Annotated in this window: 33 protein-coding genes; 14 read left to right on the forward strand and 19 right to left on the reverse strand. The window is 36.9% G+C overall.

Annotated features, from left to right (window positions below):
• The first annotated feature begins 64 nt into the window (after positions 1–64).
• From NK356_RS18435 to NK356_RS18455, 5 genes are all read left to right on the forward strand, one after another.
• Positions 65–1033, forward strand: a complete 969-nt coding sequence (locus tag NK356_RS18435) for a cell division protein FtsQ/DivIB (RefSeq protein ID WP_253317684.1) — start codon at positions 65–67, stop codon at positions 1031–1033.
• A 78-nt stretch (positions 1034–1111) separates the two neighbouring features.
• Complete coding sequence (gene ftsA / locus NK356_RS18440; protein ID WP_034693905.1) at positions 1112–2497, forward strand: cell division protein FtsA; 1386 nt, start codon at positions 1112–1114, stop codon at positions 2495–2497.
• 122 nt (positions 2498–2619) lie between these two features.
• Complete coding sequence (ftsZ, locus tag NK356_RS18445; protein WP_253317685.1) at positions 2620–4533, forward strand: cell division protein FtsZ; 1914 nt, start codon at positions 2620–2622, stop codon at positions 4531–4533.
• A 164-nt stretch (positions 4534–4697) separates the two neighbouring features.
• On the forward strand, positions 4698–5144 hold the full coding sequence (locus NK356_RS18450) for a GatB/YqeY domain-containing protein (protein ID WP_253317686.1): 447 nt from the start codon (positions 4698–4700) through the stop codon (positions 5142–5144).
• A 452-nt stretch (positions 5145–5596) separates the two neighbouring features.
• Positions 5597–6007: a BrxA/BrxB family bacilliredoxin gene (locus tag NK356_RS18455; protein WP_034693910.1), complete on the forward strand. Its 411-nt coding sequence runs from the start codon at positions 5597–5599 to the stop codon at positions 6005–6007.
• Between the two features lie 86 nt (positions 6008–6093).
• Here NK356_RS18455 and NK356_RS18460 read toward each other — a convergent pair whose 3' ends face one another.
• Positions 6094–7128: a hypothetical protein gene (locus NK356_RS18460; RefSeq protein WP_034693912.1), complete on the reverse strand. Its 1035-nt coding sequence runs from the start codon at positions 7126–7128 to the stop codon at positions 6094–6096.
• A gap of 412 nt (positions 7129–7540) precedes the next feature.
• Here NK356_RS18460 and NK356_RS18465 point away from each other — a divergent pair, with 412 nt between their 5' ends.
• Entirely contained in the window at positions 7541–9055 is a 1515-nt protein-coding gene (locus NK356_RS18465; RefSeq protein WP_034694213.1) for a GH3 auxin-responsive promoter family protein, read from the forward strand.
• A 242-nt stretch (positions 9056–9297) separates the two neighbouring features.
• Here the strand turns inward: NK356_RS18465 and NK356_RS18470 are convergent, their stop codons facing one another.
• From NK356_RS18470 to NK356_RS18515, 10 genes are all read right to left on the reverse strand, one after another.
• Entirely contained in the window at positions 9298–9708 is a 411-nt protein-coding gene (locus NK356_RS18470; protein WP_034693915.1) for a hypothetical protein, read from the reverse strand.
• Positions 9709–9737: 29 nt separating this feature from the next.
• The gene (locus tag NK356_RS18475; protein ID WP_034693917.1) at positions 9738–10100 is read right to left on the reverse strand and encodes a hypothetical protein; all 363 of its coding nucleotides are present in this window, start codon (positions 10098–10100) and stop codon (positions 9738–9740) included.
• Positions 10101–10104: 4 nt separating this feature from the next.
• The gene (locus NK356_RS18480) at positions 10105–11076 is read right to left on the reverse strand and encodes an endonuclease/exonuclease/phosphatase family protein (RefSeq protein WP_034693920.1); all 972 of its coding nucleotides are present in this window, start codon (positions 11074–11076) and stop codon (positions 10105–10107) included.
• A gap of 73 nt (positions 11077–11149) precedes the next feature.
• Complete coding sequence (locus tag NK356_RS18485) at positions 11150–12142, reverse strand: endonuclease/exonuclease/phosphatase family protein (RefSeq protein WP_253317687.1); 993 nt, start codon at positions 12140–12142, stop codon at positions 11150–11152.
• 9 nt (positions 12143–12151) lie between these two features.
• The gene (locus NK356_RS18490) at positions 12152–12880 is read right to left on the reverse strand and encodes a rhomboid family intramembrane serine protease (RefSeq protein ID WP_034693924.1); all 729 of its coding nucleotides are present in this window, start codon (positions 12878–12880) and stop codon (positions 12152–12154) included.
• Positions 12881–12886: 6 nt separating this feature from the next.
• Complete coding sequence (mutL, locus tag NK356_RS18495; RefSeq protein ID WP_034693926.1) at positions 12887–14683, reverse strand: DNA mismatch repair endonuclease MutL; 1797 nt, start codon at positions 14681–14683, stop codon at positions 12887–12889.
• A gap of 315 nt (positions 14684–14998) precedes the next feature.
• A complete protein-coding gene (locus NK356_RS18500; protein WP_034693928.1) occupies positions 14999–15826 on the reverse strand; it encodes a YoaK family protein in 828 nt (275 codons plus the stop codon).
• Positions 15827–15856: 30 nt separating this feature from the next.
• Positions 15857–16351: a hypothetical protein gene (locus NK356_RS18505; protein WP_034693930.1), complete on the reverse strand. Its 495-nt coding sequence runs from the start codon at positions 16349–16351 to the stop codon at positions 15857–15859.
• 234 nt (positions 16352–16585) lie between these two features.
• The gene (locus NK356_RS18510; protein WP_253317688.1) at positions 16586–18001 is read right to left on the reverse strand and encodes a HAMP domain-containing sensor histidine kinase; all 1416 of its coding nucleotides are present in this window, start codon (positions 17999–18001) and stop codon (positions 16586–16588) included.
• Between the two features lie 3 nt (positions 18002–18004).
• Positions 18005–18712, reverse strand: a complete 708-nt coding sequence (locus NK356_RS18515) for a response regulator transcription factor (RefSeq protein ID WP_034693934.1) — start codon at positions 18710–18712, stop codon at positions 18005–18007.
• 422 nt (positions 18713–19134) lie between these two features.
• Between NK356_RS18515 and NK356_RS18520 the strand changes: the two genes are divergently transcribed.
• From NK356_RS18520 to NK356_RS18550, 7 genes are all read left to right on the forward strand, one after another.
• Positions 19135–19704 (forward strand): helix-turn-helix domain-containing protein, encoded by a 570-nt coding sequence (locus NK356_RS18520; RefSeq protein ID WP_034693936.1) that lies wholly within the window; start codon positions 19135–19137, stop codon positions 19702–19704.
• A gap of 446 nt (positions 19705–20150) precedes the next feature.
• Complete coding sequence (locus NK356_RS18525) at positions 20151–22976, forward strand: TonB-dependent receptor (protein WP_253317689.1); 2826 nt, start codon at positions 20151–20153, stop codon at positions 22974–22976.
• A 9-nt stretch (positions 22977–22985) separates the two neighbouring features.
• Positions 22986–24284 carry a DUF5690 family protein gene (locus NK356_RS18530; RefSeq protein WP_253317690.1) on the forward strand — a complete coding sequence of 433 codons (1299 nt, stop codon included), beginning with the start codon at positions 22986–22988 and terminating at the stop codon, positions 24282–24284.
• 11 nt (positions 24285–24295) lie between these two features.
• A complete protein-coding gene (locus tag NK356_RS18535) occupies positions 24296–25450 on the forward strand; it encodes a TIGR03364 family FAD-dependent oxidoreductase (protein ID WP_253317691.1) in 1155 nt (384 codons plus the stop codon).
• Positions 25451–25457: 7 nt separating this feature from the next.
• Entirely contained in the window at positions 25458–26126 is a 669-nt protein-coding gene (locus NK356_RS18540) for an HAD-IA family hydrolase (protein WP_034694215.1), read from the forward strand.
• A 133-nt stretch (positions 26127–26259) separates the two neighbouring features.
• Positions 26260–26418 carry a hypothetical protein gene (locus NK356_RS18545; RefSeq protein WP_253317692.1) on the forward strand — a complete coding sequence of 53 codons (159 nt, stop codon included), beginning with the start codon at positions 26260–26262 and terminating at the stop codon, positions 26416–26418.
• 163 nt (positions 26419–26581) lie between these two features.
• Positions 26582–28435, forward strand: a complete 1854-nt coding sequence (locus NK356_RS18550) for an alkaline phosphatase family protein (RefSeq protein WP_253317693.1) — start codon at positions 26582–26584, stop codon at positions 28433–28435.
• Between the two features lie 75 nt (positions 28436–28510).
• Here the strand turns inward: NK356_RS18550 and NK356_RS18555 are convergent, their stop codons facing one another.
• From NK356_RS18555 to NK356_RS18590, 8 genes are all read right to left on the reverse strand, one after another.
• On the reverse strand, positions 28511–28996 hold the full coding sequence (locus NK356_RS18555) for a GNAT family N-acetyltransferase (RefSeq protein ID WP_253317694.1): 486 nt from the start codon (positions 28994–28996) through the stop codon (positions 28511–28513).
• Positions 28997–29010: 14 nt separating this feature from the next.
• On the reverse strand, positions 29011–30426 hold the full coding sequence (locus tag NK356_RS18560) for a PLP-dependent aminotransferase family protein (protein WP_233333272.1): 1416 nt from the start codon (positions 30424–30426) through the stop codon (positions 29011–29013).
• A 41-nt stretch (positions 30427–30467) separates the two neighbouring features.
• The gene (locus NK356_RS18565; RefSeq protein ID WP_253317695.1) at positions 30468–30836 is read right to left on the reverse strand and encodes a hypothetical protein; all 369 of its coding nucleotides are present in this window, start codon (positions 30834–30836) and stop codon (positions 30468–30470) included.
• A gap of 217 nt (positions 30837–31053) precedes the next feature.
• On the reverse strand, positions 31054–35856 hold the full coding sequence (locus NK356_RS18570) for a DNA repair ATPase (RefSeq protein WP_253317696.1): 4803 nt from the start codon (positions 35854–35856) through the stop codon (positions 31054–31056).
• Positions 35857–36013: 157 nt separating this feature from the next.
• On the reverse strand, positions 36014–38035 hold the full coding sequence (locus NK356_RS18575; protein WP_034693954.1) for a flotillin family protein: 2022 nt from the start codon (positions 38033–38035) through the stop codon (positions 36014–36016).
• A gap of 123 nt (positions 38036–38158) precedes the next feature.
• Positions 38159–38815, reverse strand: coding sequence for a hypothetical protein (locus NK356_RS18580; protein ID WP_034693955.1), 657 nt, complete (start codon positions 38813–38815; stop codon positions 38159–38161).
• 3 nt (positions 38816–38818) lie between these two features.
• The gene (locus NK356_RS18585) at positions 38819–39520 is read right to left on the reverse strand and encodes a PspA/IM30 family protein (protein ID WP_253317697.1); all 702 of its coding nucleotides are present in this window, start codon (positions 39518–39520) and stop codon (positions 38819–38821) included.
• Positions 39521–39539: 19 nt separating this feature from the next.
• On the reverse strand, positions 39540–39935 hold the full coding sequence (locus NK356_RS18590; protein WP_034693957.1) for a hypothetical protein: 396 nt from the start codon (positions 39933–39935) through the stop codon (positions 39540–39542).
• 122 nt (positions 39936–40057) lie between these two features.
• Here NK356_RS18590 and NK356_RS18595 point away from each other — a divergent pair, with 122 nt between their 5' ends.
• The gene (locus tag NK356_RS18595; protein ID WP_253317698.1) at positions 40058–40687 is read left to right on the forward strand and encodes a helix-turn-helix domain-containing protein; all 630 of its coding nucleotides are present in this window, start codon (positions 40058–40060) and stop codon (positions 40685–40687) included.
• Positions 40688–40843 lie beyond the last annotated feature (156 nt).

Genomic DNA, 40843 nt, shown 5'->3' on the forward strand with positions numbered 1-40843 from the left:
AGTGAAACGTGCTTGCGAACGGAAAAATAAAATTGATTTGTGCCCATAGTGGCAGAAAAAAAATATGAAAAATAAATACAGAATATTAAAAATTGTTGTCACTGTAATTATCCTGGGATTGTTACTGAGCTTCTCATTGAGAAGATTCAGCCGTGAGCAGATTACGGACAATAAGATTTCTGTAAAAATGAGCGAGAAAACTCCGGTATATTTTGTTGACGAAAAAGACATCAGGGAAATTGTAAAAAAAGAAAATCCTTCAGGAAAAGTGGGAGATCTTAACATTCCTTCTTTGGAAAAAAAGATCAATTCCCTTCCGGCAGTAGACAGTGCCAATGTTTATCTGAACCTGAACGGAAAGCTCAATCTGGATATCAAACAGAGAGTGCCCGTTTTCAGATTAAATAAAGATGGAAAAGACTTTTATGTAGATGAAAAAGGAATTGAATTCCCTATTTCAAGAACCTATTCACACCCATGTATGCTGGTAACCGGAAGCGTACAGCCGGATGAATATGAAAAGCTGGCGGAACTGGTAGAAAAGATAGACAAAGATGATTTCAGTAAGAAATATTTTATCGGAATCTCTAAGAGTAAAGATAGCTATAGCCTTCTGACAAGTGAAGGAAACTACAGAGTAGAAATTGGAGACCTTGATAATATTGATTTTAAAGTAAAAGGATTTAAAACCTTTGTAGAAAAATACCTTGTGTATCAAGACCCTCAGAAATACAGCATGGTTTCTGTAAAATATCAGAATCAGATTGTCACTACTTTAAACCCCTATTTTAAAGAAAATGACAGTATTTTAAAGGCAGGAAAGATGGAATTGGCAAAAGTTCCTTCCCCAACAGCCGCTAAAAAGACGGAAGCTAAACCCAAAATAGCAGAGGTAAAAAAAAGTAACTCCACTTCGGTAAAACCGAAAGAGAGTACCAAACCGAAAGGACCAACAAAAGAAACTAAAAAAGTGGAAAAAAAGCCACCCGTCAAGGCGCAGTCCAAGCCTAAGGCAAAAGTAAAAATAGAATAAGTCCCTCAGGGCATTTAATACACAAATAGGAGCCTATCCTTATAGATAAAAAAGTAGAAAAAATCAAATCGATATAAAATGGAAAATCAAGAGTATTCAGTAGGTCTGGACATCGGGACAACGAAGATAGTCGCGATTGTCGGAAGAAGGAATGCACACGGGAAAATAGAAGTTCTCGGTGTAGGAAAAGCTAAAAGTCTTGGTGTTCATAAAGGTATTGTGAATAATATTTCACAAACTATTAATTCAATCAAGGCTGCAGTATCCGAAGCACAATCCAGTGCTGGAGTTCCTATCCGCAAAGTTACGGTAGGTATTGCAGGAAAACACATCCGTTCTCTGCAGCACTCCGATTATATTATGCGTGAACATCCTGATAAATTTATTACAGACGATGACATCGAAGCATTAAAAGATCAGGTAAAAAAGCTGGTTATGCTTCCTGGAGAAGAAATTATCCACGTACTTCCTCAAGAATATAAAGTGGATTCCGAGGGGGAAATTCAGGAACCTGTCGGAATGCATGGAAAACGTTTAGAAGCCAACTTCCACGTTGTAGTAGGGCAAATGGGCAGCATCAGAAATATTGCAAGATGCGTTCGTGAAGCCGGATTAGAAATGGAAGCCCTTACTTTAGAGCCATTGGCATCTTCAGAAGCTGTCCTTACAAAAGAAGAAAAAGAAGCTGGTGTAGCCATTGTTGACATTGGTGGTGGTACAACAGATATTGCGATCTTTAAAGATAATATCATCCGTCATACCTGTGTGATTCCATACGGAGGCGGAATTATTACCGAAGATATCAAAGAAGGCTGTTCCATCATAGAGAAACATGCAGAACAACTGAAAGTAAAGTTTGGTTCGGCTGTTCCCGAATTAGAAAAAGACAGTACTTTTGTAACCATTCCCGGGCTTCACGGAAGACCGGACAAAGAAATTTCTTTAAAAACTCTCGCACAGATCATCAACGCAAGAGTAGAAGAAGTTTTGGAAATGGTAAATACAGAACTGAAAGCTTACGGTGCTTTTGAACAAAAGAAAAAACTGATTGCCGGAATTGTTCTTACAGGTGGTGGTTCAAACCTTAAACACCTTCGTCAGCTGGCCAATTATACAACAGGTTTTGACAGCAGAATCGGTTTTGCGAATGAATATATCGCCAATGATAAAAATCAATATCTGAAAGGCCCTGAATTTGCTACCTCTATCGGATTACTGATGGAGAGTTTGAAGATCAGAGACAAAAAGCAGAATATTGACGAAGTTGTAGAAGTTGTTACAGAACAGCCAAAACCGGAAGTTACTGCAGCACAGACAGAAACTGTTCAACCTGTTCAGCATGCGACGCCCGTTCAGGAGCAGCAATCTGTTGAAAATGAAAGACAGGAGAATAGAAAGGCGAAATTAACCTTCGGGCAGTCGCTTATGGAAAAAGTAAAAAAATTCTTTGAAGAAGTAGAATAAATATAAATGATACAAGATTAATGGTTAATGATAGCTGGAAATAATTTAATATTTATTAATTTAATAACAAATATCATTCATCAATTATCATCTATCACTTATCAATTATTAAAAGTATAGTTATGGAAAATATAGGTACACAAGGATTTTCATTTGATTTGCCAAAAGGAAATTCATCCATCATAAAAGTAATCGGTGTAGGAGGCGGTGGAAACAACGCTTTGAAGCACATGTACGAGAAAGGAATTCACGGAGTTGATTTCGTGATTTGTAATACAGATGCTCAAACGTTAGATAATAACCCGGTAGCCAATAAAGTTCAGTTGGGAACTTCTATTACAGAAGGTCTTGGAGCTGGTGCCGATCCTGAAGTAGGAGAAAAATCAGCCATCGAAAGTATTGAAGATATCAAGGCTGCTATGGGCCAAAACACCAAGATGGTGTTTATCACTGCCGGAATGGGTGGTGGTACAGGTACCGGAGCCGCTCCTGTCATTGCAAAAGTAGCAAAAGACATGGGAATTCTTACCGTAGGTATTGTTACCGTTCCTTTCAGTTTTGAAGGGAAAAGAAGACTGGATCAGGCTGAAAATGGTCTTGATAAACTAAAAAATAATGTTGATTCATTAATTGTGATCAACAATGACAAGCTAAGACAGCAGTTTGGAAACCTTGGGTTCAAACAAGGGTTTTCAAAAGCCGATGAAGTTTTAGCCAATGCTGCTAAAGGTATGGCAGAAGTTATTACAGGTTACTTTGATGTAAACATTGACTTTAGAGATGCTAAATCTGTACTTCAGAATTCCGGTACTGCATTGATGTCTACTGGAACTGCTTCAGGTGAAAATAAGGCTGAAGAAGCTGTAAGAAAGGCCCTTGATTCTCCGTTATTGAATGATAATAAGATCACAGGTGCTAAAAACGTCCTGTTATTGATCAGAAGTGGTGCTGAAGAAGTTACTATGGATGAAATCGGTATCATCATGGACCACATCCAGAAAGAAGCAGGAAACACTGCAGATATCATTTTCGGGGTGGGTGCAGATGAAGAATTGGGAGATGCAGTAAGCGTTCTTGTCATCGCAACAGGATTCTCTAATGATAATAAGAAGTTTGCAGGACCTACAGAGAAAATCAGAATCAGTCTTAACGACAGTTTTGAATCTCCTAAAAATTCTCCTTTCAAAACAAGAGAAGAAAGAGAATCAACTCCTGAGGCAACGCATGATTTTGGAGGAAAAAACCTTTTCAGACTGGATGACGAAGACAATGACACTCCGTTCAATGTGACGTCTACTGAAAAAAAAATGATTATTGAAGAAGAGCAGCCGAGAACTGAAATAAAATTCTTTGATAAAGAGGAAGATACAGTAAATACTCCGGAACAAAGCTGGAGAAATGAAGAAGAAGGAGGAGAAGAATATAGCTTATTAGCTATTGATGAAGAACATGATGATCCTAACGATCTTGAGATCCAGTCTTTCTCATTTGATTTTGAAAACAAAAAAGAGGAACCACAATCCGGAACTCCATTCAACAATTCGTTTTCAAATGAAAAACCTGTTGAATTCAGTTTCTTTGTAAACGAGCCTATCAGAAATGAGCCTAATAGCGATTTTGGACAGCCTAAAGCTGAGTTTAATACTCCTACCAATGCTGCAGTAGCTGAACCAGCTCAAAAGATTGAAACGTTCTACCAGAAACAGGAAGAACCAAAGGTTGAAACAAGATCAACTTTTGAAAACAAAACAGAAATTGAAACTCCGAAAACTGAAGAATCAGAATTCACCTTCGTGAATAAAACGATTGATCAGGACAGAGTGATTGAAAGAAGAAATAAATTAAAAGAATTCAACTCCCGTTATCAAAATTTTGACAGCACAAGTGAGTTTGAATCTATTCCAGCTTTCAAAAGAAAAAATATTTCGATCGACGGAAACAATGCATCAGACCAGAATATCAACACTTACCTGTCTGATAACAATGGATCTATGCAGATCAGAGAAAACAGATTTTTAAATAAAGATGTAGACTAAAATTAATTTGAAAATGGAATAATTTGAGAATTTGAAAATTAACCAACTGGTAGATATTCGGTGTATTGGCTAATTATTTTAATTAATAATATAAAGCTCAATCATTTACCGATGTTTTATTATTTTCAAATTATTTCATTCTCAAATTCTCAAATTATAAACTTATGAGTTTAGAAAATACAATAAACGAAGCTATAAAAACAGCAATGAGAGCGAAAGACAAAGTAGCTTTGGACTCTCTGCGTGCTGTGAAATCTCAGATATTACTGCTTAAAACGGAAGCCATCGGAGCTGAAGTAACCGCAGAACAGGAAATTGCTATTCTTCAGAGAATGGTAAAACAACGTAAGGATTCTTACGACCAATTTACTGCACAGGGAAGAAATGATCTTGCAGAAGTAGAAGACGCTCAAATGAAAGTTATTGAGCAATTCTTACCTAAACAGCTTTCAGCTGAAGAATTAGAAACAGAAATGAAAAATATTATTTCTGAAACCGGAGCTGAATCTGTTAAAGATTTAGGGAAGGTAATGGGAGCTGCATCGAAAGCATTAGCCGGAAAATCAGACGGAAAAAGTATTTCCGAGATGGCTAAAAAGCTCCTTTCTTAATGGTGATTTGCGCTTGGACTTAGATTTATTTCAAAGCCCAAAAACGCTTCTCACTCCATAACTATAGGATATACAACCTTTGCATATCGATTTGATTAGAAGCCCGGAACTGTTCAGTTCCGGGCTTCACTTTCTTTGGATATTAAAGTTTGTTAATCAGTTTGATTCTAAACTGAAAGAGAATTAAGCTACTACCATATTTCAGAGAGTATTTAAGTGATTGATTGCTTGAGGGAAAGCTTCAAATGTTTTTTTCACGGTCGTTTGTTTTTCAGAATCATTTCAAATTTAATAATAATATTTTATTATTCCTAGCGTTAATTCACTTTTTTTAGAATATTATTACAATATTAATACTTGGTTAATTTTATATGACTAATCAATTGATAGTTTTTATATATTGAACAAACGCAAAGAATTGCTTAACTTTGTAGAGATAAAAAACAAAATATATGTATCCAACAGATTTAGTAATGCCTATGAAGGCAGAGCTTACAGATAAAGGTTTCCAGGATTTAACAACTCCTACTCAGGTAGAAGATGCTTTGAAGCAGTCCGGAACTACATTATTGGTCATCAACTCTGTATGTGGTTGTGCTGCAGGTGCTGCAAGACCAGGAGTAGTATACTCTTTAACAGGAGATAAAAAACCAGACCATTTAACTACTGTCTTTGCAGGATTTGATACTGAGGCTGTAACAGAAGCAAGAAAGCACCTTGCTCCATTCCCTCCAAGTTCTCCATGTGTAGCACTTTTCAAAGATGGTGAATTGGTTCACATGCTGGAAAGACACCACATTGAAGGAAACCCTGCAGGAGCTATCGCAGCTAACCTTCAGGCAGCATACGACGAATACTGCTAAGAAGCAATATATTAAATATCAAACCGTTACAAGTTTTGTAACGGTTTTTTTATTGAAATTATACCATTTTGCATACAGATCTTTAATTACTCAGTTGGGGAAAATCCGGTTATTTTCATATAATAAACATGACCTGGGTTATTATTTTCATAGTGTATTGCAAGTATACCACTACCGGCAGGGCTCTCTATAACTTTAAATTTATAATCAACACTTCCTCCTACTCCTGCATAATCACTGGTTGTTACAGTTACAGTATCAGTAAGGTTATTGGTAACTGTTGCAGTGGGTCCCTCAGAACTGGTAGTAATAACATATAGTACTGGCTGACCTTGGCTGTTTAAAGATGCTGTCATAGTAAATATTTCCCCTGTATTTCCCCAATATGCCTGCCCCAAGCTAACTGTAAAAAGCGCACCTGGCTTTAAGTCTTGCAAAATGGCAGGACCAGTCAGTCCCGGACCAGCATTCCATTCTGGAGAGATATATGCCCGAACTGGATTATTACGCCAGCTGGCAACACCATTATTATCAGACATCAGAACTTTATTATTTCCCTGTGTTCCGTCTTTGAGCTGTAATCCACCAGCTGTTGTACCGTTATCTATAATCAGCTTGGAATTTCCTCCACCTGCAGGTACTGTATTCGTACCAATCAGCACCTGCTGGGTGCTGGTGGTTCTCATCGCTTCAATATTGTTGGTTTTGGTAATAAGATCAACATTATCTGTAGTTCCTATAAAATTAGTTCCGGCAGCTGTTCCCGAATTTCCGGTAAGCTTCCAGTAGTCATTGGGTACGCTAGTGGACGTAATAACTCTCTGCCATACAATCCCATCAAAATAATAGTATCCTATTGATGTAATATTTGCTCTGGGCCCAGCTGTATCACCTCCGGTAATATCTGTAATATATACCAAAGCTCCGGTTTGTGTAGCTGTATATAGGGTTCCTTTACCTGTAAGCTCGGCGCGGGTAAGACGTGGAGCCTGTAAACCATCTGCATCTGCAGTACCTAGCTTAGCTTTAACATCCAAAGTCGTGGCAGGAGCAGTAGTATTAATTCCCACCTGAGAATAAGCAAGCCCGGATATGAGCGCTGCAATTAAAGATTTTTTCATAGTATCTGTAGTTTAAAGTTAGCTAATTAAGTTGGTGGGTTATTTAATCCCTTCATTTACTAGTTTTACTAAGTCCTATTTTTAAATCAATTAATTATGAGAATATTTTAAAATCATTATTTACTAACCAATTGAATGTAACAAACTTAGACCAGTACGTCAACATATCCTATGGGTATTTCACATAATTATTAGCAAATTTTCAAAAACAAACTACCATTCGAAGGCAAAAACAGTGACTCAACCTTTTTCCTTTCATACATTAAATTGTTGATAATATCACAGGACCATTTACTGAGAAATTGAGTAATCAGAAGTAATCATTTCTTTTTAAAACTAAAAGACTATAGAATTTTTATTGAAGACTAAAAAAAAATTTTCTGAAAATTCAAATATCATTATATTTGTTGAAATGGCAACCAAAGCACTTTTCAATACCGTAGTTAACTGGTTCATCCGTCAAAGGATTGACCAGATACAGAATTTCATGGACCATCCTATTGAAACCCAAAAAGGTATACTCTTTTCTCAGCTGTTTCATGCGGAGGATACGGAATATGGCAAACTATACGGATTCAATTCTATCTCCAGTTATCAGGATTTTAAAAACAAAGTTCCTATAGTTACGTATGAAGAAATGGAACCTTTTATTGAAAAGGCAAGACAGGGGCATAAAGATGTAAGCTGGCCTGGTCTCATTAAACATTTTGCCAAATCATCCGGTACCACAAATGCTAAAAGCAAGTTCATTCCGATCTCTGCCGAAAGCCTTGAATACTGCCATATGAAAGCCGGAAAGGATATGGTTTCCATTTATGCCAACAACCATCCCGAAAACCAGCTTTTTAATTATAAAAACTTACGTTTAGGCGGAAGCTCCGAGCTGTATGCTGATTTCAATACAAAATTTGGAGATTTATCTGCTATTCTCATTGATAATCTTCCTTTTTGGGTAGAAATTACCACCACTCCGAGTAAGAAAGTTTCTTTGATGGGAGAATGGGAAAGTAAGCTTAAAGCGATCACTTCCGAAGTAAAGAATGAAGATGTAGGAAGTATCCTGGGAGTACCCAGCTGGATGATGGTTCTTCTGCAAAGAGTATTAAAGGAAACCAATGTAGGAAGTATTTCTGAGCTGTGGCCTAATTTAGAGGTGTTTTTTCACGGTGGAATCAGCTTTAAGCCCTACCGGGAGCAATTCAGGCAGATCATCGGAAAAAACATCAATTACTACGAAATTTACAATGCTTCCGAAGGGTTCTTCGGGATCCAGGACAGATCAGACAGTGATGAGATGCTTCTGATGCTGGATTATGGAATATTCTATGAATTCATCCCGATGGATCAGTTTCATTTTTCAAATCCTAAGGTTGTAAGTCTGGAAGATGTGGAGATAGGAAAAAATTACGCAATGGTGATTACCACCAATGGAGGACTGTGGAGATATCTGATTGGCGATACCGTTGTCTTTACCTCGATCAATCCTTTCAGAATAAAAATAACGGGAAGAACTAAACATTATATCAATGCTTTTGGGGAAGAACTGATGATTACCAATGTGGAATCTGCTCTCTCAAAGGCCTGTGAAGCAACGGGTGCACAAATCACGGATTTTACAGGGGCTCCTGTATTTATGAAGGGAAATGAAGGAGGTGCCCACGAATGGATTTTTGAATTCAGTCAGCATCCTGATAATCTGGATCACTTTATTGATGCTTTTGATAAGCATTTAAAGACCATCAATTCAGACTATGAAGCGAAAAGATACAACAATATGACTCTTAAAAGGCCGATTGTGCATATCGCCAAAGAAAACTTGTTCTATCACTGGCTGGAAGCAAAAGGAAAGCTAGGCGGACAAAATAAAGTACCAAGGTTAAGCAATGACAGAGAGTATATTGATCCATTGCTGGAAATGAATAAATAAAGTTTATTTTAAAACGCAAAGAATTAGTAATTCGGATGTTTTATTTAAGAGGGCTAAGAATATTGCAGCTTCGCAGCTTATGAAGCGTAGTGGCTATACGTAAGCTTAGTTAGAATCAATCTATTGATTCAATCTTCGCTCCCTCAAATTATTACAGTATCAAAATAGAAACTTTGCGCTAAAAAAGCTATTCACAGATAATAAATAAAAGCCGTAATTCTATTGAACTACGGCTTCTTTATTTATTTGCTTAAATCTTCTTTCACTTTTTTCGCAGCTTCTTCTACTTTCGAAGCTCCTTTTTTAGCGGCTTCTTTTGCATCTTGCCCTACTTTGTTAGCTTCAGCTTTGATATCCTGCCCTGCTTTATTAAGATCTTGTTTTGTCTTATCTGCCGTGGCATCAATTTTATCTTTTGCCTTCTGAGCGGCATCGTCAATCTTGTTACCAGCTTCATCTACTTTAGCTTTCACATCTTCTTTTGCATTGTTGATTTTCGCAGTATCCACAACGTTAGGTGTTTCTGTGGTGGTAGTTGTGGTTGTGGTAGTAGATCCGTCAGGGTTTTCTACCTGTTCTGTTTTTGTAGTTGATTTTGTACATGCTACAGTGAACACAGAGATCACTATTGCGGCAATAATTTGCTTTTTCATATTGTATATTGTTTAATGGTAATTTAAAATTATTCTGTTTTGGTTTCCTGAGTAACTGGTTTTTCTGCTGTCTTCAGCTTCTTTTCAGCGTCTGCTTTTTTCTTTTCCTCTTCCTGTTTTGCTTTGTTTTCCTTTTCAAGTTCTGCTTTAAGCTTATTTTCTTCATCCTGAAGCTTTTTAGCCTGTTTTACTGAATCAAGATACTGAGGAGAAGACATTCTTATTTTTCGTGCAATATCCACTGAAACAGCTCCTGTAGAAAAGGAGTCAATAGCAGTGGTATCATAACGTACTCTCACTTCCTGTTCAGCCCCAAAACCCGGAGATTCTTTCTTGGAACATGCAGTAAAAAGAACGGTAAAAACAAAAATCGCAGCCAGTAAATTTTTCATGGAACTAATTTAGCAGAAATTCTGCAATTACAGGATAGTGATCCGATAATTTCACAGATTGGTCTACTTTATAGCTTAAAGGAATGATTGATTTTGAAGTGAAGATATAATCAATTCTTAAAGGAACTTTATAATCATGAAAACTGCTAGCACTACCCTTTCCTGCTACTAAGAATGCATCCTGAAGATCTTTTCCAAGATTATAATACTCGTATGAATTCGGAACAGAATTAAAATCTCCTGCCAGAATAACAGGATAAGGAGATAAATCTATCATTTTTCTGATTCTTTTTACCTGATCTTCATGAGCCTGGAATGTAGGAGTCATATGAGAAAGTAATGTTGAAACATTTCCCAACCCTAATTTATCAAGTTTCGTAAACATCGATTTATGAAGTCTGAAGGGTTCAAGATATACATTAATAATTCTGATTACTTTTCCATTGATGTCTATATCAGCATAGAATGAATTTCCGCGGGCTTTCTCATCAATAAGTTCCGCTTGTCTTACAATTTTATGCTTAGTTTTAAGAATAACCGACGGATATTTTATAAGATCACGTTTTATAACACGATTTGTATCTTTTTCCTGTACCAGAATAATATCTGCATCCTGTGCTTTAATATAGTCTTTTACTTTATCCCAGCCATATTCTCCATATTTCACATTAAAGGTCAATACTTTAATATCCCGTATTGTTTTTAAATTTTCTGTTTTGGGAGAAAAGTTCACCCATCGTCTGATTGGATTATAGAAAATAAGTGTACCCAATGCAAAAGCTATAGCAATTTTTTCTTTTTTTAAGATCCAGATCAGTGTAAGAATCAAGTGTGACAGAATCAGATAAGGAAAACCAAGAGACAGAAGATTCAGGTTGCCTAAAATATTGGGTGGAATCCATGCATTCCCCAATGTGCATAACAGCAAAACAGCAACAACGATATGTATAAATAGTAATATCTGGTTCGACTTCATGAAAAAACGGTCTTGGTACGGTTTTCTTTCAACAAAAATCCTACCAAGCAGATAATTTTAACTATTTTTATGATTATTTGCTCTCCGTAGAAAACTTAACTGTGACAGGATAATGATCTGAAATACTTACAGAACGGTCAACTTTATAAGATATTGCCTTTAAAGTTTTTGAAGAAAAAATATAATCGATTCTAATGGGGAATTTATAGTCGTGAAAACTGGTTGCACTTCCTTTTCCTGCGTTCACAAAAGCGTCTTCAAGCCCGTCTGATAAATGATAATATTCGTAAGAATTGGGTACAGAATTAAAATCGCCCGCTAGAATTACAGGATAAGGAGAATTATCAATGGCCTCACGAATGAGCGCCACCTGATCCTGATGTTTTTTAAAAGTAGGAATCAGTCTTTTAACAACATCTTTTATTTTTTGTTCATCGGTATCGGTATTTCCATTAAGTCTCACCATATCTTTTTGAAAGCGAAAAGGATTGAGATAGACATCAATGAACCTGTAGGTCTTGCCTTTAATTTCTATATCCGCCATCACACCAGGAATTCTTACCTCTTCATCTTGTGGATCAATAATCTGCTGTTTAATGATTTTATGCCTGGTCAGAATTGTTAAGCCTCCCCCGGGATTTGCTTTTTGATAGCCTTCAAATTGATATTTAATACCCGCATCCTCCTGCAAAAGAAGAACATCTGCATTCTGAGATTTCAGGTAGGGTTCGAGCTCTTTGTTTCCTATTCTGCCAGCTCTGGTATTGAAAGAAACCACTTTTATTTCAGAATCTCCACTTTTAGAAGAAGAATAGTTAACCCAACGTTTTACAGGATTTATAAACGCTAACCCTGCAAACATAAACACAAACGCCCTTTTTTTCCAGCTAAATACCCAGAAAACCGTTAGAATCACATATACTATAATAAGCACAGGAAAACCTAAGGAAAGCAGATTAAACCAAGGGAAAACCTTTGGTGGAACATAAGCGTTCAATAAAGTACCCAACAGTAGAAATAAAATTCCCAGATGGACAATCAATACTATAAGTCGGAAAATCTTCACAATGCTATTTTAGTTGAATCTGTACAAATGTTTCTTCCAAATTCTTGCCAGCAGCCATCCAACCAAAGCTCCTCCAACATGGGCAAGGTGAGCAATACCTCCTCCGTTTCCGGAAACCCCAAGGTATATAGACCCAACAACAATAATAGGCAACAAATATTTTACTTTAATCGGAACCGGAATAAACATAATTCCAATTTTAGAATCAGGATATAATGTTGCAAATGCTGCTACTACTCCGAAAATAGCTCCGGAAGCTCCAACCATTGGAGTTGTTAAAATATCTGTTAAACTTTTCAGCAATTCCTTTTGTTTGAGAACTGAACCTGTATTTCCTGCAAACTCAACGCTTGCGCCGGACAGATATGCATTTACATTAAATCCTAGTTGTTCCAATTCCCTGGAGAACTGCTGAACTTCCACAAAATTCCATGCATTAAAAAGAAAAAACGCCCCAAGGCCACTTGCAAAGTACAAAATCAAATACTTTTTGTCTCCTAATGTCTGTTCCAGAATAGGTCCAAAGCTAAAGAGCGTCATCATATTAAATAAAATATGCATAATACTTCCATGCATAAACATATGGGTAATAATCTGCCATGAATGGAAAAAGGGAGAAAAAGGATAAAAGGCAGCAAGATACTCGACCATCTTATTTCCAATTAGATAAGTTATAATGAAAATTATAACATTGATTATTATAATATTCCTTGTAATTGGCGGTATATTGTTAAACATAATTTTTTAAAATTTGTTTTTAAAGTCATTAAACGGAACTTCATAAAAGCATCGTTTGCCGTCCGGCAAAAATTCCGGGAAGCCTAATGCTGTAAAGTCTTTAATCAGCTGTTCCGCATCTTTTTTATAAATAAAGTCGAATCTTGACTTCGACTGCATTTTATTCCATTGGTTGTGGTAATACTGCAAAAATTCTTCTTCAGTCTTGTAGTCCAGGATCTCAAAAAGGTTTTCCAAAAATTTCATGGCCTGGGTTTCTTTCAGTCCTTCAGGAAGTGAATCTATACGAAGTACACTTTCATGAGCAATTTTCATGTCAAACCCTAATTCCGGAAGATATTTTTTTATCGAATTGTATTTTGTCTTTTCAATCTCATTCATATGGTATTCCAGAGAGAAAAGAAGGGCATGACTGTTTGTATTTGATTTTCTGGTAGATTTATTTCCTTCAGAAACCAAAAGTCTGTGCATTCTTCCCAAATCCAGCATTAATGTGACATCTCCTTTATTGAAAAGCCAATAACCATTGGGAAGTCTCATTAAATCTTCGTCAAAATCTTCATCTTCAAAGAGGTTAATCTTTGATGGTTCTGCTGTAATATTCTGATGATACATTTCCGTAAGATTCTGAATTTCTTCCGGATGTACTACATTTTTTTCTTCCAGAAACGGATTATAGTCTTTATCTACAATAATTTCCGGCATTTTGAAAACACCTCCGCTGGTTCCGCCCCCATTTCCTTTGCTGGGAATCGGTTTATTCATCATTTCATCCAATTCCGGATCTCTGTCGAAATCTAGGCTTGGAGAAACATTATAAATTCCTAAAGATCTTTTTATGGTTGAACGAAGCAAAGCAAAAATAAGATGCTCGTCTTCAAATTTCACTTCCGTTTTCTGTGGGTGGATATTGACATCTATTTTCTCCGGATCAAGTTCCAGGAAAAGAAAAAACGACGGTACATATCCTGGTTGAAGCAGTCCTTCAAATGCTTCCTGTACTGCTTTATTGAAGTATGGGCTTCTGAAATATCTTCCATTGACAAAAAGGAACTGCTCCCCTCTTGCTTTCTTAGCTCCTTCAGGCTTGGCAACAAAACCATGAAGCTTACACCAGATAATATCTTCTTTAATGGGAATTAAAAGCGGCTGAAGCTTTCTTCCGAAAACATCTACGATACGCTGCATCTGGCTCCCTTTTCTCAGTCTGAAAACCGCTTCATCATCATGGAAGAGAGAAAACTCAAGGTTCTCATGAGCTAGTGCAACACGCTGAAATTCATCAATGACGTGTCTGAATTCAATATTATTATTTTTCAAAAACTTCCTTCTTGCAGGAACGTTATAGAAAAGATTTTTAACCAAAAAGTTTGATCCGTCTGCTGTCTGAACCGGGTCCTGAAACTGGAAAACACCTCCTTCAATATAGATATTAGTCCCGATGGAAGTATCTTTTTGTTTCGTTCTGAGCTCCACCTGGGAAACGGCTGCAATAGAAGCCAGAGCTTCACCACGGAAGCCTTTTGTGGCAATCTTAAAGATATCTTCTGTTCCTTTGATTTTGGAGGTAGCATGTCTTTCAAACGCCATGCGGGCATCTGTCTCAGACATTCCTTTTCCGTCGTCTACCACCTGAATAAGGTTTTTTCCGGCATCTCTGATGATCAATTCAATTTTCGTTGCATCGGCATCAATAGCATTTTCCAAAAGTTCTTTCACGATGGATGCAGGCCGCTGCACCACCTCTCCTGCTGCAATTTGGTTGGCTACATGATCCGGTAAAAGCTGAATAATATCTGACATAAAAACGTAAATCAACTTACAAAAATAGTTAATGAAAACGGGAATTAAAATACTAAAATCGTGATTTAATATTTAATTATCAACATTTTTACGTATTTATCCCCAACTGATTTTTTTAATGTTTGTAATGAAGGGGGTTAGCAAGTTGATAAGTCTGATCAGGAAACTTTCATTTCAACCATCAGAAAAATAGGGCAAAAAATAACATAAACGTTTATATGAAAGATCAATTTTCATAAAAACACCCCTATTTCATAACAAAATAAGGGCATTTACAGCTAGTTTATACAAAAAATTAATAGTGTGTTTTCTATTTTAATCCTCAAAGACCAGTTTTCTTTTCTTTTCTCTTTTAGGAATTCCATGGATTTTTTCATACAGATAAGCAAAAATATTAGGCTTTCTGTAAATCCTGTTATATCTATACTTCGTGTTGAAGTGACGGATATGAATTTTATAAGCATCGTACCCGATGACAATCAGAAGACATATACTGATGACATAGAAGACTCTGAACTCCAGATAGTAGTATGTCAGCCCTGAAAATACAGCTCCCATTACATAGGCAAGCATAATACTCATCAGAAGTTTGGCCCTACCAATCAACTCTCCGTTTCTTCTGTATTTTTTCTGTGTAAACATCGATGCCAGAATTCCTAAATCGGTGGTTGTTCCGGTAAGGTGGGTAGTTTTCACAGAGAAGTTGGAGATACTTGCCGTTAATCCGTTTTGAAGTCCGGTAGCAAAAAGCATCAATGCAACCAAATATTCTGTTTCTTCTAATGTTTTCTGATAATAAAACTGCCCGTACACTCCTACAAAAAGAAGACATATGATTTCCAACACAATGGGCGTGGAATGGGCAAAATATTTACTTTTTTTATTAAAATTGATGACAATAAAGTTGGACAGAAAGCTTCCGAAGAAGAACAAAAAAATCCATCCTCCCACAACTCCTACCTGCGTCCAGTTTCCTTTACTGATTTCTGCCGCCAAAATTGCGTAGTGTCCCGTTACGTTCGACGTAAAAGAGAGAAATATTAATAGGGATGCGATGTTTATAGTACCTGCCGTGAAGGCAGTCAGCGTCCCCAACCTGATATTGTCTCCCAGTGTCCTGCTGTTACTATAATTCCTTAACATTTTTAATCGTTTTTAAATTGTGTTTAATCTTTAGACCTCTACAAAGATCTCTGCCAGCCTTCCTCTTTCCGGAAGTTTTTCTCTTACTTCAACAGTAATTTCATAAGACTTCAGCTCTTTGCATTTTTTGATATAAGGAATCAGATCGAATTTGCCTTTTCCTTTGCTTTTGATAGATGGAGAATAGTAGGCTTCCTCAATATTTTCCGCCTTTACGTACTGGTTGAAGGTTCTTTGGAAACTTCCTGTAAAGACATCACAGATGATTTTATTAACCAGGTGAGGATATTTATTACTGATAATTCCAAAGGCATCGCAGAATTCTGTAGGTCTGATTTTATTGAAAACAGATGTTTTGGTGCTGAACAAAAGATCTCTGATAGAATCTCCGGAATCATACCCGGAAGTCAGGAGGATATTATATTGATTCTGATCTTCTGCTGCATCTTTCTCTTTAAGTACTTTTTTCAATATATTCAATGACTCAAGAGAGTAATCTGTTGCAATTAAAATTGTTTTAGTCATGTTCTTATTATTTTGTATTGTGTTTATCTTTTTTGATGATACAAAACTAGAACGACCAAATTAGAAGATCTTTGGAACGGAATTAAAATGTGATTAAAGAGATTAAAATGAGATTAGAAAATTGTTAAGGGGAATTAATATTGGAAAAAACAAAAATCAAAAAAAGGAAATAACAGATTGTTTTTCAGAACAAAACAAATCAAAAAAGGTAGAAAAATGCTAAAATAGTGATTCTTATTTGTCTATTACTTCGCCTTTCTGCATCATGCTATAGAAATTCGGGAACTTCATCTGTACCGTTGTACCCTGATTCTCGTGCGAGCTTACAATCAGTTCACCGTGATGCATTCTTACGATATTTCTCGCCAATGGAAGTCCGATTCCGTAGCCTTCGTAATTATTGGTATTAGAAGCTCTGAAGAACGGATCATAGATTTTGTTCATTTCCACTTCCGGAATTCCGATACCATTATCTTTTACAATGATGTACACATCCGAATTGGTAGCTCCCAGGGAGACTTTAACCTGCTGGAAATTAGAATATTTACAGCCATTACTGATGATATTGGCCACCGCAAGATGCAATAACTGTTCATTCCCCTGTACCTTTAGTTTTTTCGGATTATCGGGAAGCATACTGATATCCAGATAGATATTATTTCGGGAATCAATTCTTCTGAGAGTTTCAATAACGTCCCAAAGCAGCTGATCAATTCTTACCTTATCCATTTTCTGGATTTTCCCATCGAATCCGGTTTGGGCAATCATTAATAAAGCTTTGATCTTTTTATCCAGCTTTTCGGCCTCATCTAGAATGATTCCCAGGGTTTCTTTATATTCTTCCGCTGTTCTGCTGATGGAAAGAGCAACATCGGCTTCTCCCATAATAGAGGTAAGCGGAGTTCTCAATTCGTGGGAAACATTTCCGATCAGGTGATTCTGGGTTTCAAAAGAGGTTTCAATACGGTTGAGCATATCATTAAAGGTATCCACCAGCTCGTTAAGTTCCTTATTATCGGGCTGAGATTCAAGTCTTAAGTGAAGGTTTTCAGAACTGATTTCCTTTACCTTTCCAGTGATTTTTAAGATCGGTCTGAATAAAGTTTTAGACAGATAAAAAGAGAAAATCATACTAAAGAACAGAGACAGAACGATACAGGTAAGCAATGTTCGCTTTAAAAAGCCCAGATAATAAACGACATAATGATTTTTTGCAGAGGCGATTGCAATATAATCTTTATCATCATATTTAAAACTCTGTCCTATATAATAGAATTCTTCATCATTATAATTGGACTCTCCTTCTTTGATAATATTTTTAAAGAAATAGGCAGGAATATGTACTTCCTGAGATATTTTTTTGAAATTGGAATCTGTAGGAACGGCAAAAACATAGTCTTTTTCCATCGGAAGCTCTTCATCATTCAGGCTGCTGAGAACATAATTTTCCGGAAGGTCGAGATGATCTTTGCTTTTTTCGATCTGAACAATTGTTGCTGTTCTGATCTTCAGCAGCTCATAAAACCTCTGGTGCGAAAAATTTACAATAGAAAAGTATACCAAACCACTGAACAGCAAAATGATGGCGGTAAAAACCAACATCAAAAGTACCATCGTTTTGGTCTGATTTGTAATGACTCTGTTAAACATTCATTATGTTTTTTTCAATACATACCCCATTCCAATCACGGTATGAATCAGCTTATTATCATCCTGGCTATCCAGTTTTTTTCTTAAATAATTTACATAAACATCTACCACATTGGTTCCCAGCTCGTAATTTACGCCCCAAACTGCATCCAGAATTTCTGCTCTTGAAATTACTTTTTCAGGGTTATTCAGGAAATACAGCAAAAGTTTATATTCTGTAGAAGTAAGGGAAATATCTTCACCTGCGCGGGTTACTTTTTTGGTGTAGTCATTCACCATCAGATCCGAAAACTGAAAAACGTGTTCATTATCCGGCTCCGGTTCAGCGATTTCCTGTGGACTGTTGTTATTGCTTCTCCTTAGCAAAGATTTCACACGGGCTACCAGTTCAATGAATTTAAAAGGTTTCACCAGATAATCATCTCCGCCACTTTCTAATCCGAGAACAATGTTTTCAGAAGTTCCCAAAGCAGTCAGAAACAGAATCGGAACACTTTGATTTGTTTTTCTTATTTCTTTACATACGTCCAGACCATTCATTTCCGGAAGCATAATGTCTAAAATTACCAGATCGAACTCATTAGCCTGCACCAGCTGCACTCCTGTACGCCCGTCAAAAGCAACAGAAATTTCATATCCATTTTCCTGAAGTCCTTTTTTAATAAAGGATACTACACTGGTTTCGTCTTCGATAAGAATAATTTTTTTCATAAATGAAATAAGGAGTTTTACAAAAATAGGGAAATTTTCCTGGGATGGGCAAACCTGGAACAGAGAAAGAAAAGGGATGCTAGAAGATGGGAACCTATTACAAACGTTTTATGATTCAGTTCAGATGGATTAGATTTAACGCAAAATCCGCAAGGAATTTTTCAATATAAAATTATAGAATGATCGCAAGGGCGTTTCACTATGCAATGATCGCATTCTTAGCTGAACGAAGTGCCCTCGCGATCAAAAATAAAAACAGCATAATTAATAAACTTCCCAACTTGGTGTTTTTTATTTTTCCACTTTTGTATCACTTTACCTTTTTGTGAATTCCTCTTTTTACCATACAACCTATATAGAATAATATTACCTTTGTTTTGAATATAATGGTGAAAAAATAATCAGGTTAAATTGCACACAGTATGAATGACTTTTTAATAGGTATCGGCAAGAGATTAAAGGATATTAGAAAAAAGAATAATTTAACCATTAATGAACTGGCTTTCAAAGCCAATGTGAGTAACGGTCTTGTTTCAAGGATTGAAAACGGAAGAACAATTCCTTCGCTTCCTGTTTTATTAGATTTAATCCAATCGCTGGAGATTGATGCCAGTTATTTTTTTGAAGGGGTTGAGAAAAAATCCAATGCCAAATTCATTTATGTTCCGAAAGAAAGCCAGCAAGTCATTGAAAAAGAAGTAGAAGCTGAGGGATTCAAGTATATGCATATCTTCAGCAAGAGTCTTCATTCTTTAGGTTTTGAAGCCGTGCTGCTAACTCTCGAGCCCAATTCTAAAAGAGAAAAAGTCATTACGGATGCCTGGGAATTCAAATATATTCTGAAAGGAGAAGTAAAATACGTAATTGATAATGAAGAAATTATTCTTAAAGAAGGCGATTCTCTATATTTCAACGGGAAGTTTCCTCACGTTCCAGTAAGCATTAGTAATGAAAGCTGTGTGATGCTTGTCCTTTATTTTTATACGGCTTAATTTTTTTTTAACGCAAAGTTTTTATTATTTTGCTTTTGTCATTCTGACGAAGGAAGAATCTCTTATTTGCATTCAATAACTTGAGATTCTTCATTACCTTTCATTTCATTCAGAATGACAATTGTGATGTAGACCCACACAAAAGTTTACAAATATGCAACTTTCGATTTCCCATTTTCTTCCAAGATGAACGAAATATGAACTAAAACAAGCCTTTTTAAAGCAGGTTTCTATTCCTTATATTCTTGGGAAACATTTGCTAAAAACATTGAAACAGCTACTTCAGACCCTCTTTTATAAAATTTTCAAAGGTTAACGTCAATTGGTTTTAAAGTAAAAATTGCGTAACAAACATGGTTTATTTGTTAAACAATACTTAACACAAAATATTTATATATATTAAAATTATTGGCGTGATTTGCATAAAAAATTTAATATATGTAAAAATGAAAACAAAATTAGAGAAATTACTTACCCTTGTTTTTGTCTGTTTCATTGTCTTTGTTTCAGCGCAAAAACAGTTAATTATAGGAACTGTTCTTGACGACAGCCAGCCTCTCCCCGGGGCCACAGTCAAAATAAAAGGCTTATCTAAAAATATAACAACTGATATTGAAGGAAAATTTACCATCAGCGATATTAAAGAAGGCCAGTACATAATACAAATCAGCTACATCGGATATGAATCTTCAGATATCAATATAGATCTGAAACCAGAGCAAACGGTTGACCTAGGAATTATCAAACTATCCCAACCCAGAAAAAATATTGATGAAGTAGTAGTTACCGGAACATTAAAAAATACAGAAGCGAGAGCTTTAAACCTTCAGAAAAATGCCATCAACATCACCAATGTGATTGCCTCAGACGGAATCGGAAAGCTGCCGGACAGAAATGCAGCAGAGACTGTACAGCGTGTGCAGGGAGTTTCGATTGAAAGGGATCAGGGAGAAGGAAGATTTGTTTCCCTGAGAGGACTTCCGCCATTCTGGGCATCCACAACCATCAATGGAAACAGACTGCCCACGGCAGAGGAAGAAACTACTTCCAGAGCAACAGCATTCGACTTCTTTCCTACGGAACTGATCTCTTATGTACATGTAAACAAGTCTTTTACCCCAGATATTGAAGCTGACGGAATAGGCGGTGGTGTCAATTTTATCACCAAAACTCCACCGATGAAAACAGAATTCAAAGCTACTGTAGGAAGCGGTTATAACGCAAAGTCTGACAAAGGAGTTTACAACCTTGGATTTTTATATGGAGGAAGAACGAAGGATAAAAAATTCGGGTATTTATTCAACTTTGCGCATTTCATAAGAAACTGGTCTACAGATAATTTTGAGGCAAGAAGAAGTGGTGACGAAGGGGTTTTCAGACTGGAACTTCGTGATTATAATGGGGTTAGAAAAACAACAGGAATCAATGCTGCTTTTGAATATGTACTCTCTCCAAAGACGACTTTCTATTTAAAGGGAATGTATGGGACTTTATCGGATGACGAAACACATTATAAGCATAGAATCCGATTTGATAAATTCAGCAGTACCAATAATACAGCAAGAGTGGAACTTCAGAATATCCATAATTTACTGATAACGGAACTTACTTCTGTTTCTTTGGGTGCTGTTCATAATTTAAACAAAGGAAAAATCGACTGGGATTTATCGTATTATGACAACAAATTCAAGTACGGAAATATCCCTGATAAGCAGAACAATTCTTACTATGTCATCAAGTACACCCAATCTGGCGTAGGCATCAATCCTGATTATATTTCAAATCATGGAAATGGTCCGAGAGCTTATTGGAAAGCTGATGGCGGGAAATTAGATTATAAAAATCCGGATGCTTTATTCGGTTTCTACAGTGATCCGAACTTTAAAATGGATGCTTCCCAGATGAGATTTACAGATCTTGAATTTTATAAAGTCTTTGTAGAGGAAAAGGATAAAATCGTAGCTGCTTTTAACCATGAGATCAATGCATCTGATAAACTGACTTTGAAATATGGCTTTAAATACCGAGATAAAGAACGTAATGCAAGATTCTCTGATATTTTCTACAACTGGAGCAGCGGAACAGCGCCTCTTCTGTCAGATTATTCTCAATACATCACGACACAGCCCAACGGACCGAAATATTTAAGTGAAATGAATGCCCACATCGGCAATACTTTTGGCCCGGTACTTTCAACCGCAGGAATGAACCAGTTTTGGTATGACAACCAAGGAAATTTAAAAATCAATACTGCTGATTCTGAAGCATTGGAATACAATAAAGCATTAGGAAGAAACTTTGATGTGTTTGAAAAACATGCGGATGCTTACGGAATGGCAACCTATAAACTGAATGATAAAATCATCATTTTAGGAGGAATCAGATTATCAAATACGAATACCAAAGTAAGAGGATACAGTGTGAATGATAACGTCCTGACACCGGTAGAAAATACTAAAAACTATCTGGCTGTTCTTCCGATGATTCACTTAAAATATACGTTAAACGATAAAACCAATCTTCGTTTTGCTGCAACAAGAACTTTTTCCAGACCGAATTTTGGTGATCTGACACCGGGAGGAACTTATATTGAAGCAGATAACGAGTTCAAAGGGGGAAATCCGAATCTTAATCCTACCTATTCTTTGAATTTTGACCTGATGGGAGAATATTATTTTTCCAATGTAGGAATTCTGAGTGGCGGTGTTTTCTATAAATCAATTACAGATCCCATTTTCCAGGATTCTTTTATCGGAAATTATAACGGAATCAATGGCGTACAGTTTACAGCTCCTAATAACGGAAAAGCAGCATGGCTGGGAGGAGTTGAGTTGGGAATTAATAAAAGATTTGACTTCCTTCCAGGGTTTTTACAATACTTTGGAGTACAATTGAATGCCACATTCATGACTTCCGAAATGGAAAAGCCAAGTGGAAGAACGGTAGCACTTCCCTACCAGGCCAAAGAGTTGTACAATGCGCAACTTTTCTTTGAGAAAAAAGGATTCAATGCAAGACTGGCTTATAACTACAAAGGAAAGTATGCTGTAGAATATGCAGAAGAAGATATCAATGATTCTTATTATGGTAAATACAGCAATCTGGATTTCGGAGGTTCTTATCAATTTACCAAATACCTGACTTTGTATGCGGATGTGAACAATATTCTGAACAAACCGCTAATCTATCACTTCGGAAAAAGCGAAGACCGTCCGGAACAGGTGGAATATTATGGGGTACGATTCAATCTTGGAATAAAACTGAACTTCTAAACCATTACCATGGCCAGAACCATCAATAAAAAAACACTGGTAACACTGAAGGCCGCTTTTGCTGCTTTCGGTGTTTACTTCTGCATGTACGGTTTCAGAAAACCTTTTACCGTAGCTTCTTTCGAGGGACTTTCCTATTTCGGGGTAGATTATAAGATTCTGATTATCATTGCCCAGGCTGTAGGATATTTCATCTCAAAATTCATTGGGATCAAATTTATTTCGGAACTAAAACCTCAGAAGAGAATCACTTATCTCTTCACTTTCATTGCTGTTGCTGAGCTTGCTCTGTTAGGATTTGCAATCGTTCCTGCTCCTTACAATATTCTGTTTATGTTTATAAACGGTATTCCGTTGGGAATGATCTGGGGAATTGTTTTCTCTTATATTGAAGGACGAAAAACCACAGAAATCATCGGACTATTTTTATGTTCAAGCTTTGTGGTGTCTTCAGGATTTACAAAATCTGTAGGGAAATTTCTGATGGATACTTTCTCGGTTACAGAATTTTGGATGCCGTTTGCTGCCGGACTTATTTTCATAATTCCATTGATTCTTTTCGGGCTATTGCTTGAAAGGATTCCCAAACCTTCGGAAGAGGATATTTTGCTTAAAAACAAGAGACAACCATTGAATGGTAAAGAAAGAAAAGCCCTGATCCAACAGTTTTTTGTTCCAATTGTGTGCATCATATTTTTATATATCAGTTTAACCGTTTTAAGGGATTTCAGAGATAATTTTAATCGTGAGATCTGGGACGGACTGAATTTTACTTTCGACAGCTCTATTTTCACTTTAACGGAAATTCCCATCGCCGTAATGGTTCTGCTGATTTTAAGCTTTATGGTAAAAGTCAAAAACAATAAAAAAGCGTTTGCCTATTATCATTACATTCTTTTTGCGGGAATTCTTACGGTAGGGCTTTCTACGTATCTGTTTCAGCAAGGTTCTCTGTCGCCTTTTTTATGGATGACGGTTTCAGGTTTTGGAATGTACATCTGTTATATTCCTTTCAATGGAATTTATTTTGACCGCATGATTGCCGCTTTTGAAATCAAGGGAAATGTAGGTTTTCTGATCTATATTGTAGATTCCTTCGGTTATCTGGGAAGTGTTCTGATTCTTTTGTATAAAAACTTCGGTTCAGCTCAGACTTCCTGGTTACATTTTTATATTAACTTAAATTATATCATCACCATAGCGGTTTTTATTCTTTCGGTGATTGCTTTTCTGGCATTCAGAAAAAAGTCAAAACCAAAATCTAAATCTAATCAATTCATCAATTTCGATACGTCGAAAATTTTATAAACTATAGTACAATGACAACAAAATTTGATTTACTCGTTGTAGGAGGTGGAATTTTAGGTACATTCCACGCTTATCATGCGCTGAAGAAAAATCTTAAGGTAGCTTTACTGGAAAGAAACTCTGTTCCTCAGGGTGCTACGGTAAGAAATTTCGGACAGGTAGTACCTTCCGGAATGGATCTTAAATGGCAGAACTACGGGAGGGAAAGCCTTGCAATATACAATGAACTTCATGATCAGGCAGACCTTACCATCAGACAAAACGGATCAGTATATATTGCTTCAAATGACGAAGAGCTTCAATTGATTGAAGAACTTTATGAAATCAACAGAAATAATGATTATGAATCTGTTTTATTATCTAAAAACGACTGCATCAAGAAATTTGACGGACTGCGTTCCGACTATTGCAAAGGAGGTTTGTTTTTCCCACAGGAACTTTCTGTAGATTCTGCAGATATGATTGTAAAGCTTCACAAGCTGCTTCAGGAAAAAATGGGACTACAGATTTTTTACAATACAACCGTACTGGAAACCCATGAAGATGATCAGAAATGTACAGCGGTAACTGCAGATGGAACGGAATTTAACGCTTCCAAAATCATAATCTGCGGTGGACACGAGTTCAAAACTTTATATCCTAAAGTATTCAATGACAGTGATCTTGAAGTAAGTAAACTGCAGATGCTTCAGACCAAACCACAGGGAATTTATTCGCTTCAGGGAAATATCCTTACAGGGCTTTCTGTGAGAAGGTATGAATCTTTCAGTGAGTGCCCTTCTTTTCAGAAAATCAAGGCTTTAGAAGATCCTAATTCGTTTGAAAAGAAATATGGAGTTCATATTTTATTCAAACAGGCCCTTGATGGTTCCGTAATCATAGGAGATTCTCACGAATATGCAGATGCTAAAAACGCTGATGATTTGGGATATGATCTTAATATGGAGATTGATGAATTCATGATTCTTGAGGCTAAAAAAATTATTGATCTTCCTACCTATGAAATTCAGAGACGATGGTTCGGGATCTATTCTCAATGCAAAACGAAAGATATTTTTGAGCATAGCCCATCTGCCAATATTCATATTGTAACGGGTATCGGAGGAAAAGGAATGACGGGAAGCGGTGGCTTTTCTAAATTTAATATTGAAAAAATTTACGCATAAAATTCAAATGAAAAATATAGAATTACTCGTTCTGGATATGGCCGGAACAACAATTGATGAGGATAATGTAGTTTACAAAACGCTTACCAACGCTGTGAATGATTACGGCTATGCGGTAAGTCTGGAAAAAGTATTATCCAGCTGTGCCGGAATGGAAAAACTGGAAGCCATCACAAGTCTTTTAAAAGAAATTAATGGGAACGAAGAGGATGCTCCTGCTATTTTTGAGAATTTTTCTGACCAGCTGAAAGAATCTTATCAAAATCTGGATGTAAAACCCATCAACGGAACGGAAAATTTCTTATTGAATATGAAAGCTCAAAACAAGAAAATTGTTTTAAATACAGGCTATACCTCAGAAATTGCCCATCAGCTTTTAGATAAACTCAACTGGAAAGAAAGTATTCATTTTGATGCTTTGATTACTGCAGATGATGTTTCAGAAAGTCGTCCAAGCCCTGAAATGATCCAACTTGCCATGAAGAAATTCAATATTACTGAAGCAAGTAAAGTTTTAAAGGCTGGTGATTCTGTTATTGATATTGAAGAGGGAAAAAATGCAGGCTGTGGATTAACAGTAGCCGTACTTTCCGGAGCTCAGAGTAAATCAGAACTGGAAAAAGCAGCTCCCGATTATATTCTGAATACCATTTCTGAAGCTGAAGGAATCCTTTAATCCATTTTTTCAGGTTATTTTTAAATACTTCTTGACACAAATGTTTCCATGGTTTTTCTTTTGGAAATGTTTGTGTTTTTACCACCCCGTCAAATTTCCAATTTGACAAAAGTTGCTGTAAAAGTCTAATAATTTGGCTTTTGTCATTGACTACGTCGAATCTTCGATTTCTGACGAAGGAAGAATCTTATTGATCTTCAAATACATGAGATTCTTCGCTACATTGCAGAACTTCGTTCGCAGACCTTCAGTCTGTGTTCAGAATGACACTTTTGAAGCAGCCTCGATATAGTACATCCAATTGAAGATTTTAAAAAGCTTTTTGAGTGAACTTTTTAATTATCAATTAATTAACTTTCAGTTCACGAATGTTTACAAATAGTAAACTAATTTTACAATAGTTAAAAATAAATTACTATTTGTAAACTTTTATAATTCTAAAACCCTATTTCCCCATGAAAACAAAACTATTCTCAATGGCTGTTGTAATGAGCTGTTTCCTTGGAGCTCAGACTAAAAAAGTCCTTTTTATTGGCATTGACGGATGCCGTGCAGATGTCATGATGTCTACCCCAACTCCTAATATCCAAAACCTCATCAGTCAGTCCATTTATTCTATTGACGGGCTTTGTGCTGCCACTACGTGGAGCGGAAACGGATGGAGCACCATGCTTACCGGTGTATGGCATACCAAACACAATGTTCAGGACAATAATTTTACCAGTCCGAACTATGTTAATTATCCTGATTTTTTAACCAGAGCAGAGACTTATAATCCCGCTTTAAGAACCATTTCTCTGGCTCATTGGTCACCAATCAACGACAAGATTATCCAAACGGCTGATGTAAAAAGTAATCTGGCAACGGATCTTGCAGTGAAAAATGCTGCTGTTACAGCTTTACAGAATGACAATCCTGATATTCTCTTTGTAGATTTTGATGATGTAGACCATGCCGGACATTCTTATGGATTCTCATCCACTGTTTCTCAATATGTCAATTCTATTAAGACGACAGATTCTTATATCGGAGAAATTGTGACTGCAATGAAAAACAGACCTTCTTATAATAATGAAGACTGGCTGGTAGTATTGACTACAGATCACGGAGCTATTGAAAGTTCTCATGGAGGCGGAAATCTTACGGAAAGAAATATTTTTACGGTGTACTCCAATCCTGGATTTACTCCTCAGCAGATCAGCAAAACCATTCTGGAATCCAATAAAACATTCAATCAGTTGAATCTCCCGGCGGGAGCTTATGCAAAGCCAGCAAGCCAGACTCCTTTTAATTTTGGTGCAAACCAGGATTTCACCATCGAGTTTTGGGTGAAACCTAATGCTGCTTACTCCAGTGATCCGGTGATGATCAGTAATAAAAACTGGGCGAACGGAAAAAATAAAGGATTTGTTTTCTCAGGATATTCAGGACAGACTTTCAAAATGAATATTGGAGATGGAACTAACAGAATTGACCTTGTAGGCGGAAAAGTGGAAACGAATAAGTGGAAACATATTGCAGCAAGCTTTGACAGAGATGGCCTTGTAACTCTGTATGAAGATGGTGTTCCGGTAACATTTGCAAAAATGAATACCATCGGCAATATTGATTCCGGACTTCCTTTAACCTTAAATCAGGATGGAACGAATGCTTACGGAATTAATCTGGCAGCTTCTTATAAAGATGTAAGAATCTGGAAATCGGCTCTTCCCAATGATGTGATCGTGAATTGGGCGAACCAGGATATTACAACTTCGCATCCTTATTATTCTCAATTATTAGCTAATTGGAAATGTAGTGGAACTTCAGGAAATACGTTGGCAGACTCTGGTCCAAACGCAAATAACATGACTGTGACAGGTTCTCCTACTTATAATGCAGGTACAGTTAATAATTTTAAGATCTATGACTATACTTCAACAACGAGAGAAACAGACCACTTCCCTACGGTATTGAACTGGCTTTGTATTCCGGTGCAGTCTTCATGGGGAATAGATGGAGTGAATAGAATTCCGGCATGTTCCAAAGAAATATTGGCCGCAAAAGAAACGAAGGTAATCGCTGAAGATTTTAAAATTTATCCTAATCCTGTCTCTACCTTCATTGGAATCCAGTATCAATCTGAGGATAAGGAAATTAAAGCAGAAATAATAGACAGTAAGGGATCAAATGTTTTAACAACACATTTAAAGTCTTCAAGAGGTTTTTACGATGAAAAAATCAATATCGGAAATCTTCCGGCTGGTGTGTATTTCATTAAAATCAACGGAAGCAAAAAAGCAATGACCAAGACATTCATCAAGAAATAAAACAGTAAAGCAATTAGATTTAAATTTGATATTAGAACAAGGATATTCCTATCCGAGTTCTAATATTTTTTTTGTTTATGTACTGAAAATCAACTCCATTCTGACATCTGCACGGTCGTACTCAGCATGACCAATAGGTGTATGGATAAAGCCAAGCTTTTCATACAACTTAATAGCCGGAACAAGGATAGAATTGGTGACTAGAAAAACTTTTTCTGCCTTTAATTCTTTTGCTTTTTCCACTAGAGCATTTCCCAGCAGATAGCCTAATTTTTTCCCTTGTGCTTTAGGGCTTACCGCCATCTTTGAAAGCTCAAACGTAAGAGGATTATCCTCTGTTTTTACCAAGGCACAGGTTCCTACAACTTCTCCATCCAGCAAAGCAAAGGCTATATATCCACCTTTATTTAAAATTTCCTCTTCGGGATGATCCAGAAGCTTGTAATCTCCTGCTTCCATCACAAAAAACGTTTTGATCCATTCCTCATTCAAAGCTTTGAAAGCTTCTTTATACTGAGGTTCATAGGCTATAATTTTTACTTCATTTTTACTATCATTCATCGCTATAAGGTTTATTAAATTCTGTTTTTTATCATTTTTCCCAGCTTTTCCAGATCACTTTCCACTCTGTCTGTCCATTCTAATGCATAGTTTAAACGCATACAGTTCTGATACTGATTATATTGTGAAAAGATTCTTCCCGGGGCAAAGTTTACTTTCTGACTGACAGCCAAATCATAAAGATCTTCTGTACAGATTCTCTTATCCAGTTCCAGCCAGAGCATAAAACCGCCCTTGGGTTCTGAGATTTTTGTATTATCAGGAAAATATTCAATCACCGATTTCTGGATCTGAAGGTAGTTGGCGTACAATTTCTTTCTGAACATTCTCAGGTGATGATCATACCTTCCGTGGGCAAGGAAATCAGCAATCACATCCGAGAATAAAGAAGGTCCGCTCACCGTCTGAACCAGTTTTTGACGAATAATTTTCTCTTTAAATTTTCCCGGCGCTACCCATCCTACTCTAAATCCTGGAGCCAGTGTTTTGGAAACCGAGCCTACCCACATCACAATTCCTGCTTCATCATAAAACTTACAAGGTTTCGGTCTTCCTGCTCCGAAATAGATGTTTCCGTAGACATCATCTTCCACCAAAGGAACATTGTGCTCGGTAAGCATTTTAACCAGCTCTTTTTTGTTCTCGTCCGGCATTTGAAACCCTAATGGATTATTATAATTTACCACAAAACAACATGCAGAGAGCTTGGGAAGTACTTTCTTTAGAGCATCCAGATCCACTCCTGTAATAGGATGTGTAGGAATTTCTACTGCTTTTAATCCTAACAACTGAATCGCCTGAAGAATTCCGAAATACACAGGGCTTTCCACTGCCACCGAATCTCCCGGTTGTGTCACGGCCATTAAACAATTATAAACGGCATTCATCGCTCCGGAAGTGATCACCAGATCATCTTCTGTGATTTTCCCTTCCATGACCATCGACCATTTAGCAATTTCACGGCGCAGCACTTCGCTTCCCTGCACAGGTTCATAATTCGTTCCGCTGTCACTCTTCCTTTTCATTACATCAATCATGCACTTTTTCATCTTGGCTACCGGAAGAAGACTTTTCCCGGGAATTCCAAGCGCGAATTGTGTGACATCTGTCCCTCCGATACTCCCGAATACCTTGTCAATCAAATCCTGAGGAGTATTTTTACCTTCTGAAACCTTCATCTGTGTCACAGAAGGCAGCGCCAGTTTTCGCTGGGAAGTCTGGCTTACATAATATCCATATTTGGGACGTGATTCTACCAGAGAGCGGCTCTCCAGTTCCATATACGCTTGTTTTATGGTATTCAAACTTACATTGTATAATTTCTGGGCACTTCTCAATGAAGGCAGCCTGTCTCCAAACTGCAGGGTTTCGCTTTTAATCTGCTCTGTGACAGAATTGGCTATTTTAAGGTACAGAACATCTTTAGACATAGAATCTGGGTTTTACGTAAATGTACAATTTTATCCTGTTTTTATTCAGGATTCAGCCAACTGATCATACTGTTGATACTGCTTTTTAATTGTTCCGGATCCTTGAAATTGGGTGTATTATTATTTTTGCAATATCTTTCAGCACGGGAATAAAAATTCCTTTTTTCTGATTCCGTCATTCTGTTTTTATCATAGATTTTAAAAGATATTTCATTTTTTTCATTGATGATAAGACTGGCAAAAGCAACAGTTTCTTTTCCGTTTTTAGCCAAAAGAAAAGGAAGTCCGAAATTCTGATCTGCTTTCTTCAAATTCTGTGTTTCCAGAAAAATGTTTTTCAGCTCCAACATATCTGATACATAAGCCTCAGCATATTGAAACTGTTTCTGATGTTGAGTGATTGTTTCCATATTTTCTTCTTTAGCTAAACAAAATTATGGAGTATTTAATTTTGGATACAGATACAGAACTATAGAATATTATGGATACAGATTTTTTATTTGATCTTTTAGCTCGCAGATAAAGCAGATTATTCGCTTGAAAAAATCCTAATTCACACAATTGATAATAAAAAACAGACTGTTTCTATCTGAAACAGCCTGTTTACAACTATTTAAAGTCTCATGGTTATTGTTCTGCTTTTTTAAGGGCTTCTTTGATTCCTTCTAATCCGTCTCCAAACTGGGCAAGCAGTGCTACAATCTGCGACATTCTATCATTCTCGCCCAGTCCTTTCAGGGTTTTATTTTTAACAAAGGTTTTCTTTATTTCATTCCAGCGTTCGGTTTCTTCTTCTGAAAGAATTCCTATGAGTTCTTTCATTTTCAGCATATTGGCTTCTGCTCCGGTTGTCAGCGTCTGAGATTCATTTTGATAATGATTCATCACAATCTGAATGACTTCATTATCTTTAAGAATCGGTTGTATCTGTGCAATCAGCTTATTCATATTACGGTAAGATCCCTGCAATTTGAACGGTGGTTCATTTCGGTAATCGTCTGACATGGCTGCGGATGCGATATATTCTTTGTTCACCTTCAACACCATATTTCTCACCCTGATTGTGTTTTTCAGTACTGTTCTGAAATCTGATATTTCACTGGAGCTGAAATTTCCTTTCAGGTTATCGGCAGGATTATCTGTAATCACACAATCATAGAGTTCATACAGGTTTTCCATTCCCGGATGGGTCAGTCTTGTCAGATATTCATTAGACATTAAAGCATTTTCAATAAGACTCAGGTCAAAAAGGTCTGTTTTCGATCCGGATATTTCTCCAAGATTGTAAGTATCTGAACGGTTGGCTAACATGTCCGGAATTTTAAACTTTTCTCCACTCTCCGTGTATGGATTTCCGGCCATGACGAGGCAGAATCTCTTGGATCGAAGATCATATGTTTTACTTTCCCCATTATAGATTCCTTCAATTTTTCTCTGTCCGTCTGCAAGAGAGATGAATTTCTGTAAAAACTCAGGATTACAGTGCTGGATATCATCAAGATAAAGCATAACATTGTCTCCCATTTCCAGGGCAAGATTCAGTTTTTCAAGTTCCTGTCTGGCACCTGCATTTCTGGCTTCGGAAGGGTCCGTTGATACAATATCGTATCCTAATGATGGTCCGTTGATCTTCATAAATACCAACCCCATTCGCTCTGCCATATATTCCATCAGGGTTGTCTTTCCGTATCCAGGAGGAGATACCAGAAGAAGCATTCCCATTCTGTCTGTTCTTTTGTCTGATCCCACAGTTCCCAATTGCTTGGCAAGATTGGCTCCGATGAGAGGGAAATAAACATCATTAATCAGTTTATTTCTCACAAATGAGCTTAAAACCTGAGGCTTAAAGGTATCCAGCTTCAATGCTTTTTTCTTTTCATCTACCCAGCTGTATTTCAATTCCTGAAGACGTGTGTATTTCGGAACGGTAACGGTATTAAAGTGACTCAGTCGGGATACAAATTCAAAGTAGTTAAGATGATATTCCGTGTCTTTTTCAAGAGATTTCAGCTCTTTTATGGCTACTTCATACGCAATGTGTTTGATATTTTTCGGATCAAACTTTTGAGTAATGATGAATGCTGCAGCTTCCTGTACTATATTTTCATCAGCTTCCGGATCAAATGCCTGTAATGCACTTTCGGCAATGTAATAACATGCTGAAGGATACTGATACATAGCCTGTATCTGAGCAATGAACTCCAGATCTTTGCCTTTTTCTTTGAGTTCTTTCAGGAACAATTCATACAAAGTAGCAGCTTTTTCTGAGATCAGGAAGCTTTCTTTATCTTCTTTTTTCAGGTATATGGCAGCATTGATATAATCCGTCTCCAGAAAAATACCATGTGCTGATGCAAAAGATTTCATTTCTTCCGAAATTTCTCTGCTTAAGTACTCAAATCCCTGTTTTACAGTGAATGATTGAGTAATAATGGATGCTACCTCAAACTGTTTGGTATAGTAATCTTTCCTTTCACTTTCAAGGAAAAACCAGAAAAGCTGGGCTAAAGTTCTCTCCTGTGCTGTAAACCTCATCAGTCCAAGTTCATTATGGATCTGCTGAAGTTTCAAGACAATCATTTCAGCATCTTTATCATGAATTCCTTTTACCAGTCCTTCTCCGAAATGTTCTGCCGTAAACTGCTGTACTGCCTTTTCATTTTCAATCTCCGAGGTTATTTCCTTGCGAGCGGAAAATACATTCCAGGCAAGGTATTCAAATCTTTTTACCTTGTTGTTTTCTGAAACAAATTCCTGATTCCAGACTTCTTTGAATTCATCTGCCGTGAAGTTCAATGGTTCATAAAAGCTTGTTCCGGTAAGGTGATAATAATATTGAGCATTCCTCAGTACCAGCGTAAGATCCAGCTTCTGCTGATTGACTGCAAATTTATAGTCTCCCAATGCAATGACGCTTTCTCCGTCTGCATAGATCTCTTTTTTATCTTTCAGTTTTCTTACGGCTTCCTGCTGCTGGGTTTTTAACAACGTCTGAATCTCTTCTGATTTTGCTGAATCTTCCCATTCTGCAAGCTGTCTGGAGAGATCTCTCACTTTCTCCACCATCAGATCTGCAGCAAAATAGCCATTGATCTCATTTTCTGAGTCAAAAGATTCTGCTTTGGTCTGTACCGATTTCAGGATTCTCTGCGCAGCATCAAAAAGATTCTGAGTCCTTTTATTTCTTGCTTCGGTAAGCTGTACCCTCTTATTTTGAAAATGTCCGTAAACTTCTTCTCTTTTGGTTCCTATCTGCTGAATAAACTCTTCGAAATCAATAAATTTCGTTTCCATTTCTTCCAGCTGAATAGAGAGTTTGGTCAGATATTCATCACATTTCTCAGGAGTTTGTGAAAGCTCCAGAAAATTGATCACAGACTGGTCAAATAGGGTAATCTGAGCCTGAAAATCTGAGGCCAGCTCTTTCCCTGAAATTTCTCTTTTTCTTTTGCTGAGTTCAAGCCTTTCCTGATTCAGTCTTGCAAAGATTAAAGAGATATTTTCAATAATCTGGGTAGACTGGGAGGTGTCTTCAATTTTAAGGTTATTGACAATATCCACCAATAATTCCAGCTGCCCGGAAAGTGTATTGATATTTTCTTCAATTATTTTGGCGTCAATGGCTTTCTGCAGTCCAATGATATCTTCGGAAATCTGCTGTGCTCTTTCTTCGTATGGCAATAATGCACCTTCCTGAAGCAGAAATTCCACACAGGCATTTGAGAGTTCTGTATAACGGTCTGCAAGAGATTTTTCCAATCTATCCAGCAAAGCTTTTTCTGCATATTTAAGCTCTCTGGCTCCTGTCACTTCTCCTCTTAATGCTCTGATCTGAGAAAGAGCATCAATGTATTCTGTAAGCTGAGAATAGTGAAGCCTTTTGGTATCATCAAGAATTTTATCACAGGACAACTTTATCTTTTCTAAAGTTTCCTCTGTATTCTTCCTTTGTTCTACTACTTTTTCGTACTCATTGATGGCCGAATGGGCAATCGCCCTGATCTCTTTCAATGGCATATCCAGCTTCTGAACTTCCTCTTCCCCAAGAAAATAGTAAGTATCCAGAATAAAGGTTGAGAGCTTTACAATATCATCATACAAACCATTGTAAGAATCTTTTTTATTCAGAAGGGTTATCAGCTCCTGACTCTCAGCCATTACTCTTACAATATCCTTATTTCCAATTTTGTAAAGTAAACTGTCTGCTTTTTCCATATTGGGCAACAGTTCTTTGGAAAAAGGAGTCTGCCAGATCTGAGACAGATGATGTTTTGTGGTTTCGATGCTTTCTCTGAGATAGATCAGTTTCCCGTCATTAAGAAATGTAAAACCGCTGCATCGGATCGGGGTTTCTATAGTCTGGGTGATGATATTATAGGAGATCAGCTGATAATTATTGGTCTTATCATCGTAGAAAACGTATAAAAAATTCTCTCCGTTGGGTTCTGCAACTGTTTTCAGATAGTAAAGTCTGTTCTGATCCTGAGAGATCACTTTTAATCCTCCTGTCTGAAGGGCATATCCGTTTGAAAATAATACCCCTTGATTTTCCGGAAGCAAAAGCCCTGAATATTTAATAGCATCTGCCCTTGAAACGGTTTTTTCTTTGTGATTATAAATGAAATAGCGTTCTGTTTCCTGATAAGGCTTTATTTTAAACAAAACAAGATTATCCAGATCACAGAAATGAATCTCAGCATCATCCAGATTCTGATCTTTATGAATTACATCTTCAGAGTAGATTCCCTTTCCTGTATCTGTATTGTCTTCTACTTTAATGGTAATATCTCCACCGATGCTTTCTACAAAAACTTTATCTGCTAAAGAAATATGAGGATGTTTTCCGGATCTCTGCATATCTCTTGTTGCCTTTGTCCATACAAAACCATGCTGCTGAGGATATGATGTTTCGGAGGCACTTCTTGAATCTACATAGATCAGTTGATTCTCTTTGATCAGCCATTTAAAGGCTTTGATATCTGTGGTACTTTCTGAAAGCTGAAAAACCATATAAAGATAGTTTTCCGTGAAGGTAAATCTGGCAAAGAAAGTATTTCTGTAATATTTGTAAAGGTTTTTAAACTCGTCGATGAAAACTTCATCATTGATCAGGGTCTGATCCTGAGGTTCAAACCGGTCATTATTGATTTTATATATTGAAAAAACGTCCGAAATATTGATTTCCGTCTGAAGTCCCAGGTGTGCATTAGATCCAAAAATCAGGAGATCACCCAATGAATAAATATCTTTGGCAATGCAGCTGTGATCCGTCGAAATTCTTTCATTGGCAATGAGAGAGAAATCCACTCCGCCAAATATATTTTTACGGCTTTCATTAAGCTGCTGAAGTCTCTGAATCAGGTCATTCTTCTGCTCATTTAAACGGTTCTGAATAATTTCGTAAGTTCCGGAATTAAGTTGTTCTGACATCGTTTTTATTTAGGTTGTCATGGCTGCTGTAGGACAGCAGGTCTTTGTATAACTTGTGGTACTTTGAAAATTTTTTTTTGATATAAACCTTATAGGTTTCGGAAACCTATAAGGTTTGAGGTTTAGAATCTCTTAAAGCATCTAAAGCTCTCTTGCATTAAACATGGTTATTATTCACAGGTTTGTGTTCCACTCCCAGATGTTTAGCCATGTCAAGTGCTCTTTCCAGAATCCCTTTTTCCTGTTGATTGGCTACGCCGTTCAGTTTAAAAATCAGGGAAGCAATGCTCATATTTTTGATGTCATCGGATGAGATTTTATATTTATCCACCATTCCCATCACTTTTCCAATGATGTTTTCTCCATCACCCAGAAGGTTTTCTTTTACAATCTGTGCATTTTCGCTGTGGCTGATGAATTTATCTAATCCTTTTCCTGCAGAAACCTGTCTGATAACATTGTCGAAGAAAGTATTATCACCTCCTACGATATCAATTTTTGCAGATTTGAAGGCTTCTGCGAGTACCATAGACTGAGCTTCTGCAATATCTTTCTGAATAGCAATCTGAGCCAGTTCCACATCTTTTTCTTTGGCAAGCTGAAGACGGAATTCTTCGTGATCTTTTCCGGCATCGTTCAGTTTCTTCATGGCTTCTGCTTTCTCTGTGATTCCTGCTGCTTCTGCCAATGCTTTTTCTTTGATGACTTCTGCCTGAGCAATTCCTTCTTTTTTATTGGCGTCAGCTTTTTTCTCAATCACTGTAGCTTCTGCAACACCTTGTCTTTCTGCAGCATCTGCTTTCGCATGCATTACCTGAGCTTCTGATAATCCTACTGTTGCTTCTTCTTTTGCTTTTGCGTCTGCAATAATCTTACGGGCTTCAGCTTCTTTTTCTGCAGCATCTCTTTTCGCCTGTGCTTCAATTACATATTTCTGAGCATCTTTTTCTGCTGCCAATCTTCGGGATTCTGCGGCTCTTGTTTCCTCGATCAGCTTTTTCTCTGCTTCCTGAGTGGCAACAGTAATTTCTACCTGCTTGTTTCTTTCTGCAGTTTTGAAGGCTTCCAGATCTTTGATTCCCTGCTGTTCTTCCACTACGGTTTTCTCCATGGTTAAACGCTCGCGGATCGCATCCTGAATACTTTTCTTCTCCAGTTCTATTGCTTTTTCCTTTTCAATCTGAGCAAGAGAGACAATTCTTTCTCTTTCTGTAGCTTCAAGGGCTTTATCCTTTAATACTCTTTCGGTTTCTACCAAATCTGCACGTTCTTTATTTTTAGCAGCGATAACCACCTGGCGAAGTTTATTTTCTTCTGCAATCTGTAGTTTTTCTTCTGTAGCAATACGCACTGTTTCATATCTCAGGCGCTCCTCTTCTTCTACTTTCAGAATTTCTGCATTTTCACGGGCTTTGATATTGGCCACTTCTCTTTTTTGAGATTCTTCTTTTTCTGCCAGCTGTTTTTCAAGTTCCAGAATGGCTTCTCTGGCTTCTACATTTTGTTTTGTAATGGTTTTTTCTTCATCACGACGAACCTGATTGGCTTTAATATTTTGAGTAGCTGTCAGTTCGGTAATTTTTTTAATCCCTTCAGAATCAAGGATATTATCTTTATCTAATTTATCAATTGAGGTCTGCTCAAGGTAGTCTATTGCACAGTCATCCAGCACATATCCGTTAAGATCTGTTCCGATGATATCAAGGATTTCCTGACGGAATTCGCTTCTGGCTTCATATAGTTCTGTAAAATCAAATTTCTTTCCTACCGTTTTAAGAGCTTCTGAAAATTTGGCTTCAAACAATTCTCTTAATGTCTGGGCATCTGAAGCACGCTGACAACCAATCGTTTGACCTACATTCACAATATCATCTACTGATTTATTGACACGGATAAAAAATGCCACCTGAATATCTGCTCTCATATTGTCTTTACAGATTAACCCTGCTCTTCCCTCTCTTGAAATCTCCAGCTTTTTTACGGAGATATCCATAGATTCCATACGATGGATAATGGGAATGACAATACCGGCATTAAAGAAGACTTTTGTACCTCCATAACCAGTTCTTAAAATAACGATTCCCTGAACAGTTTTTTTATACATCGATAAAATCCAGAAAATCAATCCGATTGTTGCTACGACGGCAACAATAATTCCAGCAATTAAAGGTAAGTTCATAGTTTTATAAGTTTATAGTTTATATAGATGTGTTTTTTTATTTTTATAAGAATTGGAAGATGATATCCAGGATATAATTCATCAGAATCAAAAAAATAGTCAGCATGGTTATTAGTTTTTATTTTAATATCTTATTGATTTCTGTACGTAGTAAATCCTTTTTTCGGGTTCTTCATCTACAATCATAACCCGGGTTCCGTGCTCCAGCCTGCTTCCGTCATTGCTTCTTACCATCAATGTCATAGGATCACTTCCGATGAAGACTTCCATCATTCCTATTTTATCATCCTGAATGCTGGATTTTAGGCGTCCTTCTCTTCCTAAAAAGGCATAGGACAATTCTCCTTTATGATTGATCTCTTTAAAAAAGGGATTCAGGGGCTTTAGAATTATTTTGGTTAATAGCATTCCCCCAATCATCATTGGAAAGAGAATCAGTATTCCTGCCCATGTGGGAAGTGGAATGAAATAATTCAGATAAAATGAGCCCAGCCAGGTAATCAGCAATGAAAGTGTAAGAAAGTATGTTACCGGAACAATGTCCAGATTCAGAAATTTCAGGAAATGCATCCATGCCGAAGGATCATGATCAGGAGCGTGGAGATGACCATCCGGAACGTCTATATCTGCATCAGCATCCAGATCGGAATGAATTCCAACATCGATATCCAGCCCGGTAAGAATGGTGAATAGCCAATAGACTACCGAAAGTGCCAAAAGGACAGTCAGCACCGTATTCACCGGAGAAAATGCTACATTCAAAAATTCCTGAAAGGTCATATATTAGCCTTTTTTAAGGGTTTCTTTTAATCTGTTTAAAGCTTCTTCAGCTTTTGTATCACTATTGTTTACTACGGCATCTATCTCTTCATCAATGCTTTTTCCTGATTTTGAAAGATCAGAATAAGCTTCTGCAAGGGCTTCCTGCTGTACAACACGATCCTTCAGTTTTTCCAGCATACTCACTGTACTTCCGGTGTCCATCTGGGTCATCTTCTGATTGATATCTTTTGTGGCTTCACTCACCTGAACTCTTGCTTTCAGGGTTTTCAATTCGTTTTCCCATTTGGCAATGCTTGATTTCAGATGGTTGATATTACCCTGCATTTTTTCGCAGTCATCATACAGTTTCTCATGTTCTTTCTGAAGAGCTGTTGCATTTTCCAAAGAAGAGGTCTGTTTTTTCAGTGCTTCTTTAGCAAGGCGGTCTGCGTCAGCGGTTTCCACCTCTCCTTTTTCTGCTTTCTGAACAATGACTATAGCTTTATTATAATAATCATTGGCGGTCTGCTGTTCTGTTTCTGCGTCATTCTTTTTACGTATGGCAAGCGCTTTCAATTGAGCAAGTGCTTCTATACTTTTTCCCAACTGTTCTTTCATTTCACGGATTCCCTGTTCCGTTAAATTGATTGGGTCTTCAAAGCTGTCGATCACAGAATGGATCTCTGCTTTTCCTATCGTTAACAATCTTTTAAAAATGTTCATTTTAAATATCTTTTGTGAATTACTTACTCATTTCAAGCATTTCTGTTGTAAATTCCCCCACAAGGATTCCTAAAGAATTGATGGAAGCCATCACTTCGTTTTGCGCCATATTATCGGTTGGGAGTGTATCTCTGAAAATCACCCTTCTTCCGCTTCCGTCCAGTACAAATGCTCCGTGAACGATGTCTCTGTTTTTCTGAAGGAGTCTCAGAAATATTTTTTCGGATGGGTTTTTTATTTCAAAAAGAAACTGTTCCATGATCAGAATAGAGTCTGATATTATAAGGATCATGTTTTTTATCCCGTTGGATTCTTTTTCGATGATTAAGATTCTCTGAGCCTCATCTTCCAACGTGATGTTAAACTCATAATCTAACAACCACTCTTTGACCGTTCTGAATATTTGATTTCTCATGATGGCTGGTTTAGTGTTTTATTTTTCGTCTACACAAATATAAAATAAAATTTTCAAATTGCAAATATTATTAGCAATTATTTATTTCAGATTTTCTATCTTTGCAAAAAAGATTAGACAAGATGAGCTTCTTTGGAACTAATATTAAAAAAATAAGACAGGTTAAAGGACTGAGTCAAAAGGCTTTTGCCGATTTATTTGATTTAAACAGAGGAGTAATAAGCTCTTATGAAGAAGGTCGCGCAGAACCTAAGATAGAAACTATATTAAAGGTAGCCAATCATTTTAACCTTAATCTTGACAAATTACTGACCGAAACCCTTCAGGTAAACCAGTTAGTAAGCGTTTCTGATATAGATCAACTGATGCTTTTCCCGGAATTGGCCATTCAGAACAGCAAAGAAGCACACGAAAAAACGCAGGAAAGCAATCCAAACGAATCCGTGTTGCAAAAAATATTAGCATCCGTGGATTTGGTGTATGAATTTACCTCTGAAAAAACTTTGCTACCGCAATATCAATATGGTGATATTTTGTTTTTGAACAAAACAGATCAGAAAACAGAATCTGTCAACAACCTTCTTATTTATCAGGATGGAAACCTCGTGCATGCTACAGACAAGCCATCAGCAGCAAACTCCGAACAAGAGTATTATAAAATTGTAGGATACGTTTCTACTGCTGAGAAAAATATTTTCACCAGTATTTTTGAGAGACTGGAGAATTTGGAACGTAAAAATAGTATTAATTGATCATTTTTACAATCCACTAAAATGATATAGACCTTATAGGACAAATAAAAAAGCCCTCCGTAATACATTACAGAGGACTTTGTACCCCAGACGGGACTTGAACCCGTACGTCCTTGCGGACACAGGATTTTAAGTCCTGCGTGTCTACCAGTTCCA

The organism is Chryseobacterium sp. S0630 (assembly GCF_024158915.1).
GTDB lineage: Bacteria > Bacteroidota > Bacteroidia > Flavobacteriales > Weeksellaceae > Chryseobacterium.

Coding starts and splice junctions, on each gene's coding strand:
- NK356_RS18555 (WP_253317694.1), bottom strand. CDS start 28,996: ATGAATGATAGTAAAAATGAAGTAAAAATTATAGCCTATGAACCTCAG.
- NK356_RS18550 (WP_253317693.1), top strand. CDS start 26,582: ATGAAAACAAAACTATTCTCAATGGCTGTTGTAATGAGCTGTTTCCTT.
- NK356_RS18505 (WP_034693930.1), bottom strand. CDS start 16,351: ATGACTAAAACAATTTTAATTGCAACAGATTACTCTCTTGAGTCATTG.
- NK356_RS18535 (WP_253317691.1), top strand. CDS start 24,296: ATGACAACAAAATTTGATTTACTCGTTGTAGGAGGTGGAATTTTAGGT.
- NK356_RS18475 (WP_034693917.1), bottom strand. CDS start 10,100: ATGAAAAATTTACTGGCTGCGATTTTTGTTTTTACCGTTCTTTTTACT.
- NK356_RS18595 (WP_253317698.1), top strand. CDS start 40,058: ATGAGCTTCTTTGGAACTAATATTAAAAAAATAAGACAGGTTAAAGGA.
- NK356_RS18525 (WP_253317689.1), top strand. CDS start 20,151: ATGAAAACAAAATTAGAGAAATTACTTACCCTTGTTTTTGTCTGTTTC.
- ftsZ (WP_253317685.1), top strand. CDS start 2,620: ATGGAAAATATAGGTACACAAGGATTTTCATTTGATTTGCCAAAAGGA.
- NK356_RS18435 (WP_253317684.1), top strand. CDS start 65: ATGAAAAATAAATACAGAATATTAAAAATTGTTGTCACTGTAATTATC.
- NK356_RS18530 (WP_253317690.1), top strand. CDS start 22,986: ATGGCCAGAACCATCAATAAAAAAACACTGGTAACACTGAAGGCCGCT.
- mutL (WP_034693926.1), bottom strand. CDS start 14,683: ATGTCAGATATTATTCAGCTTTTACCGGATCATGTAGCCAACCAAATT.
- NK356_RS18465 (WP_034694213.1), top strand. CDS start 7,541: ATGGCAACCAAAGCACTTTTCAATACCGTAGTTAACTGGTTCATCCGT.
- NK356_RS18520 (WP_034693936.1), top strand. CDS start 19,135: ATGAATGACTTTTTAATAGGTATCGGCAAGAGATTAAAGGATATTAGA.
- NK356_RS18515 (WP_034693934.1), bottom strand. CDS start 18,712: ATGAAAAAAATTATTCTTATCGAAGACGAAACCAGTGTAGTATCCTTT.
- NK356_RS18480 (WP_034693920.1), bottom strand. CDS start 11,076: ATGAAGTCGAACCAGATATTACTATTTATACATATCGTTGTTGCTGTT.
- NK356_RS18575 (WP_034693954.1), bottom strand. CDS start 38,035: ATGAACTTACCTTTAATTGCTGGAATTATTGTTGCCGTCGTAGCAACA.
- NK356_RS18560 (WP_233333272.1), bottom strand. CDS start 30,426: ATGTCTAAAGATGTTCTGTACCTTAAAATAGCCAATTCTGTCACAGAG.
- NK356_RS18570 (WP_253317696.1), bottom strand. CDS start 35,856: ATGTCAGAACAACTTAATTCCGGAACTTACGAAATTATTCAGAACCGT.
- NK356_RS18580 (WP_034693955.1), bottom strand. CDS start 38,815: ATGACCTTTCAGGAATTTTTGAATGTAGCATTTTCTCCGGTGAATACG.
- NK356_RS18565 (WP_253317695.1), bottom strand. CDS start 30,836: ATGGAAACAATCACTCAACATCAGAAACAGTTTCAATATGCTGAGGCT.
- NK356_RS18585 (WP_253317697.1), bottom strand. CDS start 39,520: ATGAACATTTTTAAAAGATTGTTAACGATAGGAAAAGCAGAGATCCAT.
- NK356_RS18455 (WP_034693910.1), top strand. CDS start 5,597: ATGTATCCAACAGATTTAGTAATGCCTATGAAGGCAGAGCTTACAGAT.
- ftsA (WP_034693905.1), top strand. CDS start 1,112: ATGGAAAATCAAGAGTATTCAGTAGGTCTGGACATCGGGACAACGAAG.
- NK356_RS18500 (WP_034693928.1), bottom strand. CDS start 15,826: ATGTTAAGGAATTATAGTAACAGCAGGACACTGGGAGACAATATCAGG.
- NK356_RS18460 (WP_034693912.1), bottom strand. CDS start 7,128: ATGAAAAAATCTTTAATTGCAGCGCTCATATCCGGGCTTGCTTATTCT.
- NK356_RS18470 (WP_034693915.1), bottom strand. CDS start 9,708: ATGAAAAAGCAAATTATTGCCGCAATAGTGATCTCTGTGTTCACTGTA.
- NK356_RS18490 (WP_034693924.1), bottom strand. CDS start 12,880: ATGTTTAACAATATACCGCCAATTACAAGGAATATTATAATAATCAAT.
- NK356_RS18450 (WP_253317686.1), top strand. CDS start 4,698: ATGAGTTTAGAAAATACAATAAACGAAGCTATAAAAACAGCAATGAGA.
- NK356_RS18540 (WP_034694215.1), top strand. CDS start 25,458: ATGAAAAATATAGAATTACTCGTTCTGGATATGGCCGGAACAACAATT.
- NK356_RS18590 (WP_034693957.1), bottom strand. CDS start 39,935: ATGAGAAATCAAATATTCAGAACGGTCAAAGAGTGGTTGTTAGATTAT.
- NK356_RS18510 (WP_253317688.1), bottom strand. CDS start 18,001: ATGTTTAACAGAGTCATTACAAATCAGACCAAAACGATGGTACTTTTG.